Origin of the sequence: Phytobacter sp. MRY16-398 (genome assembly GCF_003925915.1) — a bacterium.
Classification (GTDB): Bacteria; Pseudomonadota; Gammaproteobacteria; order Enterobacterales; family Enterobacteriaceae; genus Phytobacter; species Phytobacter diazotrophicus.
This window is the reverse complement of sequence record NZ_AP018756.1, coordinates 4,127,340-4,184,320: the sequence shown is the minus strand read 5'-3', so window position 1 is coordinate 4,184,320 and position 56,981 is coordinate 4,127,340. Positions and strand designations below refer to the sequence as shown.

The 56,981-nt window shown below is 54.4% G+C and carries 55 protein-coding genes, 5 tRNA genes, 2 other RNA genes and 1 riboswitch (2 of these 63 cut by a window edge); of the genes, 42 read left to right on the top strand and 20 right to left on the bottom strand.

Going from position 1 to position 56,981, the window contains the following annotated elements; genetic code table 11:
* From sdhB to sucD, 5 genes are all read left to right on the top strand, one after another.
* Positions 1-3 carry the end of a succinate dehydrogenase iron-sulfur subunit SdhB gene (gene sdhB, locus MRY16398_RS20590; protein ID WP_041852080.1) on the top strand. 714 nt of this gene lie to the left of the window's left edge, so the window shows 3 of its 717 coding nt (coding positions 715-717); its start codon lies off the left edge, out of view; the stop codon is at positions 1-3.
* Between the two features lie 273 nt (positions 4-276).
* On the top strand, positions 277-3,084 hold the full coding sequence (sucA, locus tag MRY16398_RS20585; RefSeq protein ID WP_041852079.1) for a 2-oxoglutarate dehydrogenase E1 component: 2,808 nt from the start codon (positions 277-279) through the stop codon (positions 3,082-3,084).
* A 14-nt stretch (positions 3,085-3,098) separates the two neighbouring features.
* Positions 3,099-4,325 carry a 2-oxoglutarate dehydrogenase complex dihydrolipoyllysine-residue succinyltransferase gene (odhB, locus tag MRY16398_RS20580; RefSeq protein WP_041852078.1) on the top strand — a complete coding sequence of 409 codons (1,227 nt, stop codon included), beginning with the start codon at positions 3,099-3,101 and terminating at the stop codon, positions 4,323-4,325.
* A gap of 117 nt (positions 4,326-4,442) precedes the next feature.
* A complete protein-coding gene (gene sucC / locus MRY16398_RS20575) occupies positions 4,443-5,609 on the top strand; it encodes an ADP-forming succinate--CoA ligase subunit beta (protein WP_041852113.1) in 1,167 nt (388 codons plus the stop codon).
* A complete protein-coding gene (sucD, locus tag MRY16398_RS20570; RefSeq protein WP_041852077.1) occupies positions 5,609-6,478 on the top strand; it encodes a succinate--CoA ligase subunit alpha in 870 nt (289 codons plus the stop codon). Before sucC ends, sucD begins: the two co-directional genes overlap by 1 nt.
* Positions 6,479-6,552: 74 nt before the next feature.
* Here sucD and MRY16398_RS20565 read toward each other — a convergent pair whose 3' ends face one another.
* Positions 6,553-7,002: a winged helix-turn-helix transcriptional regulator gene (locus tag MRY16398_RS20565; RefSeq protein ID WP_041852076.1), complete on the bottom strand. Its 450-nt coding sequence runs from the start codon at positions 7,000-7,002 to the stop codon at positions 6,553-6,555.
* Positions 7,003-7,157: 155 nt separating this feature from the next.
* On the opposite strand from MRY16398_RS20565, the gene MRY16398_RS20560 reads away from it, so the two are divergent.
* The 22 genes from MRY16398_RS20560 (at position 7,158) to pnuC (ending at position 22,760) form a co-directional block, all read left to right on the top strand.
* Positions 7,158-8,324: an MFS transporter gene (locus tag MRY16398_RS20560; protein WP_125125711.1), complete on the top strand. Its 1,167-nt coding sequence runs from the start codon at positions 7,158-7,160 to the stop codon at positions 8,322-8,324.
* 18 nt (positions 8,325-8,342) lie between these two features.
* Positions 8,343-9,698 (top strand): pyridoxal phosphate-dependent decarboxylase family protein, encoded by a 1,356-nt coding sequence (locus tag MRY16398_RS20555; protein WP_110295836.1) that lies wholly within the window; start codon positions 8,343-8,345, stop codon positions 9,696-9,698.
* Positions 9,699-10,395: 697 nt separating this feature from the next.
* Positions 10,396-11,964 carry a cytochrome ubiquinol oxidase subunit I gene (cydA, locus tag MRY16398_RS20550; RefSeq protein ID WP_041852073.1) on the top strand — a complete coding sequence of 523 codons (1,569 nt, stop codon included), beginning with the start codon at positions 10,396-10,398 and terminating at the stop codon, positions 11,962-11,964.
* 15 nt (positions 11,965-11,979) lie between these two features.
* Positions 11,980-13,119, top strand: coding sequence for a cytochrome d ubiquinol oxidase subunit II (gene cydB, locus MRY16398_RS20545; RefSeq protein ID WP_041852072.1), 1,140 nt, complete (start codon positions 11,980-11,982; stop codon positions 13,117-13,119).
* Between the two features lie 14 nt (positions 13,120-13,133).
* Positions 13,134-13,250 carry a cytochrome bd-I oxidase subunit CydX gene (cydX, locus tag MRY16398_RS20540; protein WP_064572420.1) on the top strand — a complete coding sequence of 39 codons (117 nt, stop codon included), beginning with the start codon at positions 13,134-13,136 and terminating at the stop codon, positions 13,248-13,250.
* Positions 13,250-13,543 carry a cyd operon protein YbgE gene (ybgE, locus tag MRY16398_RS20535; RefSeq protein WP_041852071.1) on the top strand — a complete coding sequence of 98 codons (294 nt, stop codon included), beginning with the start codon at positions 13,250-13,252 and terminating at the stop codon, positions 13,541-13,543. Before cydX ends, ybgE begins: the two co-directional genes overlap by 1 nt.
* A 207-nt stretch (positions 13,544-13,750) precedes the next feature.
* Positions 13,751-14,155 (top strand): tol-pal system-associated acyl-CoA thioesterase, encoded by a 405-nt coding sequence (gene ybgC / locus MRY16398_RS20530; RefSeq protein WP_041852070.1) that lies wholly within the window; start codon positions 13,751-13,753, stop codon positions 14,153-14,155.
* On the top strand, positions 14,152-14,844 hold the full coding sequence (gene tolQ / locus MRY16398_RS20525) for a Tol-Pal system protein TolQ (RefSeq protein ID WP_090081892.1): 693 nt from the start codon (positions 14,152-14,154) through the stop codon (positions 14,842-14,844). The genes ybgC and tolQ overlap by 4 nt, the downstream gene beginning before the upstream one ends.
* Before the next feature lie 3 nt (positions 14,845-14,847).
* Entirely contained in the window at positions 14,848-15,285 is a 438-nt protein-coding gene (gene tolR / locus MRY16398_RS20520) for a colicin uptake protein TolR (RefSeq protein ID WP_041852068.1), read from the top strand.
* Positions 15,286-15,323: 38 nt separating this feature from the next.
* Positions 15,324-16,616 (top strand): cell envelope integrity protein TolA, encoded by a 1,293-nt coding sequence (gene tolA, locus MRY16398_RS20515; RefSeq protein ID WP_125125093.1) that lies wholly within the window; start codon positions 15,324-15,326, stop codon positions 16,614-16,616.
* A gap of 131 nt (positions 16,617-16,747) precedes the next feature.
* Positions 16,748-18,046 (top strand): Tol-Pal system beta propeller repeat protein TolB, encoded by a 1,299-nt coding sequence (tolB, locus tag MRY16398_RS20510; protein ID WP_041852066.1) that lies wholly within the window; start codon positions 16,748-16,750, stop codon positions 18,044-18,046.
* Positions 18,047-18,073: 27 nt separating this feature from the next.
* Positions 18,074-18,586, top strand: coding sequence for a peptidoglycan-associated lipoprotein Pal (pal, locus tag MRY16398_RS20505; protein ID WP_041852065.1), 513 nt, complete (start codon positions 18,074-18,076; stop codon positions 18,584-18,586).
* A 9-nt stretch (positions 18,587-18,595) separates the two neighbouring features.
* A complete protein-coding gene (gene cpoB, locus MRY16398_RS20500; protein ID WP_041852064.1) occupies positions 18,596-19,384 on the top strand; it encodes a cell division protein CpoB in 789 nt (262 codons plus the stop codon).
* Positions 19,385-19,548: 164 nt separating this feature from the next.
* Positions 19,549-19,624 (top strand) — tRNA-Lys (locus MRY16398_RS20495).
* A gap of 126 nt (positions 19,625-19,750) precedes the next feature.
* Positions 19,751-19,826: transfer RNA gene (locus MRY16398_RS20490), tRNA-Val, on the top strand.
* A 3-nt stretch (positions 19,827-19,829) separates the two neighbouring features.
* Positions 19,830-19,905 (top strand) — tRNA-Lys (locus tag MRY16398_RS20485).
* A 142-nt stretch (positions 19,906-20,047) separates the two neighbouring features.
* Positions 20,048-20,123, top strand: a tRNA-Lys gene (locus tag MRY16398_RS20480).
* 132 nt (positions 20,124-20,255) lie between these two features.
* A tRNA-Lys gene (locus MRY16398_RS20475) sits at positions 20,256-20,331 on the top strand.
* 132 nt (positions 20,332-20,463) lie between these two features.
* Positions 20,464-20,591: non-coding RNA, RtT sRNA (locus MRY16398_RS20470), on the top strand.
* Between the two features lie 29 nt (positions 20,592-20,620).
* A non-coding RNA gene (locus MRY16398_RS20465) (RtT sRNA) lies at positions 20,621-20,747 on the top strand.
* Between the two features lie 212 nt (positions 20,748-20,959).
* Positions 20,960-22,003 (top strand): quinolinate synthase NadA, encoded by a 1,044-nt coding sequence (gene nadA / locus MRY16398_RS20460; RefSeq protein WP_041852063.1) that lies wholly within the window; start codon positions 20,960-20,962, stop codon positions 22,001-22,003.
* A gap of 37 nt (positions 22,004-22,040) precedes the next feature.
* Positions 22,041-22,760 carry a nicotinamide riboside transporter PnuC gene (gene pnuC, locus MRY16398_RS20455; RefSeq protein ID WP_125125092.1) on the top strand — a complete coding sequence of 240 codons (720 nt, stop codon included), beginning with the start codon at positions 22,041-22,043 and terminating at the stop codon, positions 22,758-22,760.
* Here pnuC and zitB read toward each other — a convergent pair.
* Positions 22,757-23,695 carry a CDF family zinc transporter ZitB gene (zitB, locus tag MRY16398_RS20450; protein ID WP_041852061.1) on the bottom strand — a complete coding sequence of 313 codons (939 nt, stop codon included), beginning with the start codon at positions 23,693-23,695 and terminating at the stop codon, positions 22,757-22,759. The two genes, pnuC and zitB, sit on opposite strands and share 4 nt — an antisense overlap.
* Positions 23,696-23,814: 119 nt before the next feature.
* Complete coding sequence (locus MRY16398_RS20445; RefSeq protein WP_041852060.1) at positions 23,815-24,195, bottom strand: protein YbgS; 381 nt, start codon at positions 24,193-24,195, stop codon at positions 23,815-23,817.
* Positions 24,196-24,516: 321 nt separating this feature from the next.
* Between MRY16398_RS20445 and aroG the strand changes: the two genes are divergently transcribed.
* A complete protein-coding gene (gene aroG, locus MRY16398_RS20440) occupies positions 24,517-25,569 on the top strand; it encodes a 3-deoxy-7-phosphoheptulonate synthase AroG (protein WP_041852059.1) in 1,053 nt (350 codons plus the stop codon).
* A gap of 196 nt (positions 25,570-25,765) precedes the next feature.
* Here aroG and gpmA read toward each other — a convergent pair whose 3' ends face one another.
* The 7 genes from gpmA to modE form a co-directional block, all read right to left on the bottom strand.
* Positions 25,766-26,518 carry a 2,3-diphosphoglycerate-dependent phosphoglycerate mutase gene (gpmA, locus tag MRY16398_RS20435; RefSeq protein WP_041852058.1) on the bottom strand — a complete coding sequence of 251 codons (753 nt, stop codon included), beginning with the start codon at positions 26,516-26,518 and terminating at the stop codon, positions 25,766-25,768.
* 208 nt (positions 26,519-26,726) lie between these two features.
* Positions 26,727-27,767, bottom strand: a complete 1,041-nt coding sequence (galM, locus tag MRY16398_RS20430; RefSeq protein ID WP_125125091.1) for a galactose-1-epimerase — start codon at positions 27,765-27,767, stop codon at positions 26,727-26,729.
* Positions 27,761-28,909: a galactokinase gene (gene galK, locus MRY16398_RS20425; protein WP_041852056.1), complete on the bottom strand. Its 1,149-nt coding sequence runs from the start codon at positions 28,907-28,909 to the stop codon at positions 27,761-27,763. Before galK ends, galM begins: the two co-directional genes overlap by 7 nt.
* Positions 28,910-28,911: 2 nt before the next feature.
* On the bottom strand, positions 28,912-29,961 hold the full coding sequence (gene galT / locus MRY16398_RS20420) for a galactose-1-phosphate uridylyltransferase (RefSeq protein WP_125125090.1): 1,050 nt from the start codon (positions 29,959-29,961) through the stop codon (positions 28,912-28,914).
* A 10-nt stretch (positions 29,962-29,971) separates the two neighbouring features.
* A complete protein-coding gene (galE, locus tag MRY16398_RS20415) occupies positions 29,972-30,988 on the bottom strand; it encodes a UDP-glucose 4-epimerase GalE (RefSeq protein ID WP_071195580.1) in 1,017 nt (338 codons plus the stop codon).
* Positions 30,989-31,209: 221 nt separating this feature from the next.
* Positions 31,210-32,673, bottom strand: a complete 1,464-nt coding sequence (modF, locus tag MRY16398_RS20410) for a molybdate ABC transporter ATP-binding protein ModF (RefSeq protein ID WP_125125089.1) — start codon at positions 32,671-32,673, stop codon at positions 31,210-31,212.
* Between the two features lie 66 nt (positions 32,674-32,739).
* Positions 32,740-33,528 carry a molybdenum-dependent transcriptional regulator gene (gene modE, locus MRY16398_RS20405; protein ID WP_039077257.1) on the bottom strand — a complete coding sequence of 263 codons (789 nt, stop codon included), beginning with the start codon at positions 33,526-33,528 and terminating at the stop codon, positions 32,740-32,742.
* 141 nt (positions 33,529-33,669) lie between these two features.
* Here modE and MRY16398_RS20400 point away from each other — a divergent pair, with 141 nt between their 5' ends.
* From MRY16398_RS20400 to modC, 5 genes are all read left to right on the top strand, one after another.
* Positions 33,670-34,266, top strand: coding sequence for a hypothetical protein (locus tag MRY16398_RS20400; protein WP_039077256.1), 597 nt, complete (start codon positions 33,670-33,672; stop codon positions 34,264-34,266).
* An 85-nt stretch (positions 34,267-34,351) separates the two neighbouring features.
* Positions 34,352-34,501, top strand: coding sequence for an AcrZ family multidrug efflux pump-associated protein (locus tag MRY16398_RS20395; RefSeq protein WP_039077255.1), 150 nt, complete (start codon positions 34,352-34,354; stop codon positions 34,499-34,501).
* A gap of 167 nt (positions 34,502-34,668) precedes the next feature.
* Positions 34,669-35,445 (top strand): molybdate ABC transporter substrate-binding protein, encoded by a 777-nt coding sequence (gene modA, locus MRY16398_RS20390; protein ID WP_079498625.1) that lies wholly within the window; start codon positions 34,669-34,671, stop codon positions 35,443-35,445.
* Positions 35,442-36,131, top strand: a complete 690-nt coding sequence (modB, locus tag MRY16398_RS20385) for a molybdate ABC transporter permease subunit (protein ID WP_125125088.1) — start codon at positions 35,442-35,444, stop codon at positions 36,129-36,131. Before modA ends, modB begins: the two co-directional genes overlap by 4 nt.
* A 2-nt stretch (positions 36,132-36,133) precedes the next feature.
* The gene (gene modC, locus MRY16398_RS20380; protein ID WP_039077252.1) at positions 36,134-37,192 is read left to right on the top strand and encodes a molybdenum ABC transporter ATP-binding protein ModC; all 1,059 of its coding nucleotides are present in this window, start codon (positions 36,134-36,136) and stop codon (positions 37,190-37,192) included.
* Here the strand turns inward: modC and MRY16398_RS20375 are convergent, their stop codons facing one another.
* A complete protein-coding gene (locus tag MRY16398_RS20375) occupies positions 37,193-38,011 on the bottom strand; it encodes a pyridoxal phosphatase (RefSeq protein ID WP_071195583.1) in 819 nt (272 codons plus the stop codon).
* A gap of 149 nt (positions 38,012-38,160) precedes the next feature.
* Between MRY16398_RS20375 and pgl the strand changes: the two genes are divergently transcribed.
* Positions 38,161-39,156, top strand: coding sequence for a 6-phosphogluconolactonase (gene pgl / locus MRY16398_RS20370; RefSeq protein ID WP_125125087.1), 996 nt, complete (start codon positions 38,161-38,163; stop codon positions 39,154-39,156).
* A 53-nt stretch (positions 39,157-39,209) separates the two neighbouring features.
* Here the strand turns inward: pgl and MRY16398_RS20365 are convergent, their stop codons facing one another.
* The 4 genes from MRY16398_RS20365 to bioA all read right to left on the bottom strand — a co-directional run bounded on the left by MRY16398_RS20365 (position 39,210) and on the right by bioA (position 43,135).
* Complete coding sequence (locus MRY16398_RS20365; RefSeq protein ID WP_125125086.1) at positions 39,210-40,493, bottom strand: putative acyl-CoA thioester hydrolase; 1,284 nt, start codon at positions 40,491-40,493, stop codon at positions 39,210-39,212.
* A gap of 114 nt (positions 40,494-40,607) precedes the next feature.
* Positions 40,608-41,084 (bottom strand): kinase inhibitor, encoded by a 477-nt coding sequence (locus MRY16398_RS20360; protein ID WP_039077248.1) that lies wholly within the window; start codon positions 41,082-41,084, stop codon positions 40,608-40,610.
* A gap of 11 nt (positions 41,085-41,095) precedes the next feature.
* Positions 41,096-41,776, bottom strand: a complete 681-nt coding sequence (locus MRY16398_RS20355; RefSeq protein ID WP_125125085.1) for a type 1 glutamine amidotransferase domain-containing protein — start codon at positions 41,774-41,776, stop codon at positions 41,096-41,098.
* 69 nt (positions 41,777-41,845) lie between these two features.
* On the bottom strand, positions 41,846-43,135 hold the full coding sequence (bioA, locus tag MRY16398_RS20350) for an adenosylmethionine--8-amino-7-oxononanoate transaminase (protein ID WP_125125084.1): 1,290 nt from the start codon (positions 43,133-43,135) through the stop codon (positions 41,846-41,848).
* Between the two features lie 86 nt (positions 43,136-43,221).
* Here bioA and bioB point away from each other — a divergent pair, with 86 nt between their 5' ends.
* The 4 genes from bioB to bioD are packed head-to-tail and all read left to right on the top strand — an operon-like array spanning position 43,222 to position 46,867.
* Complete coding sequence (bioB, locus tag MRY16398_RS20345) at positions 43,222-44,262, top strand: biotin synthase BioB (RefSeq protein ID WP_039077245.1); 1,041 nt, start codon at positions 43,222-43,224, stop codon at positions 44,260-44,262.
* Positions 44,259-45,413 carry an 8-amino-7-oxononanoate synthase gene (gene bioF / locus MRY16398_RS20340; RefSeq protein WP_125125083.1) on the top strand — a complete coding sequence of 385 codons (1,155 nt, stop codon included), beginning with the start codon at positions 44,259-44,261 and terminating at the stop codon, positions 45,411-45,413. Before bioB ends, bioF begins: the two co-directional genes overlap by 4 nt.
* Complete coding sequence (gene bioC / locus MRY16398_RS20335) at positions 45,400-46,152, top strand: malonyl-ACP O-methyltransferase BioC (RefSeq protein ID WP_071195586.1); 753 nt, start codon at positions 45,400-45,402, stop codon at positions 46,150-46,152. Before bioF ends, bioC begins: the two co-directional genes overlap by 14 nt.
* The gene (gene bioD, locus MRY16398_RS20330) at positions 46,145-46,867 is read left to right on the top strand and encodes a dethiobiotin synthase (RefSeq protein WP_071195587.1); all 723 of its coding nucleotides are present in this window, start codon (positions 46,145-46,147) and stop codon (positions 46,865-46,867) included. The genes bioC and bioD overlap by 8 nt, the downstream gene beginning before the upstream one ends.
* Here bioD and MRY16398_RS20325 read toward each other — a convergent pair.
* The gene (locus MRY16398_RS20325) at positions 46,809-47,531 is read right to left on the bottom strand and encodes an ABC transporter ATP-binding protein (protein ID WP_039077241.1); all 723 of its coding nucleotides are present in this window, start codon (positions 47,529-47,531) and stop codon (positions 46,809-46,811) included. The genes bioD and MRY16398_RS20325 overlap by 59 nt on opposite strands.
* A gap of 764 nt (positions 47,532-48,295) precedes the next feature.
* Here MRY16398_RS20325 and uvrB point away from each other — a divergent pair.
* Positions 48,296-50,317: an excinuclease ABC subunit UvrB gene (gene uvrB / locus MRY16398_RS20320; RefSeq protein ID WP_039077239.1), complete on the top strand. Its 2,022-nt coding sequence runs from the start codon at positions 48,296-48,298 to the stop codon at positions 50,315-50,317.
* A gap of 190 nt (positions 50,318-50,507) precedes the next feature.
* On the opposite strand, the gene pmrB is transcribed toward uvrB, so the two are convergent.
* The 4 genes from pmrB to yvcK form a co-directional block, all read right to left on the bottom strand.
* Positions 50,508-51,587: a two-component system sensor histidine kinase PmrB gene (gene pmrB / locus MRY16398_RS20315; RefSeq protein WP_125125082.1), complete on the bottom strand. Its 1,080-nt coding sequence runs from the start codon at positions 51,585-51,587 to the stop codon at positions 50,508-50,510.
* A gap of 2 nt (positions 51,588-51,589) precedes the next feature.
* On the bottom strand, positions 51,590-52,261 hold the full coding sequence (gene pmrA, locus MRY16398_RS20310) for a two-component system response regulator PmrA (RefSeq protein WP_039077237.1): 672 nt from the start codon (positions 52,259-52,261) through the stop codon (positions 51,590-51,592).
* A complete protein-coding gene (eptA, locus tag MRY16398_RS20305) occupies positions 52,258-53,901 on the bottom strand; it encodes a phosphoethanolamine transferase EptA (RefSeq protein ID WP_039077236.1) in 1,644 nt (547 codons plus the stop codon). Before eptA ends, pmrA begins: the two co-directional genes overlap by 4 nt.
* 112 nt (positions 53,902-54,013) lie before the next feature.
* Positions 54,014-54,922, bottom strand: coding sequence for a uridine diphosphate-N-acetylglucosamine-binding protein YvcK (gene yvcK / locus MRY16398_RS20300; RefSeq protein ID WP_079498591.1), 909 nt, complete (start codon positions 54,920-54,922; stop codon positions 54,014-54,016).
* Positions 54,923-55,147: 225 nt separating this feature from the next.
* Positions 55,148-55,292: riboswitch (molybdenum cofactor riboswitch) on the top strand.
* Between yvcK and moaA the strand changes: the two genes are divergently transcribed.
* From moaA to moaC, 3 genes are all read left to right on the top strand, one after another.
* Positions 55,280-56,269, top strand: a complete 990-nt coding sequence (moaA, locus tag MRY16398_RS20295; RefSeq protein WP_071195593.1) for a GTP 3',8-cyclase MoaA — start codon at positions 55,280-55,282, stop codon at positions 56,267-56,269. (Overlaps the previous riboswitch by 13 nt.)
* A gap of 21 nt (positions 56,270-56,290) precedes the next feature.
* Entirely contained in the window at positions 56,291-56,803 is a 513-nt protein-coding gene (gene moaB / locus MRY16398_RS20290) for a molybdenum cofactor biosynthesis protein B (RefSeq protein WP_071195594.1), read from the top strand.
* 3 nt (positions 56,804-56,806) lie between these two features.
* On the top strand, positions 56,807-56,981 hold the beginning of the coding sequence (gene moaC / locus MRY16398_RS20285) for a cyclic pyranopterin monophosphate synthase MoaC (RefSeq protein ID WP_071195595.1). Its footprint extends 311 nt past the window's final position; the window shows 175 of its 486 coding nt (coding positions 1-175); it begins with the start codon at positions 56,807-56,809; the stop codon falls past the right edge of the window.

The window sequence follows — 56,981 nt, the reverse complement described above, 5'->3', positions numbered from 1 at the left end:
TAATTCAGAGGGGCGCTTTTCCCCTCACCCTAACCCTCTCCCCTAAGGGGAGAGGGAATAGATTGCAGGAGACCTTTAAAAACTGCCGCACGTTCTTCCCCCTCTCCCTCCGGGAGAGGGCAGGGGTGAGGGAAAATATTCAGACAGTTTTTAAAGGTTCCTTCGCGGGCCAACAAAGAGAAGAGCTCGCAAGTGAACCCCGGGACGTGTGCGCCCTGCCGCGCGCGTTGTAGTTATCCACGGCGAAGTAAGCATAACAATGCTTAAGGGATCACGATGCAGAACAGCGCTTTGAAAGCCTGGCTGGACTCTTCTTACCTCTCTGGTTCGAACCAGAGCTGGATAGAACAGCTCTATGAAGACTTCTTAACCGATCCTGACTCGGTAGATGCGACATGGCGTTCCATGTTTGAAGAGTTACCAGGCACCGGAGTGAAACCGGATCAATTCCATTCCAAAACACGTGATTATTTCCGTCGTCTGGCGAAGGATGCCTCACGTTACTCTTCCTCCATTTCTGACCCTGACACCAATGCGAAGCAGGTAAAAGTCCTGCAGCTCATTAACGCTTATCGTTTCCGCGGTCACCAGCAGGCCAATCTCGATCCGCTGGGACTATGGCAACAAGAGCGCGTCGCAGACCTCGACCCGTCATTCCATGACCTGACCGAGGCAGACTTCCAGGAGACGTTCAACGTAGGTTCTTTTGCCATCGGCAAAGACACGATGCAGCTTGGCGATTTGATCGCAGCCCTGAAACAAACCTACTGCGGCTCTATCGGTGCTGAATATATGCACATTACCAGCACCGAAGAAAAACGCTGGATCCAACAGCGTATTGAATCCGTTGCTGGCAAAGCCTCCTTTACCGCTGATGAGAAAAAACGTTTCCTCAGCGAACTGACGGCGGCAGAAGGGATGGAGCGTTATCTGGGCGCGAAATTCCCCGGCGCGAAACGCTTCTCGCTGGAAGGCGGCGATGCACTGGTGCCGATGCTCAAAGAGATGATTCGCCATGCCGGTAAAAGCGGCACGCGCGAAGTGGTGCTGGGTATGGCGCACCGCGGTCGTCTGAACGTGCTCATTAACGTGCTGGGTAAAAAACCGCAGGATCTGTTTGACGAATTTGCGGGTAAACATAAAGAGCACCTCGGTACGGGTGACGTGAAATACCATATGGGTTTCTCGTCCGATATCGAAACCGAGGGGGGGCTTGTGCACCTGGCGCTGGCGTTTAACCCGTCGCACCTTGAAATCGTCAGCCCGGTAGTAATGGGGTCCGTGCGTGCACGTCTTGACCGCCTGGATGAGCCGAGCAGCAACAAAGTTCTGCCGATCACGATTCACGGTGACGCTGCCGTTACAGGTCAGGGCGTGGTTCAGGAAACCCTGAACATGTCTAAAGCGCGTGGTTATGAAGTGGGCGGTACCGTGCGTATCGTTATCAACAACCAGGTGGGCTTCACCACCTCCAACCCGCTTGATGCGCGCTCCACGCCATACTGTACCGATATCGGTAAAATGGTGCAGGCGCCGATTTTCCACGTTAACGCGGATGACCCGGAAGCCGTCGCTTTCGTTACCCGTGTGGCGCTGGACTTCCGCAATACCTTCAAACGCGATGTGTTCATCGACCTGGTCTGCTATCGCCGTCATGGCCATAACGAAGCCGACGAGCCGAGCGCAACTCAGCCGCTGATGTACCAGAAAATCAAAAAGCATCCGACCCCGCGCAAAATCTATGCTGACAAGCTGGAGCATGACGGTGTTGCGACGTTGGAAGACGCGACCGAACTGGTGAACCTCTACCGTGACGCACTGGATGCCGGCGAGTGTGTCGTGAAAGAGTGGCGTCCGATGAACATGCACTCTTTTACCTGGTCGCCGTACCTCAACCACGAATGGGATGAGAGCTACCCGAACAAGGTCGAAATGAAGCGCCTGCAGGAACTGGCCAAACGCATCAGTACGGTGCCGGAATCCATCGAAATGCAGGCCCGCGTTGCAAAAATTTACAACGACCGTCAGGCAATGGCGTCGGGCGAGAAACTGTTCGACTGGGGCGGCGCGGAAAACCTGGCCTATGCGACTCTGGTTGACGAAGGCATCTCCGTCCGTCTGTCCGGTGAAGATTCTGGTCGCGGCACGTTCTTCCATCGTCACGCGGTTATCCATAATCAGGCCAACGGTTCAACCTATACGCCGCTGCATCACGTCCACAATAGCCAGGGGCCGTTCAAAGTCTGGGACTCCGTTCTGTCTGAGGAAGCGGTTCTGGCGTTTGAGTACGGTTACGCCACCGCAGAGCCGCGTACCCTGACCATCTGGGAAGCGCAGTTCGGTGACTTTGCCAACGGCGCTCAGGTGGTTATCGACCAGTTCATCAGTTCCGGCGAGCAGAAATGGGGCCGTATGTGTGGTCTGGTGATGCTGCTGCCGCACGGTTACGAAGGCCAGGGTCCGGAGCACTCCTCCGCGCGTCTGGAGCGTTATCTGCAGTTGTGCGCTGAACAAAACATGCAGGTCTGTGTACCGTCAACCCCGGCACAGGTTTACCACATGCTGCGTCGTCAGGCGCTGCGCGGGATGCGCCGTCCGCTGGTTGTCATGTCGCCGAAATCGCTGCTGCGCCACCCGCTGGCGGTCTCCAGTCTCGATGAACTGGCGAATGGCACCTTTATGCCCGCGATCGGTGAGATAGACGCCCTTGATCCGAAAGGGGTTAAGCGCGTCGTTCTGTGTTCTGGTAAGGTTTATTATGACCTGCTTGAACAGCGTCGTAAGAACGATCAGAAAGACGTCGCCATTGTCAGGATTGAGCAGTTGTATCCGTTCCCGCACCAGTCGGTGCAGGAAGCGCTGAAACCATATGCGCATGTACAGGATTTTGTCTGGTGCCAGGAAGAGCCGCTCAACCAGGGCGCATGGTACTGCAGCCAGCATCATCTGCGAGAAGTGATTCCGTTTGGGGCAGCCCTGCAATATGCAGGTCGCCCGGCCTCCGCTTCGCCAGCGGTAGGATATCTGTCCGTTCACCAGAAACAGCAACAAGCTCTGGTCAATGACGCGCTGAACGTCGATTAATTAAAGGATAAATAATGAGTAGCGTAGATATTCTTGTACCCGACCTGCCTGAGTCCGTTGCTGACGCGACCGTTGCGACCTGGCACAAAAAACCGGGCGATACCGTCCAACGCGATGAAGTGTTGGTAGAAATCGAAACTGACAAAGTGGTACTGGAAGTACCGGCATCGGCAGACGGCATTCTGGACGCAGTGCTGGAAGATGAAGGCACTACCGTAACGTCACGCCAGATTCTGGGCCGCCTGCGCGAAGGTAACAGCGCAGGTAAAGAGAGCAGCGCAAAATCTGACGCCAAAGAGTCTACCCCGGCTCAGCGCCAGCAGGCGTCTCTCGAAGAGCAAAACAACGACGCGCTCAGCCCGGCTATTCGTCGCCTGCTGGCCGAGCATAATCTTGAAGCCAGCGCCATTAAAGGCACCGGCGTCGGTGGCCGTCTGACTCGCGAAGATATTGAAAAACATCTGGCGAAAGCACCGGCGAAAAAAGAAGAAAGTAAACCTGCCGCGCCGGCTGCAGCACCTGCTGCACCGCAACTGGCGGGCCGCTCTGAAAAACGCGTGCCGATGACCCGTCTGCGTAAACGTGTAGCGGAGCGTCTGCTGGAAGCGAAGAACTCCACCGCCATGCTCACTACTTTTAACGAAGTGAACATGAAGCCGATTATGGATCTGCGTAAGCAGTACGGCGATGCCTTTGAAAAACGTCATGGCATCCGCCTGGGCTTTATGTCCTTCTACGTAAAAGCGGTGGTGGAAGCGCTGAAACGCTACCCGGAAGTGAACGCCTCTATCGATGGTGACGATGTGGTGTACCACAACTATTTCGATGTCAGCATGGCGGTCTCTACGCCGCGTGGCCTGGTAACCCCGGTTCTGCGTGATGTGGATACCCTGGGCATGGCCGATATCGAAAAACGCATTAAAGATCTGGCGGTGAAAGGGCGTGACGGCAAACTGACCGTTGAAGACCTGACCGGTGGTAACTTCACCATTACCAATGGCGGTGTGTTTGGTTCGCTGATGTCTACGCCAATCATCAACCCACCGCAGAGCGCCATTCTGGGTATGCATGCCATTAAAGACCGCCCGATGGCTGTAGATGGCAAAGTTGAAATTCTGCCCATGATGTATCTGGCGCTCTCTTATGATCACCGCCTGATTGACGGCCGCGAATCCGTTGGCTTCCTGGTGGCGATTAAAGAGCTGCTGGAAGATCCGACACGTCTGCTGCTGGACGTGTAGTGTCCTTTGCCCGGCGGCGTAATGCTGCCGGGTTACAAAAACGAACACCTGCATTGTAAGCCGGATGTGCGCAGCGCCGTCCGGCGTAACAAGTCTAATGAAGGATGGATAGAACACATGAACTTACATGAATATCAGGCAAAACAGCTTTTTGCCCGTTACGGTTTGCCTGCTCCTGTAGGCTATGCGTGCACGACGCCGCGTGAAGCGGAAGAGGCTGCGTCCAAAATCGGCGCGGGTCCGTGGGTAGTGAAGTGCCAGGTACACGCAGGTGGCCGTGGTAAAGCGGGCGGTGTAAAAGTTGTTAACAGCAAAGAAGATATTCGCGCGTTCGCGGAAAACTGGCTTGGCAAACGTCTGGTGACCTATCAAACAGACGCCAATGGTCAGCCGGTCAACCAGATCCTGGTTGAAGCAGCGACTGACATCGGCAAAGAGCTGTATCTGGGCGCTGTTGTTGATCGTAGCTCCCGTCGCGTTGTGTTCATGGCGTCTACCGAAGGCGGCGTAGAAATCGAGAAAGTGGCGGAAGAAACCCCGCACCTTATCCACAAAATCGCCCTTGACCCGCTGGCCGGCCCCATGCCGTACCAGGGGCGCGAGCTGGCGTTCAAACTGGGCCTGGAAGGCAAGCAGGTTCAGCAGTTCACCAAAATCTTTATGGGCCTGGCGACCATTTTCCTGGAGCGCGACCTGGCGCTTATCGAAATTAACCCGCTGGTCATCACTAAACAGGGCGACCTGATCTGCCTCGATGGCAAACTGGGCGCTGACGGCAACGCACTGTTCCGTCAATCCGAACTGCGCGAAATGCGCGACCAGTCTCAGGAAGACCCGCGCGAAGCGCAGGCAGCACACTGGGAACTGAACTACGTTGCGCTGGAAGGCAATATTGGTTGCATGGTTAACGGCGCAGGCCTGGCGATGGGGACGATGGACATCGTTAAGCTGCACGGCGGCGAACCGGCAAACTTCCTCGACGTGGGTGGTGGCGCGACCAAAGAGCGCGTAACCGAAGCGTTCAAAATCATTCTGTCTGACGAAAACGTGAAGGCCGTTCTGGTTAACATCTTCGGCGGTATCGTTCGCTGTGACCTGATTGCCGACGGCATCATCGGCGCGGTAGAAGAAGTGGGTGTTAACGTACCGGTTGTCGTTCGTCTGGAAGGTAACAACGCGGAGCTGGGCGCGAAGCGTCTGGCTGACAGCGGCCTGAATATTATTGCAGCGAAAAGTCTGACGGATGCAGCGCAGCAGGTCGTTGCCGCAGTGGAGGGGAAATAATGTCCGTTTTAATTGATAAAAACACCAAAGTTATCTGCCAGGGTTTCACCGGAAGCCAGGGTACTTTCCACTCCGAACAAGCGATTGCTTACGGTACGCAAATGGTCGGCGGCGTTACGCCAGGCAAAGGCGGCACCACCCATTTGGGCCTGCCGGTGTTTAACACCGTGCGTGAAGCGGTAGAAGCGACGGGCGCAACCGCGTCTGTTATCTATGTTCCAGCGCCGTTCTGCAAAGACTCCATTCTGGAAGCGATTGACGCAGGCATTAAGCTGATTATCACCATCACCGAAGGTATCCCGACGCTGGATATGCTGACTGTGAAAGTGAAACTCGACGAAGCGGGCGTGCGCATGATTGGGCCGAACTGCCCTGGCGTTATCACCCCAGGCGAATGCAAAATCGGCATCATGCCGGGCCACATTCACCAGCCAGGCAAAGTGGGCATCGTCTCCCGTTCTGGTACGCTTACCTATGAAGCGGTTAAGCAGACCACCGACTACGGCTTCGGCCAGTCCACCTGTGTGGGTATCGGCGGTGACCCGATCCCGGGCTCTAACTTCATCGATATCCTGAAACTGTTCCAGGAAGATCCGCAGACCGAAGCGATCGTCATGATCGGTGAAATCGGCGGTAGCGCGGAAGAAGAAGCGGCGGCTTATATCAAAGATCACGTGACCAAACCGGTTGTTGGTTATATCGCTGGTGTGACCGCGCCGAAAGGCAAACGTATGGGTCACGCGGGTGCAATCATCGCAGGGGGTAAAGGGACAGCGGATGAGAAATTCGCCGCTCTGGAAGCCGCTGGCGTGAAAACAGTTCGCAGCCTGGCCGATATCGGCGAAGCGCTGAAAGCGATTATCAAATAAGACTCAATGCCCCTCGTTGAAAGGGGCTGTAATATGTTCGACATGGTTGGCCGCTCCGAAAAGAGCGGCCTTTTTTATGCGCCGATTTTACGCACGCGGGTGTTTTCACCGGTCAATCTTTGGCCGTCAGGCGCGACCGGGGCCATCGGAGGGATGGCCTCACCGGTGCGTGTATCCACCAGCAACGAATGCGGTTCGCCCGGGGCAAACAGATGGCCTTCGCCCCACTGACGTAGTGCGACGATAACCGGAAAGAGTGATTGCCCTTTTTGCGTCAGCACATACTCCTGATACGCCGTGCCGTCAGACGCAGGCTGGGTGGCGAAAATACCCGCCTCGACCAGCTTACGCAGACGGTCGGTGAGAATATTGCGCGCCATCCCCAGGCCACGCTGAAAATCGCCAAAACGCCGCACGCCGTCGAACGCGTCGCGCACGATAAGCAGCGCCCAGCGATCGCCGATAATATCGACTGACCGGGCGACCGGGCAGGGCTGGTAAGCGGGGGAGCGTTCAGATGTCATGGCCGGGCCTCGTGAAAAACTTTCAAGTTGCATTTTAAAACTGGTTTATTTACGCTTCAACTAGTTTTCTTTTGCAACCAGGTGGGGCGATGAAAGAAGAGATATGCAGTATGCCTGCTGCACCCCTATGCAGTGAAACCATGAAACCGACAGCGATGCCGCGTAGCCTGGTGTTGCTGTTTGCCATCGCCAGTGGGCTGAGTGTGGCGAATGTTTATTACGCGCAACCGCTGCTCGACATGCTGGCACGGGACTTCGCCATCAGTCAGGCTGCGGTGGGCGGTGTGGTCACCGCCACGCAGGTGGGCTGTGCGCTGGCATTACTGCTGCTGGTGCCGTTGGGGGATATTGTGGAGCGACGGCGCCTGATGTTGTTGCAACTGCTGGCACTGATTGCTGCGCTTGGTATCGTTGTGATGGCGCAATCTGCCTGGGTTTTGCTGGTGGGCATGCTGGCGACGGGGTTGCTCGGCACGGCGATGACGCAGGGGCTTATCGCCTGTGCGGCCAGTGCTGCCGATGTTCAGGAGCGTGGGCGGGTGGTCGGCGCGGCCCAGAGCGGTGTTTTTATCGGTTTGCTGCTGGCGCGTGTCTTTGCCGGTGTGGTGAGCGATCTGGCGGGATGGCGCGCAGTATATGGCGTTTCTGCGTTAATGATGCTGGTACTGCTGCCGCTGCTCTGGAGACAACTACCGCGCTTTGGTGTGCATCCCGAATCCGTCAGTGCGAGACAACTGCTGTTCTCGATGCTGACATTACTCTGTACCGATCGCGTATTGCAAATTCGCGGCGTGCTGGCGTTGTTAATGTTTGCCGCCTTTACGATTTTCTGGAGTGCGATGGTGCTCCCGCTAAGTGCGCCTCCCTATGGTTTTTCGCATACGGTGATTGGGCTGTTTGCGCTTGCCGGTGTGGCGGGAGCCCTTGCCGCGACCCGAGCCGGGCGCGATGCCGACCGCGGTCATGGGCAGCGCACCAGTTTTTATGCGCTGATGCTGCTATCACTGGCATGGTGGCCCCTGTCACAGCTTGAGCATTCCCTGGCACTGTTATTGGTAGGGATTGTGCTGCTGGATTTGGGTGGGCAGGCGCTGCATGTTACCAATCAGAGCATGATTTTGCGCACGTCAGCGGCACACGGGCGGCTGATTGCCCTCTATATGCTGTTCTACGCCACGGGAAGTGGGGTAGGGGCTATCGCGACCACTGCGGTATTTGCTCACTATGGCTGGCAGGGGGTCTGTTTATTAGGGGCGACGGTAAGTTTACTGGCGCTGATGATATGGGCGTTAACGCGGCATCTGATGCCAGATGAGAATTAAGACAACAGGGGTAATAAGATGAACGAACGGGAACTGCTGGCTGAGGCTGATGCGCGCGGCTTACGTTATCTGGAGGGGAACAGCACGCGACGCGTTTTTCCTGATGCTGATGCTATCGCCGCGCTAAGCGCGTTTGATGAACCGCTACCGCAGGCAGGGGAATCGGCTGAGCAGACGCTGGCCCTGTTGGATGATATCGGTTCACCTGCGACTACAGCATCGAACGGGCCGGGTTATTTTGGTTTCGTGGTGGGGGCGACATTGCCTTCCGCCTCAGCGGCTGAGCGGTTAATGGTCGCCTGGGATCAGTGCGCGTCGTCGTTTCTGAACTCACCGGTAGCCGACACGGTGGAACGTGTTGCGGGCCGCTGGGTGCTGGAAGCGCTGGACTTGCCGCGTGAAAGCGCCGTTGGTTTTGGCACCAGCGCAACGGCATGTACCTTAGCCGCTCTGGCGGCAGCGCGCCGTGAGCTGCTGGCACGTGAAGGCTGGGATATCGACAACGACGGGTTGCCCGGCGCGCCGGAAATCAAAGTGGTGGTCTCTGAGTTGGTTCACATCACGGTGAAAAAGGCGCTGCGTATTCTGGGGTTCGGCATGTCGCGACTGATTATTGCGCCAGTAGACGCGTTCGGGCGTGTTGATGTGCAGCAACTGCCGCCGCTTGATGCCCGTACCATACTTTGCCTGCAGGCAGGGGAGGTGAATACAGGTGAGTTTGATCCTTTCGCGCAGATTATCCCACGGGCCCACGCGGCAGGGGCATGGGTCCATGTTGACGGCGCCTTTGGTCTCTGGGCTCGCGCGTCATCACAGGCGGCGCTGACACAGGGCATTGAACTGGCTGACAGTTGGACCACCGATGCTCATAAGTGGCTCAACACGCCTTATGATTGCGCGATGGTCATTTGTCGCGATCCTCAGGTTCTGGCCGGGGCGATGAACAGCGATGCAGTCTACATGAGCGCAAGTGCCGATGCGCAGAAGAATCTGACGCTGGAGTTTTCTCGTCGCCCACGAGGAATCCCGGTCTGGGCCGCGCTGCGCGTGCTGGGGCGTGAAGGGGTACGCGAGATGGTCGACAGACACTGCATGCTGGCTCGCGTCATCAGCGAGGGGCTGAAACAGCTTGGGTTTGAGGTGCTGAACCGTGTGGTGATTAATCAGGTACTGTTTCGTTGCGGAAGTGACGCGCAAACGGAGGCCGTACTGGCTGCGGCACAAGCCTCGGGTAAAACCTGGTTTGGCACTACCCGCTGGCAGGGAAGGCCAGCGCTACGTATTAGTGTTTCATCCTGGCGCACACAGCGGCAGGATGTGGATGCGCTTCTGGAATTGTTGGGACAAATTAATGCGGAAAGCCAACAATCATAACCTTGAGGAATGTTAATAAGCCGTTCCTGTTAGATTTTTACTTAAGGCTGCGTAACACTGCGCGGCCTTTTTTATTGAATAGTAACCTTGTGGTGTTAAATATTTTTTTCTGAAAGTGAAATTATTGTGAAATAAATGAGGGGGGAATAACATCACCTCTTTTTACCTGAGCGATCGGACCTTTTTTGCAAGCCGCAATGCACACCCAGGATTAAACGTTAAATAAGCGGGTAATTATTTCTCTTTCGCGACCGTTTGATAACGGTTGTCTGCGTTAAGATATACATATTGTTAACACCTTTTTTACTAAAAGGATGTCGTGTCTACAAAATTAACAGAAAGTGATGAAATTGATTTAAATCAATATTTAAAAGCTTGGAAAAGGCATCAAAAATAGTTAAATTGTCGCCGATCAAATTGGCTTAAAACTGCTAAATTCAGTATAAATTGATCACTGTCGAAAAACGTAAAACAAACACAATAAAAACCTTTTTATTGTAAGGGGTTTGCGGAGTAATATATTCGAGAGATCAATTTGGGTTTTTTATTAACGTAGTTGTAACTTTTTTGAATCAGCATCAACGTTATTGCTGATGATGATTTAAAAGTGCAACAACTTTTGTATTGGGGCATGCGCGTAAACCTTCGCTGACGAGGTTTACTCTCGGAGTCTTCATGCGATGAGCAAGGAGTCATGATGTTAGATATAGTCGAACTGTCACGTTTGCAGTTTGCCTTGACCGCGATGTACCACTTCCTTTTTGTGCCACTGACGCTCGGTATGGCGTTCTTGCTGGCCATTATGGAAACGGTCTACGTCCTCTCCGGCAAACAGATTTATAAAGATATGACCAAGTTCTGGGGCAAGTTGTTTGGTATCAACTTTGCACTGGGCGTGGCCACTGGTTTGACCATGGAGTTCCAGTTCGGGACTAACTGGTCTTACTATTCTCACTACGTTGGGGACATCTTCGGTGCGCCACTGGCCATTGAAGGTTTGATGGCCTTCTTCCTCGAGTCCACTTTTGTAGGTCTGTTTTTCTTCGGTTGGGATCGTCTGGGCAAAGTACAGCATATGGCAGTGACCTGGCTGGTCGCGCTGGGCTCCAACTTGTCCGCGTTGTGGATCCTTGTGGCAAACGGCTGGATGCAAAACCCGGTTGCTGCAGATTTCAACTTCGAAACCATGCGTATGGAAATGGTCAGCTTCGCCGAACTGGTACTCAACCCGGTTGCTCAGGTGAAATTTGTCCATACCGTGGCCTCTGGCTATACCTGTGGTGCTATCTTCATCCTCGGTATCAGCTCTTACTATCTGCTGCGCGGTCGTGACATCGCGTTCGCGAAACGCTCCTTTGCTATCGCAGCGAGCTTCGGTATGGCTGCTGTACTGTCCGTTATCGTACTGGGTGATGAATCTGGTTACGAAATGGGTGACGTGCAGAAAACCAAACTGGCGGCCATCGAAGCAGAGTGGGAAACCCAACCTGCACCGGCAGCGTTTACCCTGTTTGGTATTCCGGACCAGGATGCGCAGAAAAACCATATGTCCATCCAGATCCCTTACGCGCTGGGCATCATCGCTACCCGTTCTGTCGACACGCCGGTTATCGGCCTGAAAGACCTGATGGTGCAGCATGAAGAGCGTATCCGTAACGGTATGAAGGCATATCACCTGCTTGAGCAACTGCGTTCCGGTTCGAAAGACCCGTCCGTACGCGATGAGTTCAACAACGTGAAGAAAGACCTGGGTTACGGCTTGCTGCTCAAACGCTATACGCCGAATGTGGCGGATGCGACCGAAGCGCAGATTAAACAGGCAACGCAGGACTCCATTCCACGTGTGGCGCCGCTGTACTTCGCCTTCCGTATTATGGTGGCGTGTGGCGTGCTGATGCTGTTCATCATCGCCGTGTCGTTCTGGACCGTTTGCCGTAACCGCATCGGCGAGAAAAAATGGCTGCTGCGTGCTGCGCTGTATGGCATCCCGCTGCCGTGGATTGCTATCGAATCCGGCTGGTTTGTGGCGGAGTACGGTCGTCAACCGTGGGCTATCGGTGAAATGCTGCCGACCGCCGTGGCGAACTCGACCCTGACCGCAGGCGACCTGCTGTTCTCGATGATCCTGATTTGCGGTCTGTATACCCTGTTCCTGGTGGCTGAAATGTTCTTGATGTTCAAGTTCGCACGCCTGGGCCCAAGCAGCCTGAAAACTGGCCGCTATCATTACGAGCAGTCCACTGTGGCTTCTCAGCCGGCACGCTAAGACAGGAGTCGTCAAATGATCGATTATGAAGTATTACGTTTTATCTGGTGGCTGCTGGTTGGCATTCTGCTGATCGGTTTCGCCGTCACCGACGGCTTCGACATGGGGGTGGGCATGCTCACCCGTTTCCTGGGTCGTAGCGATACCGAACGCCGTGTGATGATTAACTCCATCGCACCACACTGGGACGGTAACCAGGTATGGCTGATCACCGCGGGTGGTGCATTGTTCGCTGCCTGGCCAATGGTCTATGCCGCCGCGTTCTCCGGTTTCTATGTGGCGATGATCCTGGTGCTGGCTTCTCTGTTCTTCCGTCCGGTAGGTTTTGACTATCGCTCTAAGATCGAAGAGAGCCGCTGGCGCAACATGTGGGACTGGGGCATTTTCATCGGTAGCTTTGTGCCGCCGCTGGTCATTGGTGTTGCCTTTGGTAACCTGCTGCAGGGCGTACCGTTCAGCGTCGATGAATATCTGCGTCTGACCTACACCGGGAACTTCTTCCAGTTGCTTAACCCGTTTGGTCTGCTGGCCGGTGTGGTAAGCGTGGCGATGATCATCACCCAGGGCGCAACCTATCTGCAAATGCGTACGGTGGGTGAACTGCATCTGCGTGCACGTACTACTTCGCAGGTTGCTGCACTGGTTACTACGATCTGCTTCGTGCTGGCCGGGGTGTGGGTGGTCTACGGTATTGATGGTTATGTTGTGACTTCCGCCATGGATCACCATGCTGCTTCCAACCCGCTGAATAAAGAAGTGGCGCGTCAGGCCGGTGCCTGGCTGGCAAACTTCAATAACATCCCGTCATTGTGGGCGATTCCTGCACTTGGTGTGGTGTTGCCGCTGCTGACGGTGCTGACTTCGCGTGCGGAAAAAGGCGCACTGGCGTTCGTGTTCTCTTCACTGACGCTGGCCTGCATTATCCTGACTGCGGGTATCGCGATGTTCCCGTTCATCATGCCGTCAAGCATTATGATGAACGCCAGTCTGACCATGTGGGATGCTACCTCCAGTCAGATGACCCTGAACCTGATGACCTTTGTGGCGCTGGTCTTCGTACCGATCATCCTGATTTACACCGCCTGGTGTTACTGGAAAATGTTCGGTCGTATTACGAAAGAAGACATCGAAAGCAACACCCACTCTCTGTACTAAGTAAGGAGCTGATAATGTGGTATTTCGCATGGATTTTAGGAACGCTTCTTGCCTGTGCTTTTGGAGTGATTACGGCGCTGGCATTTGAACACGTGGAAGCGCTGAAAGCCGGTAAGCAAGAAGAGCATTGATGAACGAGATTATCGCGAAACTTTATGCGGTAATGGATAAGCGCCCGTTAAGGGCGCTTTCCTTAATTATGGCATTAGTGCTGGCAGGCTGTATCTTTTGGGATCCCTCGCGCTTCGCGGCAAAGACCAGCGACCTGGAAATCTGGCATGGCTTTCTGCTGATGTGGGCCGTCTGCGCTGGTGTGATTCATGGAGTAGGATTCCGTCCCCGCGCGATACACTGGCAAGGCATTTTTTGCCCGCTGATCGCAGACCTGGTAATGCTGGCAGGTTTGATTTTCTTCTTCTTTTGAATAAGAAATCTCCGCTTATGATATGGGCTTGCAAAAGCCCATATATTTTTACTCTCCGTTTACTTCTACCCATTCCAAACCATCTTCCCCGCGCGTATAGTAGCGAAGTTTAAAAGCTCTAACTTGAGGTTGAGTCCTGCCATTGTTCATCAGCACCATCCGCGAACCATGACAGGACACAATTTAATTGCATTACCGGGATGTAAAGTGAATACAACGCTGTTTCGATGGCCGGTTCGTGTCTATTACGAAGATACCGACGCCGGTGGTGTGGTTTACCACGCCAGCTACGTGGCTTTTTATGAACGAGCACGCACTGAGATGCTGCGCCACCATCACTTTAGCCAGCAAGTCTTGCTGGCCGAGCGCGTCGCATTCGTGGTACGCAAGCTCACGCTGGAGTATTTTGCGCCCGCCAGACTCGACGATATGCTCGAAGTCCAAACGGAAATTACATCAATGCGCGGGACCTCTCTGGTCTTCACGCAGCGGATCGTCAACGCAGAGAATACAGTTCTGAACGAAGCTGAGGTACTGATTGTCTGTGTTGATCCACTCTTAATGAAGCCTCGTGCGCTTCCCAAGTCTATTGTCGCGGAGTTTAAGCAGTGACTGACATGAACATCCTTGATTTGTTCCTGAAGGCTAGCCTTCTGGTCAAACTTATCATGTTGATTTTGATTGGTTTTTCAATCGCATCCTGGGCCATCATCATCCAGCGAACGCGCATTCTCAACGCAGCCGGTCGTGAAGCGGAAGCCTTTGAAGACAAGTTCTGGTCGGGCATTGAACTGTCGCGTCTGTACCAGGAAAGCCAGGGGCGTCGTGATAACCTGACGGGTTCGGAACAAATCTTCTACAGCGGGTTCAAAGAGTTTGCGCGTTTACACCGTGCCAACAGCCATGCGCCGGAAGCGATTGTCGAAGGGGCATCCAGGGCGATGCGCATTTCGATGAACCGCGAGCTGGAAAACCTGGAAACGCATATTCCTTTCCTCGGTACCGTCGGCTCCATCAGCCCGTATATTGGTCTGTTTGGTACGGTGTGGGGGATCATGCACGCCTTTATCGCACTGGGTGCGGTGAAGCAGGCAACCTTACAGATGGTTGCGCCGGGTATCGCCGAAGCGTTGATCGCCACCGCAATCGGCCTGTTCGCAGCGATTCCGGCGGTAATGGCTTACAACCGCCTGAACCAGCGCGTGAACAAACTGGAGCTGAACTACGACAACTTTATGGAAGAGTTCACGGCTATTCTGCATCGTCAGGCGTTTACCAGCACCGAGAGCAACAAGGGGTAAACCATGGCCAGAACGCGTGGACGGGGCAGCCGTAACAGTCGTGGCCTCAAATCCGAAATCAATATTGTTCCGCTGCTGGACGTGCTGCTGGTGCTGTTGCTGATCTTTATGGCAACCGCACCGATCATCACCCAGAGCGTGGAGGTTGACCTGCCGGATGCGACAGAGTCGAAAACCGTCAGCACCAATGACGATCCTCCGGTCATTATTGAGGTTTCCGGTGTCGGACAATACAGCGTGGTGGTGGAAAAAGATCGCATGGATCAGCTACCGCCAGAGCAAGTGATTGCAGAAGCGCAGCGTCGCCTGCAATCAAATCCGAAAACCGTTTTCTTGATCGGTGGCGCAAAAGAAGTGCCTTACGATGAAATCATTAAAGCGCTAAACCTGTTACACAGCGCGGGTGTTAAATCGGTTGGCTTGATGACGCAGCCTATCTGATCACCGGCTTAACAGGCGGCAGTTTTTGGGAACCGAGAGTGTCAAAGGCAACCGAACAAAACGACAAACTTAAACGAGCGATAATCATTTCGGCGGTGTTGCATGTGATTCTGGTTGCACTGCTGATCTGGAGTTCGTTTGATGAAAATATTGATGCTTCTGCGGGTGGCGGCGGCGGTTCTTCTATTGATGCGGTAATGGTCGATCCCGGTGCCGTTGTCCAGAATTACAACCGTCAGCAGCAGCAACAGGCCAGCGCAAAGCGTGCGCAAGAGCAACGTGACAAGCAGGCCCAGCAGCAGGCAGAAGAACTGCGTGAAAAACAGGCTGCCGAGCAGGAGCGCTTAAAACAGCTTGAGCAGGAACGTTTGCAGGCGCAAGAAGCTGCCCGTGAGCAGGCCGCAGAACAGAAAAAAGCAGAAGACGCCGCGAAGAAAGCGCAGGAAGCGCAAAAACAGGCGGAAGAAGCTGCAGCAAAAGCCGCTGCTGATGCAAAAGCGAAAGCGGATGCACAGGCAAAAGAAGCCGCGGAAGCCGCGAAGAAAGCGGCGGCCGATGCACAGAAAAAAGCAGAAGCCGATGCAGCTAAAGCGGCGGCTGATGCGAAGAAAAAAGCCGAAGCTGAAGCGGCCAAAGCTGCAGCCGATGCTCAGAAGAAAGCCGAAGCCGAAGCCGCGAAGAAAGCTCAGCAGGATGCTGAGAAGAAAGCGGCTGCGGACGCTGCGAAAAAAGCCGCAGCAGAGAAGGCCGCCGCTGAAAAAGCCGCGGCTGCCGAGAAGGCAGCGGCAGAGAAAGCCGCCGCTGAAAAAGCCGCTGCTGCTGAGAAGGCCGCTGCAGATAAGAAAGCCGCTGCTGAGAAGGCTGCTGCCGACAAGAAAGCCGCTGCCGAGAAAGCTGCTGCAGCCAAGAAAGCGGCTGCAGAGAAAGCGGCTGCCGCGTCAGGCGTTGACGATCTGCTGGGCGACCTGAGTTCCGGTAAGAATGCGCCGAAAACAGGTGGTGGTGCAAAAGGGGCTAATGCCGCCGCCGCCGGGAGTGGTAACACGAAAAATAATGGTGCGTCCGGGGCTGATATCAGCAACTATGCGGGTATGATCAAATCGGCCATTGAGAGCAAGTTTTATATGGATCCGTCCTTTACTGGCAAGGTTTGTACGTTACGTATAAAACTTGGCCCTGATGGTACGCTGAAAGACATTCAGTCTGAAGGTGGGGATCCTGCGCTTTGTCAGGCTGCACTGGCAGCGGCACGCCAGGCAAAAATTCCTAAGCCACCAAGCCAGGCGGTTTACGAAGTGTTTAAAAATGCGCCACTGGACTTTAAACCTTAGTAACGTTTTTCTCATGTAAAAGAGAAAATACGAGCTAAGTTGTACCAGTGTGTGAAGTAGTTTTGTCTATTTGAGTTTGTTAACATTCTGCTAAATTATCGCGGGTTTTCCGCCCGGATAAGGGAGATGAGATGAAGCAGGCATTACGTGTAGCGTTTGGTTTTCTGATGCTGTGGGCAGCGGTGCTGCACGCAGAAGTACGTATCGAGATCACCCAGGGGGTGGACTCGGCACGCCCAATCGGTGTTGTGCCCTTCCAGTGGGCAGGCCCTGGCGGCGCGCCAGAGGATATCGGCAATATCGTGGCGTCGGATCTGCGTAACAGCGGTAAATTCAATCCTCTGGATCGTTCTCGTCTGCCTCAGCAGCCGGCGACGGCCCAGGAAGTTCAGCCCGCAGCATGGTCTGCGCTGGGTATTGATGCCGTCGTTGTGGGCCAGGTCAGCCCGAACCCGGATGGCACCTATAAAGTGGCTTACCAGTTGGTCGACACCGGCGGTGCGCCGGGTACCGTACTGGCACAGAACTCCTTCAACGTCAGCAAACAGTGGCTGCGCTATGGCGCGCACACTGCCAGTGACGATGTGTTCCAGAAACTGACCGGCATTAAAGGTGCATTCCGCACCCGTATCGCGTATGTCGTGCAGAGCAGTGGCGGCCAGTTCCCGTACGAACTGCGCGTCTCTGACTACGATGGTTTCAACACTGCCGTTGTTCACCGCTCTTCGCAGCCGCTGATGTCTCCGGCGTGGTCGCCAGATGCCTCTAAACTGGCGTATGTGACCTTCGAAAGTGGTCGTTCTGCGCTGGTGATTCAGGATCTGTCCAGCACCGCAATTCGTCAGGTTGCGTCTTTCCCGCGTCACAACGGTGCGCCGGCGTTCTCTCCGGATGGTTCTAAAATTGCCTTTGCGCTGTCAAAAACCGGTAGCCTGAACATCTATGTGATGGATCTGGGGTCTGGTCAAATCCGTCAGGTCACCGACGGTCGCAGCAACAACACTGAACCCACCTGGTTCCCGGATAGCCAGAATCTGGCGTTTACTTCCGACCAGGCAGGTCGTCCACAGGTTTATAAAATTAACGTTAACGGCGGCGCAGCGCAGCGTATCACCTGGCAGGGTTCACAAAACCAGGATGCTGACGTAAGTTCTGACGGTAAGTTTATGGTAATGGTGAGCTCCGATGGCGGTCAGCAGCACATTGCCAAGCAGGATCTGGTAGCGGGTGGCGTGCAGGTTTTATCGTCAACGTTCCTGGATGAATCGCCGAGTCTGGCACCTAACGGCACGATGGTAATCTACAGCTCTTCTCAGGGGATGGGATCCGTGCTGAATCTGGTTTCTACAGATGGGCGTTTCAAAGCGCGTATTCCGGCGTCTGATGGACAGGTGAAATCCCCTGCCTGGTCGCCGTATCTGTCTAAATAATAATTGGTAATTAAAGGAATTAACGAAATGCAACTGAACAAAGTGCTGAAAGGCCTGATGCTGGTTCTGCCGATCATGGCAATCGCGGCCTGTTCTTCTAAAAAAGCAACCAACGACCAGAATGGCGAAGGTATGCTGGGTGCGGGCACTGGTATGAACGGCAACGGTAACATGTCTTCTGAAGAGCAAGCTCGTCTGCAGATGCAGCAGCTGCAGCAGAACAACATCGTCTACTTCGATCTGGACAAGTATGACATCCGTTCTGATTTCGCTGCGATGCTGGACGCGCACGCTAACTTCCTGCGTAGCAACCCGTCTTACAAAGTCACCGTAGAAGGTCACGCGGACGAACGTGGTACTCCGGAATACAACATCTCCCTGGGCGAACGTCGTGCTAACGCCGTTAAAATGTACCTGCAGGGTAAAGGTGTTACCGCTGACCAGATCTCCATCGTTTCTTACGGTAAAGAAAAACCTGCAGTACTGGGTCATGACGAAGCGGCTTACGCTAAAAACCGTCGTGCCGTACTGGTTTACTAAGAGAATTGCATGAGCAGTAACCTCAGACATCATTTATTGAGTCTGTCGTTACTGGTTGGCATAGCGGCCCCCTGGGCCGCTAATGCTCAAGCGCCAATCAGTAGTGTCGGCTCAGGCTCGGTCGAAGACCGTGTCACTCAACTCGAGCGTATTTCGAATGCTCACAGCCAGCTTTTAACTCAACTCCAGCAACAACTCGCTGATAACCAGGCGGATATTGACACCCTGCGTGGCCAAATTCAGGAAAGTCAGTACCAGCTTAATCAGGTTGTTGAACGTCAGCAGCAAATTCAGCAGCAGATCGGTAGTCTGAGTAACGGCGGTGCGGCAGGTCAAACGCAGCAGGCTTCGGGCGATCAGGGTGGGGCAGCGGCACAGGCAGCGCCTGACGAAGCGGCAACCTCTGGCGCACCGGTACAAAGCGGTGATGCCAATACCGATTACAATGCAGCGATTGCCCTGGTACAGGATAAATCTCGCCAGGATGACGCGATTGCCGCATTCCAGAACTTTGTTAAAAAATACCCTGATTCAACCTATGTTCCGAATGCCAACTATTGGCTGGGGCAGTTGAATTACAACAAGGGTAAAAAGGATGATGCGGCGTTCTATTTTGCCTCCGTGGTGAAAAATTACCCAAAATCACCGAAAGCGCCAGATGCGATGTTTAAAGTCGGCGTGATCATGCAAGACAAAGGTGACACGGCGAAGGCGAAAGCCGTTTACCAGCAGGTGGTCGCGAAGTATCCGGGTACCGAAGGTGCAAAACAGGCACAGAAACGTCTCGGTTCTATGTGATGAATAGCACATGACCAGAAATCGCTTTTTTTCTGGTCTTGTCGCGTGAATCATAAGCAGTCAGGTGATCTTCCTCGAAATTCTTGTTGCGCTGCGTTCTTAAATCAGTAATATATGCCGCCGTTGCCACGGGATATCAAACAAACCAAAAGCAACGCAAAAGTGGGTCGTTAGCTCAGTTGGTAGAGCAGTTGACTTTTAATCAATTGGTCGCAGGTTCGAATCCTGCACGACCCACCAATCTTTCTGGTGGAAAGCGGTAGTTAAACGTGAAGGATAACGTTGCGTCAGCAACGGCCCGTAGGGCGAGGCAAAGCCGAGTCATCCTGCACGACCCACCACTAAGTCAGTATCCAGCGTAGTATCGGGTGATTAGCTCAGCTGGGAGAGCACCTCCCTTACAAGGAGGGGGTCGGCGGTTCGATCCCGTCATCACCCACCACTCGGGTCGTTAGCTCAGTTGGTAGAGCAGTTGACTTTTAATCAATTGGTCGCAGGTTCGAATCCTGCACGACCCACCAATTTAACGCTTTACTCCAGTGTTAAACGTGAAGGATCTCGTTGCGTTAGCGACGGCCGAATGGCGATGCAAAGCCGAGTCATCCTGCACGATCCACAGCTTTATGTGGTTCCGAGTAAAAATCTTTCAGATGACACCCGTATGGGTCGTTAGCTCAGTTGGTAGAGCAGTTGACTTTTAATCAATTGGTCGCAGGTTCGAATCCTGCACGACCCACCAATTCCAAGGTGGTCACTGGTAGAGAACGTGAAGGATAACGTTGCGTCAGCAACGGCCCGTAGGGCGAGGCGAAGCCGAGTCATCCTGCACGACCCACCACTCTGAATGATTAAAGCAGTAAAATCCCGCAAGGGGTCGTTAGCTCAGTTGGTAGAGCAGTTGACTTTTAATCAATTGGTCGCAGGTTCGAATCCTGCACGACCCACCAAATTTTATGTGGCATCCTGTTATCAGGATGTGCAGGATAACGGAGTCGTTTACGACGACGGCCCGAAGGGCGAGCGAAGCGAGTCATCCTGCACGACCCACCAATGTAAAAAAGCGCCCTAAAGGCGCTTTTTTGCTATCTGCGATATAAAAGATTCGAACCTGCAGCAGGTTCGGGTCGAACGCAGTGAGACAACGGAGCCGCCTGCGGCGACGGCCCGAAGGGCGAGGCGAAGCCGAGTCATCCTGCACGACCCACCAATGTAAAAAAGCGCCCTAAAGGCGCTTTTTTGCTATCTGCGATATAAAAGATTCGAACCTGCAGCAGGTTCGAGTCGAACGCAGTGAGGCAACGGAGCCGCCTGCGGCGGCGACCCGGAGGGCGAGGCGAAGCGAGTCATCCTACACGACCCACCAATGTAAAAATGGCGCTGGCGGCGCTTTTTTGCTATCTGCAATGCGCCCATTCATCGCTTTCCCTTGCACTTCATCACCCATCCGTTCATTTCTTGTGACTTTTACCCCTTAATCCGCTATCTTGTTTAGTATATAAAACGCATTCGCCTTACCTTTCCCGCGCTGTCGTAAAAGAAAGGCATTTTGTTAAGCCAGTAAAACGAGTAAGCATGATGAGCGTAATGTTCGATCCGCAAGCCGCAATCTATCCTTTCCCCCCGAAGCCTCTCCCGCTGAGCCGTGATGAAAAAGAATTTTATCGGGAAAAAATCAAACGCCTGTTAAAAGAGCGTGATGCCGTGATGGTTGCGCACTACTACACGGACCCGGAAATTCAGCAACTGGCGGAAGAGACGGGTGGCTGTATTTCTGACTCACTTGAGATGGCGCGCTTTGGAGCCAAACATCCGGCCTCAACGCTGCTGGTCGCGGGCGTGCGCTTTATGGGTGAAACCGCCAAAATCCTCAGTCCCGAAAAAACCATCCTTATGCCGACACTCAACGCCGAGTGTTCGCTGGATTTGGGCTGTCCGATTGAGGAGTTCAGCGCTTTTTGCGATGCGCATCCTGACCGTACCGTTGTGGTGTACGCCAACACCTCAGCGGCAGTGAAAGCCCGTGCTGACTGGGTTGTGACATCCAGTATTGCCGTTGAGTTGATTGAACATCTGGATAGCCTCGGCGAGAAAATCATCTGGGCGCCTGACCGCCATCTCGGCAGCTACGTACAGAAACAAACGGGTGCGGATGTACTGTGCTGGCAAGGGGCCTGCATCGTACATGACGAATTTAAAACACAGGCGCTGACTCGCATGAAGGCGCTTTATCCGGATGCCGCCATCCTGGTGCACCCGGAATCTCCGGACTCTGTGGTCAAACTGGCCGACGCGGTCGGTTCCACCAGCCAGTTGATCAATGCCGCAAAAACACTTCCACATAAGCAACTGATTGTCGCCACTGACCGCGGTATCTTTTATAAAATGCAGCAGGCGGTGCCAGAGAAAGAGTTACTTGAGGCGCCGACCGCCGGGGAGGGAGCAACCTGCCGTAGCTGTGCTCACTGCCCGTGGATGGCAATGAATGGTCTGAAAGCCATTGCCGAAGGGCTGGAGAACGGCGGCGCGGCGCACGAGATCCATGTCGACGCCGCGCTGCGTGAAGGCGCTTTGTTGCCACTGAACCGTATGTTGGATTTTGCGGCTACACTACGTTCTTAATGAGGAAAAATGCGTAGGAATACGCTCTGGGGAAAAGATGGATTTTTTTAGCACACAGAATATCTTGGTACATATCCCGATCGGCGCCGGAGGCTACGATCTTTCATGGATTGAAGCAGTAGGGACGGTGGCGGGACTGTTATGCATCTGGCTCGCCAGCCTGGAAAAAATCAGTAATTACGCATTTGGCTTAATCAACGTAACGCTGTTTGCCATTATCTTCTTCCAGATCCAGCTCTACGCCAGCCTGTTGCTTCAGCTGTTTTTCTTTGCCGCCAATATCTACGGCTGGTACGCCTGGTCGCGGCAAACAACCGCCAACGAGGCAGTTCTGCAAATCCGCTGGTTGCCTTTACCCAAGGCTTTAGCCTGGCTGGTCGTCTGCGCGATTGCTATCGGTTTTATGACCTTCTTTATCGATCCGGTCTTTGCAGTGCTCACTCGCGTGGCGGTCTCGATGATGCAGACGGTGGGGCTGAATGTGGCGATGCCCGAATTGCAGCCAGACGCCTTCCCGTTCTGGGATTCCTGCATGATGGTACTTTCCATCGTCGCCATGGTTTTGATGACGCGGAAATATGTCGAGAACTGGCTGCTGTGGGTCATTATCAATGTCATCAGCGTGGTGATTTTTGCCCTGCAAGGCGTCTGGGCCATGTCGCTGGAATATATGATTCTGACCTTTATCGCACTCAACGGTAGCCGGATGTGGATAAATAGCGCCCGTGAGCGCGGCTCTCACGCGTTCTCGAACTAATGATGGTGTGAATGGCTGTGGTCTGGCTGCGTCTCGCTGAGATGGCAGTCAGGCCCGCTACAGGGCTGGTACTCCATCTGAATGGTGACATGCTCAATCTGATAGTGATGCACCAGAAAATGTTCAATTTGCCGCAGTAGTCCGTCGTGATCGTGTGGTGGAATAACCTGGACATGTAACGTCATCAGCGCTTTTTCTCCCACCAGCCAGACATGCACATGATGTACATCGCGCACTTCGCTAATGGCCCGCCGCAGATGCCGTTTCAGGGCGTTGATATCCAGTGAAGTGGGCGCCCCCTCCAGCAATTCATTGACGCTTTCACGCAAGAGTGCCCACGCGCTGCGTAATACCAGCACCGAGACCAGTATGGAAAGTATCGGGTCGGCGGGTGTCCAGCCGGTAAACATAATGATCAGCGCAGCGGCAATGGCGCCCACGGAGCCCAGCAGATCGCCAAGCACATGCAGGGCTGCCGCCCGGACATTCAAATTCCGTTCTTCATTACCACGATGCAGCAGCCAGAATGCCAGGATATTCGCCAGCAATCCCATGACGGCAATCACCATCATTGTCATACCTGCCACGGGTTGAGGATGGTAGAAGCGCTGAATGGCTTCCCAGACGATAAAAAAAGTAATCAATACAAGCGCAATTGCATTAACAAAGGCAGCCAGCGTGGTCAGACGAAGCCAGCCAAAAGTGCGTCGGGGTCCTGAGGGGCGGTGGGCAAAATGCACTGCCAGCAGGGCAAAAAAGAGTGCAGCAGCATCCGTCAGCATATGCCCGGCATCGGCCAGTAACGCCAGTGAGCCTGAAACCAGTCCCCCCACCACCTCGACCAACATGAACAATGCTGTGACGCTAAAGGCCAGAAGTAATCGCCGCGCATTGGCGTCAGCAGGGAGATGAGAGTGAGAGTGTGAATGCGCCATAATGAGCCGTCCCGTGTAATTGGCGTTAGCAGCGTCTTACATCATTGCAGATCTTTTGCTAATCAGCAGAAAAAATTGAGGAGAGCCGAAGCTCTCCCCATTTTGGCCGCAGACTATTTTTACTGCGTTGTGCCGTCGGTTTTGGTATCTGTGTCATTGTTAATACCGTTACCGGTCTGAACTTTCTTATTGATATCCGGACACTTACCGTCTTTACACTGAGAGTTTTTATGGATCTCATCTTTTGTCATGTGCTGAGTACCGACATGAGAGTTGGTGTGTTTCTCCGTGTTCAGTTTCATGCCTGAAGAATCAGAACCATTTGTTGAGGTATTTGGCGCAAGGTTCTCTTTCGCATCCGGCGCTGTCTGTCCCGCGCTGGCGGCGGCGTTTGCCTGACCATTATTGTTTTGAGAGGTAGAATCCGCAGCGAATGCCGCACCGCTTGCCAGGGTCAGAGTTGTCGTCAAGAAAAGTGTCGCTAATTTATTCATTTTCATCATGATGCTCCTGTTCTGGTCATTGTTTACCGATACGAATCATCGGCCTGACATGCGCGAACGAACTATCACGCTCAGTAGTGAAACATGTTATATACTGCCGACTAAGGCAGAATATAATCTTGAAAAATAAATCAAACTAAGTATTAACACTTAAAAAGTGTAGCGTCGTTATCGCTATTCGCTACTTTCTGACGGTTTTTAGGGGAATTCCAGGAATTTTCTGCCCGCACTGTAAATTCGCGTTTACACTACCTGACTGACAAGTTAGATTGGAGAGATTGCATTCATTAAAATAAGTATGGCAACGCTGGAACGATCATGAATTATCAGAACGACGATTTACGCATTAAAGAGATCAACGAGTTATTACCTCCTGTCGCGCTTCTTGAGAAGTTTCCTGCTACCGAAACTGCGGCCAAAACGGTCTCTCATGCCCGCAAAGCGATTCACAAAATTTTGAAAGGCAATGACGATCGCCTGCTGGTGGTGATTGGCCCGTGCTCTATTCACGATCCGGCTGCGGCCAAGGAGTACGCAGCGCGTCTGCTGACGCTGCGTGAGGAGCTCCAGGGTGAACTGGAGATCGTGATGCGCGTTTACTTTGAAAAACCGCGCACCACCGTCGGCTGGAAAGGGCTCATCAACGATCCGCACATGGATAACAGCTTCCAAATCAACGATGGCCTGCGCATTGCGCGTAAGTTATTGCTGGATATCAATGACAGCGGATTACCGGCTGCCGGTGAATTCCTTGACATGATCACCCCGCAGTACGTTGCCGACCTGATGAGCTGGGGCGCTATTGGCGCGCGTACCACTGAATCCCAAGTTCACCGTGAGCTGGCCTCTGGTCTTTCTTGCCCGGTGGGATTCAAAAACGGCACTGACGGCACCATCAAAGTCGCCATTGACGCGATCAATGCGGCGGGAGCGCCACACTGCTTCCTCTCCGTGACCAAATGGGGTCACTCCGCGATTGTTAACACCAGCGGGAATGGCGACTGCCATATCATTCTGCGCGGTGGTAAAGAGCCAAACTACAGTGCAAAACATGTAGCAGAAGTGAAAGTGGGGCTGGAAAAAGCCGGTCTGCCTGCACAGGTGATGATTGATTTCAGCCATGCGAACTCCAGTAAGCAGTTCAAAAAGCAGATGGAAGTGGGGGCAGATGTCTGTCAGCAGATTGCTGGCGGCGAGAAAGCAATTATCGGCGTGATGATTGAAAGCCACCTGGTGGAAGGCAATCAGAGTCTCGAAAGTGGCGAACCGCTGGTCTATGGCAAGAGCGTGACCGATGCCTGCATTGGCTGGGAAGATACCGACACGGTCCTGCGTCAACTAGCGGCAGCAGTAAAAGCGCGTCGCCAGTAACTACATTTCATCTTTTGGCCTGTCTCTTTGTTGGCTGCATTGTTGGCTGCACTCAGAAACCCCGGTTACAGAGTTATCTATGCTCTCGGGGATTTCTTTCTTTGCCGCCCCGGTACAGCCTCAAATGATGTTGTGTATTGGCGCCACAAAGAAAAAAGCGTGGATTGCTCCACGCTTTTTTTATGCTTTGCGAAAATTACTTCGCTTTACCCTGGTTGGCAACGGCAGCCGCTTTTGCAGCGATCTCGTCGGCGTTCCCCAGGTAGTAATGTTTGATAGGCTTGAAGTTTTCGTCGAACTCGTACACCAGCGGCACACCAGTCGGGATATTCAGTTCGAGGATTTCATCTTCACCCATGTTATCCAGGTATTTCACCAGCGCACGCAGGGAGTTGCCGTGTGCGGCGATGATGACGCGCTCACCGCTTTTCAGGCGCGGCAGAATGGTTTCGTTCCAGTAAGGCACAACGCGTTCGATAGTCAGCGCCAGGCTCTCGGTAGTCGGCAGCTCTTTCTCGGTCAGTTTTGCATAACGCGGATCGTGGCCCGGGAAACGCTCATCATCTTTCGTCAGCTCCGGTGGCGTAACAGCAAAGCCGCGACGCCACTGTTTAACCTGCTCGTCACCGTATTTCTCAGCGGTTTCTGCTTTGTTCAGACCCTGCAGCGCACCGTAGTGACGCTCATTCAGTTTCCAGGATTTCTCTACCGGCAGCCAGGCCTGATCCAGTTCGTCCAGCACATTCCACAGGGTGTGGATGGCACGTTTCAGCACAGAGGTATACGCAAAGTCGAAGCTGAAGCCTTCATCCTTTAGCAGTTTACCTGCTGCTTTGGCTTCGCTAACGCCTTTCTCGGACAGATCAACGTCGTACCAACCGGTGAAGCGGTTTTCATTGTTCCACTGGCTTTCGCCGTGACGAACCAGAACCAGTTTAGTAACAGCCATACACTTACTCCTTCATAAGCCTGATTGAATGATAACAATTCTCATTATATTGCCCTGTAATGACCAGCAGCAACGATTACCCTTAACCATAGCGAAAATAGTGGCCCAGTGTAAGGTGCTTGTGAATTAGTGGTTACCATTTTGTCGATGATTGGCCGATATTTCAGCGAAATGGGCAAAAAAAACCCTCCGCGAGGAGGGTTGGTTATCAGGCGGGAATAAAGTGATATTCCGTCAGGCTGACATATTCATCGCCGGGTTGCAGAATGCAGCTATCGTGAGGATAGTCCGGGCGGTTCGGGCTGTCGGGTAAAAACTCGCTTTCCAGCGCCAGACCCTGCCACGCACTGTAGGCCGTATTGCCGCGTGCGGGTGTCCCTTCAAGGAAATTCCCGGAGTAAAACTGTAGCGCCGGGGCAGAGGTATAAACAGACATTTGCAGCTTATTGTCCGCCGACCAGACGTGTGCGGCTGGCTGACTGGCATCGCCTTTGGCCTGCAGCAAAAACGCATGATCGTAACCTTTTACCACACGCTGATCGTCATCGCTTAAGAAATCCTGTGCCAGCGTTTTCGGCTGGCGGAAATCAAAGCTGGTCTGCGCCACGTTTTTCAGATCGCCCACCGGGATGCCCATGCTGTCGACCGGTAGATAAGCATCCGCCAGCAATTGCAGCCTGTGGCTGCGCACGTCGCTCTGATCGCCGTTAAGGTTGAAGTAGGCGTGGTTGGTCAGATTCACCGGGCAAGGCTTATCCGTGGTCGCGCGATACTCGATAGCGAGGCGGTTATCTTCGCCAAGACGATAAAGCACGCTGGCGTTCACTTTACCAGGAAAACCCTGGTCGCCATCAGGCGAGGTTAATGAAAGCAGCGCTTCACTGTCATTTTGTCGCTCAATCCGCCAGCGGCGCTTATCAAACCCTTCCGGGCCGCCGTGCAACTGGTTTTCACCCTGGCTTGGCACGAGCGTATAAGTTTCCCCGTCGAGGATAAACTGGCTTTTGGCGATACGGTTCGCGTAGCGCCCCACCGATGCGCCCAGAAAGGCGTTCTGGTGGATATAGTGTTCGGGGGTGGCACAACCGAGCAGCGCTTCACGCACTGAACCATCGGAAAGCGAGACCCGTGCCGACAGCAACGTTGCGCCCCAGTCCATGACGGTGACCACCATCCCTGCGCTGTTGCGCAGGGTAATCAGACGGAAGGGCAGTCCATCTGGCGCTGCCCCGGAAGATTCATTTAGCACTGTCCCGCTCCCTGTGAAGGTTTGCACACGTAAAAGGTTTCTTTAATGCCGGTTTTAGCTTCGTACTGTGCCGCAACGGCCTCTTTCACCGCAGGCACCAGCGCTTCCGGCACCAGCGCGACCACGCAGCCGCCAAATCCGCCGCCGGTCATGCGCACGCCGCCTTTATCGCCGATGGTGTTTTTCACGATCTCCACCAGAGTGTCGATGTGCGGTACGGTGATTTCGAAATCATCACGCATGGAGGCATGGGATTCCGCCATCAGGACGCCCATACGCTGCAGGTCGCCTTTTTCCAGCGCGCTGGCGGCTTCCACGGTACGCGCATTCTCGGTCAGCACATGGCGGACGCGGCGGGCAACCACCGGATCCAGTTCGTGCGCGACGGCGTTGAACTGATCGATATTCACGTCACGCAGCGCTTTTTGCTGGAAGAAACGCGCGCCCGTTTCGCACTGCTCACGACGGGTATTGTACTCGCTGCCCACCAGGGTGCGTTTAAAATTACTGTTAATGATGACGATGGAAACGCCCTCCGGCATGGAGACCGCCCTGCTGCCCAGCGAGCGGCAGTCGATCAGCAGCGCGCTGCCTTTTTTACCCAGCGCCGAGATAAGCTGGTCCATAATGCCGCAGTTACAGCCGACAAACTGGTTTTCCGCTTCCTGGCCGTTCAGGGCGATTTGCGTGCCGTCCAGCGGCAGGTGGTACAACTGCTGGAACACGGTGCCGACCGCCACTTCCAGCGAGGCGGACGAGCTCAGGCCCGCGCCCTGCGGCACGTTACCGCTGATCACCAGATCCGCGCCGCCAAAGCTGTTGTCACGCTTTTGCAGATGTTTCACCACGCCACGCACATAGTCTGACCACTGCTGTGAAGGGTGGGTCACAATGGGGGCGTCGAGTGAGAATTCATCCTGCTGGTTGTCGTAATCGGCGGCGATAACGCGCACGGTACGATCCTGACGCGGTGAACAACTGATCACGGTCTGGTAATCGATGGCGCAGGGCAGCACAAACCCGTCGTTATAATCGGTATGTTCGCCGATCAGGTTTACGCGCCCCGGCGCCTGGATGGTATGGGTGGCAGGGTAGCCAAATTTTTCAGCAAACAGGGACTGTGTTTTCTCTTTCAGACTCATGGTTAAACTCCGGATTCGCGGAAATGAATATCGCTGACCGCGCGCAGACGTTCGGCCGCCTGTTCTGCCGTCAGGTCACGCTGCGTCTCAGCCAGCATTTCATAACCGACCATAAACTTACGTACCGTGGCGGAGCGTAATAACGGCGGGTAAAAATGCGCGTGCAACTGCCAGTGGCTCTGATCCTGTTGGGTGAAGGGGGCCCCGTGCCAGCCCATCGAGTAGGGGAAGGAGCACTGAAACAGGTTGTCGTAGCGGCTGGTCAGTTGCTTAAGGGCCAGCGCCAGGTCGCCACGCTGCACGTCGGTTAAGTCGGTGATCCGCAGGATATGCGCTTTGGGTAACAGCAGCGTTTCAAACGGCCAGGCCGCCCAGTAGGGCACCACGGCCAGCCAGTGTTCGGTTTCAACGACGGTGCGGCTGCCGTCCTGGCGCTCGCGTTCAGCGTAATCCACCAGCATGGGGGAGCCGTACTGGCGGAAATAGGCGTTCTGCAGACGGTCTTCGCGTTCGGCTTCATTGGGCAGAAAGCTGTTGGCCCACACCTGGCCATGCGGGTGCGGGTTCGAGCAGCCCATGGCCGCGCCTTTGTTCTCAAAAACCTGAACCCACGGGTAAGTACGGCCCAGATCGGCGGTCTGTTCCTGCCAGGTTTTGACCACCGTTTCCAGCGCGCTCAGGCTCAGTTCCGGCAGGGTTTTGCTGTGATCCGGCGAGAAGCAGATAACGCGGCTGGTGCCGCGCGCGCTCTGGCTGCGCATCAGCGGATCGCTGCTTTGTGGCGCATCCGGCGTGTCGGTCATCAGTGCCGCAAAGTCATTGGTGAAGACATAGGTGCCGGGGTAATCGGGGTTTTTATCGCCGGTGACGCGCGTGTTCCCCGGGCATAAAAAGCAGTCGGGATCGTGGGCCGGCAGGGTCTGTTTCGCCGGGGTTTCCTGAGCCCCCTGCCAGGGGCGTTTGGCGCGGTGCGGCGACACCAGAACCCATTGATCGGTCAGCGGGTTGTAACGGCGATGCGGGTGATCGACCGGATTAAATTGCTGCGTCATGACCCTTCCCTTAATCGCTGTAACCCTGCGGGTGGCGTGATTGCCAGCGCCAGGTATCTTGTGCCATTTCATCGAGCGTACGGGTCACACGCCAGCCCAGTTCATTATCCGCTTTGCTTGCATCTGCCCAGTAGGCAGGCAGATCGCCATCGCGGCGGGGAGCAAAATGGTACGCCACCGGCTTACCGCACGCTTTACTGAATGCGTTAACCACGTCCAGCACACTGCTGCCAACGCCTGCGCCGAGGTTATAAATATGGACGCCTTGCTTGCCCGCCAGTTTTTCCATCGCCACAACGTGCCCGTCGGCTAAATCCATCACATGGATGTAATCGCGAACGCCGGTGCCATCAGGCGTCGGGTAGTCATTACCAAATACCGCCAGAGAGTCGCGACGGCCCACGGCCACCTGGGCAATGTAAGGCATCAGGTTGTTCGGGATACCCTGCGGGTCTTCACCCATATCTCCTGACGGATGAGCGCCCACCGGGTTGAAATAACGCAGCAGCGCAATGCTCCAGTCCGGCTGGGCTTTTTGCAGGTCGGTCAGGATCTGCTCGACCATCAGCTTGCTTTTGCCGTAGGGGCTTTGCGGGGTGCCCGTCGGGAAACTTTCGACATAAGGGATTTGCGGCTGATCGCCATAGACCGTGGCGGAGGAGCTAAAAATGAGGTTTTTGACGTTGGCCGCACGCATGGCATTCACCAGGCGAAGCGTGCCATTGACATTGTTGTCGTAGTACTCCAGCGGTTTGGCTACTGACTCGCCAACGGCTTTTAACCCCGCGAAGTGGATAACCGCTTCGATTGCATGATCGTGCAGGATTTCAGCCAGCAGTGCTTCATCACGAATGTCACCCTGGATAAACAGGGCGGATTTGCCCCCCAGGCGTTCAAGCACCGGCACGACACTGCGTTTGCTGTTACACAGGTTGTCGAGGATGATGACGTCGTGGCCGTTTTGCAGCAGTTGCACACAGGTATGGCTTCCAATGTAACCGCTACCACCTGTAACCAAAACTTTCATATATCACTCCATCAAGCGTATGTTATGAATTAACTTTAGCATAACAGAGATGGCAAAACTGTGATATGTGATAAATTAGTGGAATCGTTTACACAACGATATGCCACGTATTACCTGCCCAGCTAACTGATTATAAATCAGATAAATAATGACGTAATGATGCATAAATTCTGAAAATGCTTTGAAACAGAGGCGGGGGATGCCCCCGCCTGTGAAAAAACTCACTCAAACTGGTAGCGCCAGTTGTCGCCGTCCGGGACAAATTGTAAACGATGCGTGATACAAGAAGGGGCATCACTGGCATGGTGGGAGACAAACAATAATTGCGTTTCGCCTTCACCAATTAGCACATCAACAAAGCGGCGAATCAACTGACGGTTCAGCGGATCCAGCCCTTGCAGCGGCTCATCGAGGATCAGTAAGGTCGGATGTTTAACCAGCGCACGAACAATCAGCGCCAGACGCTGTTGGCCCCATGACAGGCTATGGAACGGCGCATCGGCGGTTTTCGCATTAAACCCGGCGATGTCCAGCCACTGTTGCGCCAGTTTACGCTGTTTGTCCGAAACAGCCTGATAAATGCCAATGGAGTCAAAATAGCCGGAAAGAATGACATTGCGCACGGTCGTGCTGACGCGATAGTCCAGGTGCAGGCTGCTGCTGACGTAACCGATGTGCTTCTTAATATCCCAGATGGTTTCGCCGCTGCCGCGACGGCGGCCAAAAAGGGTTAAATCGTTGCTGTAGCCTTGCGCATGATCGCCCGTTACCAGGCTGAGCAGCGTCGATTTTCCCGCGCCGTTCGGCCCGCTAATTTGCCAGTGTTCCCCTGGTCGAACGGTCCAGTTGAGATGATTGATAATCGGACGATCGTTATAGGAGACGACACCCTCTTTCAGCACAATCAGCGGCTCACCGGCGGTCAGTTGATCGCGCGCTGGCGGCGCATCTGGCTCCGGCAGCGCCATTCCCGCCAGGTTCTCGCTATGCGCCAGTTGCGCGATGAGCGCCTGCTGTAACAATGCCGCTTTTTCGCCGATTTCCGTTAGCGCGCAGTCAGCCAGCACGCCCGCATTCTGCACAAAATCCGGGATCTCATCGAAGCGGTTCAGAACCAGCACCAGGGTGTAACCTTCTGCATTAAGCTCGGCGAGGAGAAGAGCGAGATTTTGCCGTGAATGAACGTCCAGTCCGTCAAAAGGCTCGTCCAGAATCAGTAAATCAGGTTGCGACATCAGCGCCTGGCAGAGAAGTGTTTTGCGCGTCTCTCCTGTGGAAAGGTATTTAAAGCGGCGTGAGAGCAGGGACGTGATACCAAAACGTTCGGCCAACTGCTGGCAGCGCGCGGCGTCTTTGACCTCATCCTGGATGATTTCTGCGGTGGTGCGTCCGGTGTCATCTTCACCGGGGCTTAGCATATCGGTGTTATTACGTTGCCACTCTTCACTGACCAGTTTTTGCAACTGTTCGAATGAAAGACGGGTAATGCGTGAAAAGTTACTCTGGCGATCCCCTTTAAGGAGCGTCAATTCGCCAGCCAGTGCTTTAGCCAGCGCCGATTTCCCGCTACCGTTTGCACCGACAAACGCCCAGCTTTCACCCGACTGCAGCGTTAAATGATCAATCGACAGCGTCCGGGTGTCGCCAAGACGAAACGTGCCTTGCGAAATTTGCAATGATGACATTATGTATCCCATTTTTTGCAGCGATACAGACAGGGATACGTGCTGGCAGGCAACTTGTCAATCTACTTAGCACAACGTGGCGAGAATGACCTTGTCAGCATTAAAATATGCCGTGACCTCAGCCGCTTCCTTTAGATCTTGCGCCTGCTGTGCGGGCACGGTCGCACATAACTGCTGGCCGTCGGGTAGCGCCATCAGAACTTCGTACTGCAGTTCGCCACGCTCAATATGGCTGATTCGCCCACGGAGCTGATTATCGGCCTGCTGCGCAGTGGCATGGTCGGTTGTAATGCCTACCCACGGGGCTTTCAGCAGCACCAGCACCTCTTTGCCTTGCGTCAAATCCAGGCGCTGCGCGCTTTGGGCAGTAATGGCGACTTTGAGTGATGTCGTACCATCCGCCAGAAGCACATCGACATGTTGCTGTACCTGCTGGTGGTCGAGGGCGGTAATGGTGCCAAACCACTGGTTACGGGCGCTGGTTTGCAGCGAAAAACGGGAAATGGCCGCCAGCAGGCTATTCAGCGGCAGGGCATCGTCGTCGCTTAACACATCAAACGCTTTTTGCTGAATCTGACCCAGTAAATCATAGAGTTGAATAAGACGCTGACCGTAGCGGGTGATAACCGCGCCGCCGCCGCCTTTTCCCCCTGTCGCGCGTTCCACCAGCGTCTGTTCGCTGAGCTGATTCATTTCATTAATGGCATCCCAGGCACTTTTATAGCTGATGTTCGCATTCTTCGCCCCCTGGCTTATGGAACCCGTCTGTTCTATCTGTTTGAGTAAATTAATCCGGCGCGGGTCAGCGAACAGCCGTTCCTGGAGCTTAAGGGTAAGAAGAATTTCAGCCTGCATAGCGTAGTGTCCTGATGTAAAAAGAATAGTGTGAAGGAAAATCGACCTGGAGCCTAGTCTTCACCTGCACGCATTGTTTTTCTAAAGATAATGTCACAATTGTCGATAGGGGAAAGAGACACTCCACTGAAGGAACAGAATATGGCAGTTAAAAAACGCCCGGCCTTGCAAGGCGAATTGGACGGAGCCTGTGGTTTTTACGCCATCGCGAACGGCATACATTTACTGGAACCAGAACTGGCGCTCCCGGAAATCTTCCCGATAATTTTGCAGCAATACGTTTTTGATGGCGATCCAATGGGGTTTGTTAACGGCATTGCTCGCGGTTCGCTTAAAAATACCCTGAGTCGGACGATGGCGCTGTTGAACGCTGAGTATGAATTTTACGACCCGAAAACCCGCGAACAATGGCAGTTCACCTTCAGCATGCCCTACTGGCATAACGATAAACCTCGCGATCGCCGGGATATCCTCGATACGTTAAGTCTGGCGAACCATAAAGAAGGGCGCGTGATTATTCAGGCTTACGATTATAATGATGGTGAGCAGGAATATAGCCACTGGACAGTCATTTCGAAAGTGACGGACGAGGGGCTGGCCACTTGGGATTCAAGCAAAGAAGTTAAATGCATTCCATTTGATAAAATACGAGTCGATAGCATTCAACATTCGAATATTGCCCGGCCATGGAATATTCGCAGCGCGGATACGTTTGTACTGAGTCGTCAACCCTTGTAAAAGGTGACCGACGATGGCACAAAAGGCGAGTGTTTTTCTGCCAGATGCGGTTAGAATGCCCCCTTAACACTAAATGGAGTTGACCATGTTTGAGTTATTGAAAAGCTTAGTTTTTGCCGTAATCATGGTCCCTGTGGTGATGGCTATCATCCTGGGGTTGATTTATGGCCTGGGTGAGGTATTCAACCTTTTTTCAAATGTTGGTCATCGCGACCGCCCCGCGCAACGCCGCTGAATTTAAAAAACGCCCGCAATCGCGGGCGTTTTGCTATTCAAGTTCGGCATAAGCTTGCCGATATCTCATAAATCTCAGTAATTCTTGATGAGTATGACCTCACCCGGTGAATCTCTGGTAGTATCGTTATATTTCCAGTTATATAACGATACTCACAGGAGTTACAGATGACACGTACATGGTTACGCCTTTTTGCCGGGGCGACTTTATCGCTTTCTGTTGCCGGACATGCGCTGGCTGATGAAGGGAAAATTACCGTTTTTGCGGCAGCGTCGCTGACCAATGCAATGCAGGACATTGCCGCTGCGTATAAGAAAGAGAAAAACGTCGAGGTGGTCTCGTCGTTTGCTTCGTCTTCCACGCTGGCACGTCAAATCGAAGCGGGCGCGCCTGCGGACCTGTTCATTTCTGCTGACCAGAAATGGATGGATTACGCGGTTGATAAAAAGAGTATCGATACCGGCACGCGCGTAACCTTGCTGGGTAATAGCCTGGTTGTTGTGGCGCCGAAGAGCAGTGCGCAGGACGATATTACCGTTGATGCGGCCACTGACTGGGCAACCTTGTTGAAAGGCGGCCGCCTGGCGGTTGGCGATCCGGAGCATGTCCCGGCAGGTATCTATGCGAAAGAAGCGCTGCAAAAGCTGGGGGCGTGGGATAAATTGTCCCCGAGCCTGGCGCCAGCAGAAGATGTACGTAGTGCTCTGGCACTGGTTGAACGTAGCGAAGCCCCGCTGGGTATCGTCTATGGTTCTGACGCAGTGGCCAGTAAGGGCGTGAAAGTGGTCGGGACTTTCCCGGAAAACTCTCACCAGAAGGTGGAATATCCGATGGCGATTACCGAAGGTCATAAAAACGCAACGGTTAGTGCGTTCTATGACTACCTGAAAACCCCGGAAGCTTCCGCCGTGTTTAAACGTTACGGATTTACGACACACGAATGATATTAACGGATCCCGAATGGCAGGCAGTGATACTTAGCCTGAAAGTTTCATCCCTCGCAGTTGTTATTAGCTTGCCCTTTGGGATTTTCTTTGCCTGGTTACTGGTGCGCTGTACCTTTCCAGGCAAAGCCCTGCTTGACAGTCTCCTGCATCTTCCCCTGGTTCTGCCTCCGGTTGTCGTGGGGTATTTATTACTTATTGCCATGGGAAGACGTGGATTTATCGGCCAGTGGCTCTTTGACTGGTTCGGGATAACCTTCGCTTTTAGCTGGCGAGGCGCGGTGCTTGCGGCGGCGGTGATGTCCTTTCCGCTGATGGTGCGTGCCATTCGCCTGGCGCTGGAAGGCGTTGACACCAAACTCGAACAGGCCGCCCGTACCTTAGGTGCCGGGCGCTGGCGCGTGTTTATGACGATTACGCTGCCCTTAACATTGCCGGGAATTATTGTCGGCACCGTGCTGGCCTTTGCCCGTTCGCTGGGTGAATTTGGGGCGACCATCACCTTTGTCTCAAACATCCCTGGCGAAACGCGCACCATTCCTTCGGCGATGTACACCCTTATTCAGACACCCGGCGGCGAAATGGCGGCGGCGCGTTTGTGTGTGATCTCCATTATTATGGCGCTTGTCTCGCTGCTCATTTCGGAATGGCTGGCGCGCGTTAGCCGTGAACGGACCGGGAGATAACGATGCTGGAGCTGAATTTTAGTCAGACGCTGGGAACGCACCGTCTGCAGGTTGCCGAAAACCTGCCAGCCAGCGGTATCACGGCGGTATTTGGCGTATCGGGAGCGGGGAAAACCTCTCTTATCAATGCGATTAGCGGCTTAACGCGCCCGGAGCAGGGGCGTATCGTGCTCAATGATCGCGTGCTGTATGACGCTGAGAAAAAAATCTGCCTGCCGCCGGAAAAGCGCCGGGTCGGTTATGTCTTCCAGGATGCGCGCCTGTTCCCGCATTACAACGTGTTGGGCAACTTGCGCTACGGCATGGCGAAATCCATGGCCGGGCAGTTTGACAAGCTGGTGGCGCTTCTGGGGATCGAACAGCTTTTAGAGCGCCTGCCAGGCGGGCTGTCGGGTGGGGAAAAGCAACGCGTGGCGATTGGTCGCGCCCTGTTAACCGCGCCGGAATTGTTGTTGCTGGATGAGCCGTTGGCATCGCTGGATATTCCGCGTAAACGTGAGCTGTTGCCGTATCTGCAACGCCTGGCGCGGGAAATCAATATTCCTGTGCTGTATGTCAGCCACTCGCTGGATGAGATCCTGCACCTTGCCGATAAAGTGATGGTGCTGGAAGCGGGGGCGGTGAAAGCCTTTGGTAACCTCGAAGATGTCTGGGGGAGCAGCGTGATGAATCCGTGGCTACCTCAGGAGCAGCAAAGCAGTATTCTGAAAGTCAGCGTGCTGGAGCAGCATCCGCATTACGCCATGACGGCGCTGGCTCTGGGCGACCAGCATATTTGGGTGAACAGACTGGATAAGCCGCTTCAGGCTGCTGTGCGTATTCGAATTCAGGCAACGGATGTGTCGCTGGTGCTGCAACCTTCCGGCAATACCAGTATTCGTAACACTCTGCGGGCGAAAGTGGTGCAAAACTACGATCTGGACGGGCAGGTGGAAGTTCAGTTGGATGTAAGTGGAAGGACGCTGTGGGCGCGAATTAGCCCGTGGGCCAGGGATGAGCTCAATATCAAACCTGGCCTGTGGCTCTATGCACAAATTAAGAGTGTATCGATCACCGCCTGATCAGAGCAGATGGCTATAGATAAAGCTGGCAATGCTGTCGGTGGTGTTATCGCCAATCACAACGTTGGCGCGGGCTTTGACCGCGTCATCGGCATTTCCCATCGCGACCCCAAGGCCCGCCGCCTCCAGCATGCTGATGTCGTTGTAGTTGTCACCAAACGCCACCACCTCTTTCATCGACAAGCCCTGTGAGGTGACCCACTCGGTCAGGCGTTTGCCTTTGCTATTGCCCGTGCGCGCGATATCGACCTGATCATGCCATGACCACTCGCACTCCAGTCCCAGTGTTTGCTCAACCGTGTGGGCAAACTGCTTAAGTTTATTGGTGTCTTCGTCGGTCAGGGCGAATTTCCAGATAGCGTCAACGTCACTGGCGGCGGCGCGCAGCGAGTCCACCTGGGTGAAGACCGGGCGCTGTTCCGGCGGCAGAGTTTGTGCCCAGTTATTGGTGCGAATGACATGACCGGTTGGCTTTTCATAGAGCATGGCATTATCGACATACATCAGACCGTGGACATCGTGGGATTCGAGCATTTCAATCAGTTTAACGGCTTGCGAAACCGGCAGAGGATCGGCTGTTAACACTTTTTTTGCCTGATAATCATACAAATAAGTGCCATTACAGCAAATTGCAGGTGTATCAAGCGCCAGTGCCTGATAAAAAGGATGGATGGCAACGTGATGCCGCCCGGTAACAATAATTAACTGATAGCCGGCTGCTTTTGCCCGGGCAAGCGCCTCGATAGAAGAGGGGAGCAGCGTTTTTTTAGGCGTCAGTAAGGTACCGTCTAAATCCAGTGCTAATACACGCGAGGTCATGTTGTTTTCCGTGGTCAATGTTGAATTTGGCTTTTTCGGAATGGTACACCGAGTCGCGCCATGGGCAAAATTTGCGCGTGAAATTCAGCATTAACCACGAAAAAAGGCTATCCTGGTAAATTAACGCAGTATCAAGGAAAGGAGTATTCATGAAACAAACCGTTTATACCGCCAGCCCGGAAAGTCAGCAGATTCATGTCTGGCGTTTGAATCCCGAAGGCACCCTGACGCTTGTGCAGGTGGTGGATGTTCCCGGCCAGGTTCAGCCGATGGTCATAAGCCCTGATAAACGTTACCTCTACGTGGGCGTACGCCCGGAATTCCGCGTTATTGCTTACCGTATTGCGCCAGACGATGGTGCGCTGACCTATACCGCAGAAGCGTCGCTGCCAGGTAGCCCGACGCACATCTCAACCGATCACAGTGGTCGTTTCCTGTTCAGCGGTTCCTATAACGCGGGTTGTGTCAGCGTAACCCGTCTCGACGATGGCGTGCCGACCGAGACCCTGGACGTGGTAGAAGGGCTGGAAGGTTGTCATTCTGCCAATATTTCGCCTGACAATCGCACCCTGTGGGTTCCGGCGCTGAAACAAGATCGTATTTGTCTGTTTACGCTGTCCGAAGATGGCAATCTGCAACCGCAAGACCCGGCGGAAGTGACCACCGTTGAAGGGGCTGGCCCGCGCCATATCGCCTTCCATCCGAACAAACGTTTTGCCTACTGTGTGAATGAGCTGAACAGCTCTGTCGATGTATGGCAGCTTAATGATGCGCACGGCAAGATTGAATGTGTGCAGACGCTGGATATGATGCCGGCTGACTTCTCCGATACTCGCTGGGCGGCGGATATTCATATTACGCCGGATGGCCGTCACCTCTATGCCTGTGACCGTACCGCCAGCCTGATCACTGTGTTCAGCGTGTCAGAAGATGGCAGCGTACTGGCTATCGAGGGCTTCCAGCCGACAGAAACGCAGCCGCGTGGCTTTAATGTCGATCACAGCGGTAAATTCCTGATTGCGGCAGGGCAGAAATCCCACCATATCGCGTTGTATGAAATTAACGGCGAGCAGGGGTTGCTGACCGAGAAATCCCGTTATGCGGTGGGCCAGGGGCCGATGTGGGTCGTGGTTAACGCGTACTGATTTTCAGGCATAAAAAAACCTCGCCGCGGCGAGGTTTTTTCGTTTCAAAATGCTTACTTTTTCGGTTCAGCAACAACCTGGCTGCCTACGCCACGGTTGTTAAATTCCCACATGCGGTTGAAGCGCGCATCGTTCAACTGACGCTGGATATTACCTTTATCATCCACCGCGCCCGTATTACCGGCAAACGCGCGACCCGAAGCCGCAGCGGCTGCCCACGGTTTCGCCACGTTGAAGCCTTCGTTGATGACGCTATCGCGAATCACAACCTGACCGTTGGTATTGGCATCCACGTCCAGCGAGCGGCCCAGTTGCGCCACGCCATTACCGGTCGCGGTGAAGCGGCTGTTGGTCGCCAGGAAACCGAAATTAACGCTGGACAGGGTTGCCGGTGCGAACACGTAGCCTTCTTGTTGGGTACGGGAGTTCACAACGCGGAAATCGGTGTTATCAAACACAACCGCGCCGCGGCCTGCGACGATATCCACATCCCCTTCTACATAGCTGTTGGTGACCAGCGTACGGGTCTGGCGATCGTTACGCAGGGTGTTATCGACACCGCTATTGGTCACGAAGAAGGTGTTCTGGCGACCCAGGATATTGACGTTATTCAACTGAACTTTGTCGCCGTCGCTGCGGAACGCAACCGCCTGATGGTTACCGGCGTCAACGCTGTCGCCAAGGCTATTCTGGATGGTGAGGTTCTGCAGTTGCAGACCATTGTTCTGTGACCAGAAAACAGCGGAGCACATCACGCCAACGGTGGCGTTACGGTTGCTCTGGCATTTATCAAACATATACCAGGCAGGTTTACCCGGCATGTATTTGCCTGATGGATTGACCAGTTTACGCCAGGTCGTGCTGTCCATTTCAGAGTCAATAGCCAGCCCGATTTTCACGTCCAGCGGTTTTTCGCCGGTACCGTAAATGGTCACGCTGCCAGACGCCGCAGGAACATACACGGTGCCTTCGTAATCACCCGGCATCACGGCAATATACTGACGATCGCTGGAGTGTTTGTTGATGGCTGCGTCAACCGCTGCCTGAATGGTGTTGTGCGTTACGCCAGGCGTGCCCGCGGGGCCAACCACGAAGTTTGCCTGTGCAGGCAGACGGATAGCGTAAGGCTTCCACGCGGCTGCGTTCGGCGTCAGGGAGGCGAAGTAGTTATCCGCCACGAAGTTTTTCGCTTCGCCCGCCATCAGTACAGGGCGCGATGCCGTACCCGGCGCAGTTTGTTGAGAAGGCTGTTGATCCGGCGGCGTTGAGCTACAGGCGGTCAGTGTCACGCCAAAAGCCAGTGCCAGCGTCAGACGAGAAACCGAGAATGTGTTCAAGGGGTACTCCAGGCTGTGCAAGTTTAAATGATTTCGTCAGAAGCCTGCTTTTTTATACTAAGTTGAGCGAAACGGGAAGCCGATTGTGCAAATCGGCCTCAAATGAATGGTTTTTTAGCTAAAAAGGGCGGTGATGGAGGCGCTGGCGAGAGAATGGAAATGCACATTAAAGCCGACCATCGCACCGCTGGCGTCGGCATCGACCTCTATAGCCGGAACATCCAGCGCATAGACGGTAAAAATATAGCGGTGGGTTTCACCTTTTGGCGGCGCCGCGCCGCCATAACCGGCTTTGCCAAAGTCGGTTCGTGTCTGGATAGCGCCATCCGGCAGCGCGCTTATCCCTGAACCGGCTCCTTGTTGCAATACGCGGGTATCGGCGGGCAAGTTCGCGACGACCCAGTGCCACCAGCCGGACCCCGTGGGGGCATCCGGGTCGTAGCAGGTAACCACAAAACTTTTAGTTGCGGCGGGAACATCATCCCAGGCCAGATGCGGCGAAATATTGTCGCCGTCGTAGCCCATGCCATTGAAAACGTGGCGGTGGGGCAGTTTGCCCCCGTCCTGTAAATCATGACTGATCAGTTTCATTTCACCTCCTGTCAGCGATGCAGCAACTTGACGATTTCCTGTGCGGCAGCGGCCGATGACGCCGGGTTTTGCCCGGTAACCAGGTGACCGTCGGTGATTGCATACACGCCCCAGTCTTCACCGCGCTCGTACAAGCCTCCGGCCTGTTTTAACGCCTCTTCAACCAGGAATGGCACAACCTGTGTCAGGCCGACGGCTTCTTCTTCGCTATTGCTAAAACCCGTCACGCGTTTGCCCTGGACCAGTGGGCTGCCATCTGGCTTATGGGCATGGCGTAGCACGCCCGGCGCGTGGCAGACGGTTCCTACCGGCTTGCCTTCGGCCCAATATTTTTCGATAAGCGCGATAGATACAGGATGTTCTGCCAGATCCCACAGCGGACCGTGCCCGCCGGGGTAAAACACCGCTTCATAATCCCCTGCGGCGATATCACTCAGTTTGTGGGTGTTTGCCAGGGCGAGCTGTGCGGCTTTGTCTTTGCGAAAGCGCTCGGTGTCCTGGGTTTGGGCATCGGGCGCATCGCTTTTCGGATCCAGTGGCGGCTGTCCGCCTTTGGGTGTGGCAAGCGCAACCTCCAGCCCTGCATCGCGAAAAACATAATACGGTGCGGCAAATTCTTCCAGCCAGAAACCGGTCTTTTGCCCGGTGTCGCCGAGGGTGTCATGCGAGGTCAGTATCATTAAAATCGCCATTATTCCTCCTGATTCCGGGATGAGTTAACCCTCCAGAGTGTAGCATCCCGGAACCAGGCGGGCGTTAAATCAGACAATGAACATCTCGTCCATGGCGACGGCGGCATTCACGGCCTGGGTTAAGCGCGTCAACTGTTCGCGGCTTATCGCATAAGGCGGCATCAAGTAAATGAGGCGGCCAAACGGGCGGATCCACACGCCTTGCCCAACAAAGAAACGTTGCAGCGCCGCCATGTTTACAGGTCGCCTGGTCTCCACTACACCGATTGCCCCCAGTATGCGAACGTCCTCCACGTTGGCGCTATCGCTCGCCGCTGCGAGCTCGTCGCGTAACTGGCGTTCAATCGCGGCCACCTGGGATTGCCATTCACCGCTTTCCAGCAGGCCGAGACTGGCCGTTGCCGCCGCACAGGCCAGCGGATTGCCCATAAACGTCGGGCCGTGCATAAAGCAGCCCGCTTCGCCGTTGCTAATAGTCTCGGCCACATGGCGCGTCGTAAGCGTGGCGGAAAGCGTCATTGTGCCGCCGGTTAAGGCCTTGCCAAGACAGAGAATATCCGGGGCAACCCCGGCGTGTTCGCAGGCAAACAGCTTGCCGGTGCGACCAAAGCCGGTGGCAATCTCATCGGCAATCAGCAATATCCCTTCCCGGTCGCACATTTTACGGATCCGCTTAAGCCACTCAGGGTGGTACATGCGCATCCCGCCGGCGCCTTGCACGATGGGCTCAAGGATCACCGCGGCAATTTCATGGCGATGCGCCGCCATCAGGCGGGCAAAACCCACCATATCGCGCTCGTCCCATTCACCGTCGAAACGGCTTTGCGGCGCGGGGGCGAAGAGGTTTTCCGGCAGGTAGCCCTGCCACAGGCTGTGCATGGAGTTGTCCGGGTCGCACACCGACATCGCGCCAAAGGTGTCGCCGTGGTAGCCGTTACGGAAGGTGAGAAACCGCTGCCGGGGCTCGCCTTTCGCCTGCCAGTATTGCAGGGCCATTTTCATCGCCACTTCCACGGCCACCGAGCCAGAATCAGCGAGGAAAACGCACTCCAGGTTGTCCGGGGTCATCGCCACCAGCTTACGGCACAGGGCGATGGCGGGTTGGTGGGTGATGCCGCCAAACATCACGTGCGACATGGCATCAATTTGCGCTTTCATCGCCGCGTTCAGTACCGGGTGATTGTAGCCGTGAATGGCGGCCCACCAGGAAGACATCCCGTCTACCAGCCGCTCGCCGCTGGCCAGCGTCAGTTCGCATCCTTGTGCGGATTGCACCGGATAAACCGGCAGCGGAGAGGTCATGGAAGTGTACGGGTGCCAGATATGGCGCTGGTCAAAGGCAAGATCGTCCGTTGTCATAATCGACTTGTAAACCAAATTAAAAACATTTAGGTTTACAAGTATAACCCGAATCGAGATTTAACAACACCCTTTGGAGAAGCCCAATGGCTCACCAGACACGCTGGACACTGTCGCAAGTCACCTCCCTGTTTGAAAAACCGCTGCTGGAACTGCTGTTTGAAGCGCAACAGGTTCACCGCCAGCATTTTGATCCCCGCCAGGTGCAGGTCAGCACGCTACTTTCGATCAAGACCGGGGCCTGCCCGGAAGACTGTAAATACTGTCCGCAAAGCGCCCGTTATAAAACCGGGCTGGATGCAGAAAGGTTGATGGAGGTGGAACAGGTGCTGGACTCGGCCCGTAAGGCGAAAAACGCCGGTTCAACGCGCTTTTGTATGGGCGCGGCCTGGAAGAACCCGAACGATCGCGATATGCCGTATCTGGAACAGATGGTCGAAGGGGTGAAGGCAATGGGCCTGGAAGCCTGCATGACGCTCGGTACGCTCACTGACAGTCAGGCGCAGCGTCTGGCGCATGCCGGGCTCGATTACTACAACCACAACCTGGATACCTCACCGGAATTCTACGGCAACATCATCACCACCCGAACCTATCAGGAGCGCCTGGATACGCTTGATAAAGTGCGTGATGCGGGAATCAAAGTCTGCTCTGGCGGCATTGTGGGGCTGGGCGAAACGGTCACCGATCGCGCCGGGTTACTGCTGCAATTGGCAAACTTGCCCACACCGCCGGAAAGCGTACCCATCAACATGCTGGTGAAAGTGAAAGGCACGCCGCTGGCGGAAAATGAGGATGTCGACGCTTTTGATTTTATCCGTACCATCGCCGTTGCCCGTATCATGATGCCCACCTCGTATGTGCGTCTGTCCGCAGGTCGCGAGCAGATGAACGAACAGACTCAGGCCATGTGCTTTATGGCCGGGGCAAACTCCATTTTCTACGGCTGTAAGTTGCTGACCACCCCCAACCCGGAAGAGGACAAAGACCTGCAACTGTTCCGTAAGCTGGGGCTGAATCCGCAGCAGACCGGGGTGCTCAACGGCGACAGAGCGCAGCAGGAACAACTGGAACAGCAGCTCGTGCATGCGGATACCGATCAGTATTACAACGCGGCTGCGCTATGAGCTGGCAACAGCGCATCGATGAGGCGTTAGCGGACCGTCGGCAGGCCGATGCCTTGCGCACGCGCCAGTGCGTGGCGCAGGGGGCCGGGCGCTGGCTGGTTCGCGACGGGCAGCGCTATCGCAACTTCTCCAGTAACGATTATCTGGGCTTAAGCCAGCATCCGGCGGTTGTTCGCGCCTGGCAGCAGGGGGCAGATAAATACGGGGTTGGCAGCGGCGGTTCTGGTCACGTGAGCGGCTACACCCTGGCACATCAACAGCTTGAGGCCGGGCTTGCCGACTGGCTGGGGTATCCGCGCGCGCTACTGTTTATCTCGGGATTCGCTGCTAATCAGGCGGTGATTGCCGCGCTGGGTAAGAAAGAAGACCGTATTGTTGCCGACAGGCTAAGCCACGCCTCGTTGCTGGAAGCGGCCAGCCTCAGCCCGGCAGAACTACGCCGCTTTGCCCATAACGACGCCACGCATCTTGCGGCTCTGCTGGCAAAACCGATCGGTGGCGAACAACTGGTTGTTACCGAAGGGGTGTTCAGTATGGACGGCGACAGCGCGCCGCTGGCTGACATCGCCCTGGCGACCCGACAGGCAAACGGCTGGCTGATGGTCGACGATGCGCACGGTATTGGCGTATGCGGCGACGAGGGGCGCGGTAGCTGCCACGCCCGCCAGGTCGCGCCGGATATCCTGATTGTCACGTTCGGCAAAGGGGTTGGCGTGAGCGGTGCGGCGGTGCTGTGCAGCGAATCGCTGGCCGATTATCTGACACAGTTCGCCCGCCATCTGATTTACAGCACCAGTATGCCGCCCGCCCAGGCCGCGGCAATCAGCGCCTCACTTGCTGTTATTCGATCCGAAGAAGGCGCACAACGCCGCCATAAACTGAATGCGCTGATTGCGCAATTCCGTGCGGGCGCACAGGCGCAGAAACTCCAGGTAACATCATCTGACAGTGCCATTCAGCCTCTGATTGTGGGCGAAAACAGCCGTGCGCTGCACCTGGCCGCGCAGTTACGGGCGAACGGTTTTTGGGTAACCGCGATTCGCCCGCCAACCGTCCCGCCAGGTACCGCCCGGTTGCGCTTAACGCTCACTGCCGCCCATGAGCCGGAAGACATTACGCAGTTGCTGGAGATATTGCATGACGCGCGTTGATAAACAAGCCATTGCCGATACCTTCGGTCGCGCCGCCCACCGCTACGACCAACACAACGGATTGCAGCAACAAAGCGCAGAATTACTGCTTTCCCGTCTCCCTTCTGCCCCTGTTGAACAGGTGCTTGACGCTGGCTGCGGGCCGGGGTTGCTGAGTCGCTACTGGCGAGAGCAGGGGGCGCGGGTGACGGCGCTGGATATCTCTGCGCCCATGCTGGAGGAGGCCCGGCGCAGGCAGGCGGCAGAACGCTATGTGCTGGCGGATATCGAAGCCATGCCTTTTGCCCGCGCTGAATTTTGTCTTGCCTGGAGTAACCTGGCGGTGCAGTGGTGTGATGATGTGCGTCAGGCGCTGGCGGAGTTATACCGCGTGGTGCGCCCCGGTGGACATATTGCGTTTACCACCCTGGTGAGCGGCTCGTTACCTGAATTGAATGAGGCATGGCGCGCGATTGATGACCAGCGTCATGCCAATCACTTTCTGGCCGCTACGCAACTCCACGATGCGCTATCCGGCTGGCGCTATCAGGCGGGCATTGAGCCCATCACGCTCCATTTTGCGGGGGCACTGGAGGCCATGCGATCGCTTAAAGGGGTTGGGGCGACCCATCTGCATGCCGGACGCAGGCAAGGGCTTACGCGAGGGGGGCTACAACGCTTGCAACTGGCCTGGCCGCAACAGCAGGGAGCATTCCCGCTGACCTATCAACTTTTCTGGGGAGTTATCACGCGTGACTGAACGCTATTTTGTCACCGGCACGGACACCGAGGTCGGAAAAACGGTGGCGAGCTGCGCGCTTTTGCAAGCGGCAAATCTTCGGGGGCTGCGAAGTGCAGGTTACAAACCGGTGGCCTCGGGCAGTGACATGACCGCACAGGGGCTGCGCAACAGTGACGCGCTGGCTTTGCAGCACAACAGCAGCGTGATGCTCGATTACGACCAGGTAAACCCCTGGACTTTTGCTGAGCCGACATCGCCGCACATTGTCAGCGCAGAGTCCGATATGCCCATTACGCTTGAGGGGATGTCTGCCGGGCTGCGGGCGCTGGAAGCGGAGGCCGACTGGATATTGACAGAAGGGGCTGGTGGGTGGTTTACGCCGCTTTCAGAGACATTCACTTTTGCCGATTGGGTGGTGGCCGAGCGATTGCCGGTGATTCTGGTGGTGGGCGTTAAGCTTGGGTGTATTAATCATGCAATGTTGACCGCACAGGCGATAGAGCAGGCGGGGTTGCGTTTTGCAGGCTGGATTGCCAATGATGTTCAGCCGCCAGGTAAACGGCATACCGAGTATCTTGCGACGCTACGGCGCGTGTTAAAGGCACCTTTTATGGGAGAAATTCCCTGGCTTGCCCACGCGCCGTTCGCTACACAAAACGGTCATTATCTCGATCTCAACGTGCTGAATCAGGCGACATCCAGTGCGACAGAAGCTGATCGTCAAGCTGTCTGACATCCCCTTCGGCGACGTTGCGACCACGATGTAACAGACAGAAACGGTCGGCAACCCGGCGTATAAACGACAGATGTTGTTCGGCCAGCAGGATAGTCATACCGAAATCCTGGTTGAGCCGGACAAGTAAATTGCCGAGTTTATGGATAAACGCCTGTCCAAGCCCGCGTGTGGGTTCGTCCAGAATCAACAGCCGCGGGCGATTGACGAGCGCGCGCGCCATCGCCAGTTGGTGTTGATTATCCTCAGACAGCCCAGCGCCTTTCACCTGACGTAGCCCGTAGAGTTCGGGAAACAGGTCATAGATCTCACGATTGACGGTACTGCGCGGTTCACCAGAGGCCAGCATGGCGATATGCAAATTCTCCTCAACGGTCATTTGTGAAAATATCCGCCTGTCCTGGGGAACATAGCCTATGCCCATTGCGCTGCGATGCTCCGCCTGCAGGTTGAGTAAATCCCTGGGCGGCGCCCCCGCTTCTTGCCAGACCATGCTACCGCTCTCCACGGGCAGATAACCGGTAATGCAATTGATAAGCGTCGTCTTGCCCATCCCTGGGAGGCCAATAACAGAGGTGCATACACCGGGGGAGAGGTCGAGGTCGACATTCCACAGCGTATGTTGATTGCCGTAATACTGATTGACTGCACGTAAACTCAACACGGTTCGCTCCTTATCTCTGATCGGGTGACAGAGAAGATGTTGTAAAAGTCTGTGCAAAAGCCTTGCCAGAACCTAAAAGCGAGATTTTTTTCGGAACCCGCTGATGAATAAGAGAGTAAAAGTGCTTTTTGCGGCTGGCAGGCGAAAATATATGCTCTTTGACAGTGCCAGGGATGGTGGGAAATGGTGCAGTCAATTGGTGAAATGTGAGCAGGATCGCATGATAATTCACCGATTCGTTAGCAGATATTCTGCGAAAATAAGCGAGAAAATTTTTTTATTGACCTCAAAGAGGCTGCCAGGTGGTTTTTGGCGACAGGCGAGGCATATGGGCTGGAAGCAGTTATCCACTATTCCTGTGGATAACCTTGTGCATTAGAGTTAGAAAAAGTGCGAGAAGCGAGTAAATACGCGGCTTGCGCCTGAATTGCTGCGAAAGGCGTCTTTTGAGATATTCCTTTATTTTTTAATTAGTTAAATAAAAGCAATCCTTGTAAGAAATCTGTCACCCACTGCCACAAAACTTTCATTACCTGTCTTGACAAGTGTTAAAAAAGGAAATGTTCTGGGGATAACCCGCTTTTGCTGGTGTTTTGTACCGTCCCAGATGATTTTCGAGGTGTGCTCATCGTGCCGGGCCAGTGAGTAGAAGAGATTCCTGATTATGCCACTGTTTTTACATCCAGTATTTTTTATTGGCAAATCTCGCTGTGGTGAGTAAAATTACTTTCCTGCCCGCTCATTCCTTCATCAGGTAGCCGTCCATGAGTAAACCATTCAAACTGAATTCCGCTTTTCGTCCCTCCGGCGATCAGCCAGAAGCTATTCGTCGCCTGGAAGAAGGGCTCGAAGACGGACTGGCTCATCAGACTTTGCTGGGCGTTACCGGTTCAGGGAAAACGTTCACCGTGGCGAATGTGATTGCCGATTTACAGCGCCCGACGATGGTGCTGGCGCCGAACAAGACCCTTGCGGCACAGTTGTATGGCGAAATGAAAGAGTTCTTCCCGGATAACGCGGTGGAATATTTCGTCTCTTACTACGACTACTATCAGCCGGAAGCCTATGTGCCGAGTTCGGACACGTTTATTGAAAAAGATGCCTCGGTGAACGAACACATTGAGCAGATGCGTCTGTCGGCCACCAAGGCGCTGCTTGAACGTCGGGATGTGATTGTGGTGGCATCGGTCTCCGCGATTTACGGCCTGGGCGATCCGGACCTGTACCTGAAGATGATGCTGCACCTGACAAAAGGGATGATCATCGATCAACGCTCCATACTGCGTCGGCTGGCGGAGCTGCAGTACACCCGCAATGATCAGGCGTTTCAGCGCGGTACCTTTCGCGTGCGCGGCGAAGTGATCGATATCTTCCCGGCAGAATCGGACGATATTGCCCTGCGCGTTGAGCTGTTTGATGAAGAAGTTGAGCGTCTGTCGCTGTTTGATCCGCTGACCGGGCACGTTGAGTCGACCATCCAGCGTTTTACGGTCTATCCCAAAACTCACTACGTCACGCCGCGTGAGCGCATCGTTCAGGCGATGGAAGAGATCAAGGTTGAGCTGGCCGACCGGCGCAAAGTGCTGCTGGAGAATAATAAGCTGCTGGAAGAACAGCGGCTGACCCAGCGCACCCAGTTTGATCTGGAAATGATGAATGAATTGGGCTATTGCTCCGGCATCGAAAACTATTCGCGCTACCTTTCCGGGCGCGGGCCGGGCGAGCCGCCGCCGACGCTGTTTGATTACCTTCCGGCGGATGGCCTGCTGGTGATTGATGAATCCCACGTCACCATTCCGCAAATTGGCGGTATGTTCCGCGGCGACCGCGCGCGTAAAGAGACGCTGGTGGAGTACGGTTTCCGTCTGCCGTCAGCGCTGGATAACCGCCCACTGAAATTCGAAGAGTTCGAAGCGCTGGCACCGCAAACCATCTATGTATCGGCGACGCCGGGCAACTATGAGCTGGAAAAATCCGGTGGCGATGTGATTGACCAGGTTGTGCGCCCGACCGGCTTGCTCGATCCGATTATCGAAGTGCGACCGGTGGCAACCCAGGTGGACGATCTGCTCTCCGAGATCCGCATACGCGCTGCCATTAACGAGCGCGTGCTGGTCACGACACTGACCAAACGCATGGCGGAAGATCTGACCGAATATCTGGAAGAACACGGTGAGCGGGTGCGTTACCTGCACTCCGACATTGATACGGTCGAACGTATGGAGATTATCCGCGATCTACGCCTTGGCGAGTTCGATGTGCTGGTGGGCATCAACTTGTTACGTGAGGGGCTGGATATGCCGGAAGTGTCGCTGGTGGCAATTCTGGATGCGGATAAAGAAGGGTTCCTGCGTTCTGAGCGTTCGCTGATTCAGACCATTGGTCGTGCGGCGCGTAACGTCAACGGGAAGGCCATTCTCTACGGCGATAAAATTACCCCATCCATGGCGAAGGCGATGGGGGAAACCGAGCGTCGTCGCGAGAAACAGCAGCAGTACAACGAAGAACACGGCATCACCCCGCAGGGGTTGAACAAAAAAGTGGTGGATATTCTGAGCCTCGGCGAAAGCCTGGCGAAGACCAAAGGCAAAGGTCGCGGTAAATCGCGCACACCGGCTCAGGTGGAAGCTGCCGAACTGGCGTTAACCCCGAAAGCGCTGCAGCAGAAAATTCACGAGCTGGAAGGGCAGATGATGCAACATGCGCAGAATCTGGAATTCGAAGAGGCGGCGAAATGCCGCGATCAACTGCATCAACTGCGGGAATTGTTTATTGCCGCCTCGTAACACGATGCCGCTCACGAAATTGACCTGTACATCTTAATGTTTGCTTAATGAAAGCCGATTACTCTCCTGTGAAAAATCAGGAGAGTATCTATGCACAAAGAAAATCTGGCTCAGTATCTGGCCGTTGCCCTGTCCCTCGCCATTATCATCGGTTTTACCCATCTCTGGGTGCTGTCTTACTGAGTTCCCCTTAACGTGCAATGGGGTTGAGTTTCACCCATGCGCGAACACCGGGGCCAGGCTGACGGTTGTGCAAGAAGAATTGCGCGTCATGAAGCTGCGCGATGCGTGAAACGATACTCAATCCAAGCCCTGAACCACCGTAGCGACTATCCATTCGCACAAAAGCTTTGCTTAACTCTCCGCTGCGGGATTCATCCACGCCTGAACCCTCATCTTCCACCGACAGCACCGGCGTCGGGCCAGCGATAAGGCTCACGGTAATGGTGGTGCCGGGCGGGCTGTACCGGTGGGCGTTTTCCACCAGATTTCGCAGCAGCACTTGCAGGAGTGTGGCATCGCCTGCCACGGCGATATCTTCTTTCATTTCCGGCAACTGTAAGTGCTGCTGACGGGTGTGCAGCATTCTCTCCAGCTCACTGTGGACAGGCATGACCACATCTTCCATCAGCATCACCTGCTGATAGCTGCCAGCGGAAAAAGATTGCCCGACGCGGGCGAGTTGTAGCAACTGGGCAATATTTTCGGTCATCTGGTCCAGCCGCTGGAGCAGGGGGGCGACATCCAGAGCATGGCTTTTTGCCATCAACTCCAGGTGCAGACGCAGACCTGCCAGCGGCGTACGCAACTCATGGGCTACGTCGGCGGTAAACAGACGTTCGCGATCCAGTGTGACGGTAAGGCGTGAAACCAGTTGATTGATGGCAGAGGCAACGGCTTCGATCTCACGGACCGGGTTTTCCAGAACGATGGGTTCAAGGTTGCCCGGCGCACGCGCATCCAGCTCGCGCTGTAATGCTGAAAGAGGGCGGGTTATGGTTTTCAAGGCCTTAAAACAGAGCAGCAGGGCGAGACCAATGATCAGCAGGCTTGGCACCAGCAGACTGGCGACCGCCTCGTGCACTTCATGCTCCACCTGTTTGTGGTTGTTATGGCTGTGAATCGCGCTTTCCACCAATAGCTGGACTTGCTCTTTGCTCTCATGCCATAGCCAGAACACGCTGACCAGTTGACACACCACCAGAATGGCTCCGACGGTGAGCAGCAAGCGGCTTCGCATTGACCAATTCCTGAACTGAAAGATCGCCATGCTTATTCCTGTTTATCGGCGTGGATCAACATATACCCATAGCCGCGCACGGTACGGATACGCGATTTGCCGATTTTGTCACGCAGGTTATGGATATGCACTTCCAGCGTATTCGTCGCCGGTTCGTTGTCCCAGTTGTAAATGTCGTTATAAAGAATTTCACGGTGTACCGGCGTACCCACTTTCATCAGCAGGCGTGACAGCAACGCGTACTCTTTTGGCGTAAGCTCCAGTAACTCTTCGCTGAGCCATACCTGACGGCGGGTCAAATTCAGCCGCAAATTACCGTTTGTTAATTCGCTGTCTGCCTGATTATTGTGACGGCGCAGCAGGGCACGAATACGCGCGTTAAGCTCTTCAAGTGCGAAAGGCTTAACCAGATAATCATCCGCACCGGTGTCCAGCCCGGAAATACGATCGGAGAGTGTGTCCCTGGCGGTCAAAATTAATACCGGCAGCGTGAATTTCTCGCGGCGAACACGCTCCAGGAAATGGAGGCCATCTTCGTCCGGAAGGCCAAGGTCAAGCACCATCAGACTGTAGTGTCCGGTTGCCAGACTCAGGCCCGCTTCATGCGCGGTGGATACGCCATCGCAGGCGTATCCTTCACTTTGCATGGCCAGAATCAATCCCTGTAATAACAGCGCATCATCTTCAACAACCAGAATTTTCATTTCGGCTCTCCACGACAGGCAGTCAAAATATCATCTTGCGCACGGTATTCCTTCGTACTGACCCCTGTCATACCCAACATGGTCGAGAAGAGATTATCCTGCGAAAAGTTCTTTTGCTGTGCCTCTTTTTGCAGGCACTGATTATCTACGCCGTAACGCTTTTGATAATCCTCAGACAGCCAAATAAGCATCGGAATATGTTTTTGCGTTTCCGGGGCGATGGAATAAGGCAAACCGTGTAAATAGACACCGTCTTCACCCAGCGATTCACCATGGTCGGAAAGATAAACCAGGCTGGTGGTGAATTTATCCTGTTTCGATTGCAGTAATTTAATGGCTTTGTCGACAATATAATCAATATACAAAATGGTGTTGTCGTAAGTGTTCACCAGTTGTTCCTGCGTGCAGGTCTGAATCTGGCTGGTATCGCAGGTCGGGGTAAATTTACGAAATGCCGCCGGGTAGCGGTTATAGTAGGTTGGCCCGTGGCTACCAATGGTGTGCAATACAATGACGCCGTCATGTTGCAGATTATTGATATAGTCTTCGAGCTGATGAAATAACGCTTCATCCTGACATTCACCGTCAATACATAACCCCGGCAGATTCAGCGCAGTCACATCCTGATGAGGAACGCGATCGCAGGCGCCTTTGCAACCGCCGTCGTTTTCATTCCACAATACCTGAATACCCGCGCGCTGAATAATATCCAGCAACCCTTCCTGATGATGGGCCAGTTCTTCGTCGTAATTCTGGCGCGGCATATTAGAGAACATGCAGGGCACGGAAATGGCCGTTGCCGTCCCGCAGGAGGTGGTGTTCGGGAAATAGACCACATTATCCTGTTTTAAACGCGGGTTGGTATCATGAGCATATCCACCCAGAGAAAAGTTGGCGGCACGCGAGGTTTCACCCACGATCAAGATGGTCAGATTCTTACGCGGGCCGTTTTGCATCTGCGCACGTTGTTGCGCATCTTCACCGATACGCACCAGCGGCAAATTATCCATGCGATGATGGCTATACCAGGATAAACCGGCGGTGATGCTGTTTGACGGGCTGAGGGATTTAACCAGTTCTTTATTATTGCGAAACAGTGAGGCGTAATCTTTATAGAACAGCAGCGCGACGAAAACGATCAGTAATGCGGAAACCGCAATGCTCACGAGGCGGCTGATAATACTACGCCAGGCTGAGACCGGCGCTTTGATTTTAATCCACCAGGCGATAAGCACCATTAACGCGCCTGAGAGCAGCAGCACCACAACCATTCGTGGCGATAGCAGGGCGAAACTCTCTGCCGGGGTGGTATCGAGAATATTGGTCACCATTGAGCGGTCGATAATAATGCCAAAGCTCATGATGAAATATTGCGCCGCCGCGCTGACCAGGATAAAGAGGCTGATCGTCAGACGGTCCAGGCGTAAAAATGAAGTCAGAGTGAGCGCAATATTGATGACGCTAAAGGCCACGACGGGCATGGAGGCAAATACCAGCGCGTTATGCAATGAGTCTACTGGCAATAATCTAAATGCCTGGCGATAAAACGCGATGTTTAAAATCAGTGCGATATAAAGCGCGAACAAAATCAGAAAGCTCAGGCGGCTTAAGCTAGGCCGGCGAAGACGAAAAGTAGGCATGACAACGATCCTGACAAAGACAGGATGACTATTCTGGACAAGGATCTTTAAGACAACCTTAAGAAATTAAGGAAACGTGATGGCGCGAGCACAAATCGTGCTCGCTGCGCGATTAACCCAGCGCCTGAACCGCTTTTTCCAGCGCTTCACGCAACAAATGCCTGTCATGACGATAGGGGATATCGCTGGCCTCCAGAACCCCCTGAATAACAACCCGGTCGGAAACTGCAGAGACATCCACTTTCGGACCAACGATAACGGCATCAATGATCGGTTTACCCACATACTGCTCCATGATCGTCAGCTTATCTTTAAGCGTCAGGTTGGCGGCGGCCACGCTCAATTCTCTGCCGAGATTACCGATATAGACCACGGGCGCGGGGGTGCGGCGCAACGCCTGAGAAAGGTCTTCCAGCAGCAGTAAAGGCAGCAGGCTGGTATAAAAACTCCCCGGACCAATTAAAATCAGATCCGCCTCGGCAATCGCCTGAACGGCTTCCCGCGTGGCGTGTACTTTGGGAAACAGCATCAATTCCTGTACCGGGGATTCCAGCAGGTCGATATTCACTTCGCCATAGACCATATGGCCTTCGTTGTCTGTTGCCATTAAATCAACGGGTTGTTCAGACATCGGAATAAGAAACGCATCGACCTTGAGCAGGTTGCGAATAAGATTGATCGCCTCCAGAGGCCGCACGCTGAGGTGATCTAACGCCTTTAACATCAAGTTTCCGAGGTTATGGCCGGAAAGTTCGCCATTACCGCTAAAACGGTACTCAAACATCGCCGAAGCGACGCTGGGTTCGGTAATAAGCTGGTTTAAACAGTTGCGCATATCGCCCCAGGCGATCCCTCCCTCAGAGCGGCGAATCCGCCCGGTAGAACCGCCGTTATCGGTGGTCGTCACAATACCGGTGAGTCGTGAACCTAACGATGATAAAGCTGACATCACGCGGCCCAGCCCGTGCCCACCGCCAAGCGCAACGACGCGATCCAGATCCGCAAGAGTGCGATTACGCATAAACCTTCCTTATAAATGATTACCGCGCTACGTTAACCTAAATACCACCTAATGACGATGCCGCGCAGGGTGGAAAATGACGTATATCAAAGCAAAAAAGGGATTTTCACGTACTCTGTTATGAAATGCGCGATCATGTCGTTATATACATGTTTATATAGCGATAATGATGTTGGCGAAACAAAACGCTTCGCGCTACTATCGCCATAACGAATTTATCTCGTTACGCACAACATACACTCTAGCCTCTGTACCTACGTCTGACGATATGGTGCTTTGGCCGTGGCGATACCACCGGTATCAGCCGCCAGGGTGCAGGAAGAAATGACTGCATCTCCCGTATTTGGAAAGGTGTACATGGCCACACAACTGACTGACACGTTCGCGCGTAAGTTCTTTTACTTGCGTTTGTCGATCACTGATGTATGCAACTTCCGTTGCACTTACTGCCTGCCCAACGGCTACAAGCCAGGTGGCGTCACCAATAAAGGTTTTCTCAGCCTGGAGGAGATTCGTCGCGTTACGCGTGCGTTTTCTGCTATGGGGACAGAGAAAGTCCGTCTGACCGGTGGCGAACCTTCGCTGCGTCGCGACTTTACCGACATTATTGCTGCCGTGCGGGAAAACCACGCCATCCGCCAGATTGCCGTCACCACGAACGGCTATCGGCTGGCGCGCGATGTGGCGCACTGGCGTGATGCCGGGCTGACGGCGATTAACGTCAGCGTCGACAGTCTCGACGCGCGCCAGTTTTTCGCGATTACCGGTCAGGATAAGTTTAAGCAGGTGATGGACGGCATTGATGCTGCTTTTGCGGCAGGTTTTGAGAAGGTCAAAGTCAATACCGTGCTGATGCGCGACGTCAACCACCACCAGCTCGATACCTTTCTTTCCTGGATCAAACCTCGCCCCATTCAACTGCGTTTTATTGAACTGATGGAAACCGGCGAAGGCAGCGATCTCTTTCGAAAACACCATATCTCCGGCGATGTGCTGCGCGTAGAGCTGCTTAAACGCGGCTGGATCCAGAAGCTGCGCAGCCGCAGTGACGGTCCGGCACAGGTTTTCTGCCACCCGGACTATGCCGGAGAGATTGGTCTCATCATGCCCTATGAAAAAGACTTTTGCGCCAGTTGTAACCGGCTGCGGGTCTCTTCCGTCGGCAAGCTGCATTTATGCCTGTTTGGCGACGGGGGCATAGACCTGCGCGATCTGCTGCAGGATGACTATCAGCAGGCCGCGCTGGAAGCGCGCATTGCCGCGTCCCTTGCGCATAAAAAACAGACCCATTTTCTGCATCAGGGCAACACCGGCATTACGCAAAATCTGTCTTACATTGGCGGATAACGGCCGCAAGGAGAAAAAGCAATGAGTCAGGTTAGTACTGAATTTATTCCTACCCGTATCGCGATTCTTACGATTTCCAGTCGTCGTGGCGAAGAGGACGACACCTCAGGTCATTTCCTGCGCGACTCAGCGCTGGAGGCGGGGCATAAAGTGGTGGCGAAAGCCATTGTCAAAGAGAATCGCTATGCCATTCGGGCGCAGGTTTCAGTGTGGATTGCCAGCGATGACGTCCAGGTGGTGCTGATTAATGGCGGCACCGGTTTTACCGAGGGCGACCAGGCGCCGGAGGCCTTATTGCCGCTGTTTGACCGTGAAGTAGAAGGGTTTGGTGAGCTGTTCCGGATGCTCTCTTTCGAAGAGATAGGCACCTCTACGCTGCAATCACGTGCGCTTGCTGGTATCGCCAACAAGACGCTGATTTTCGCGATGCCGGGCTCCACCAAAGCCTGTCGCACCGCATGGGACAATATCATCGCGCCGCAACTCGATGCGCGCACGCGTCCGTGTAATTTTCACTCCCACATTAAGCCTTAATTTATGTCACAACTGACCCATATTAACGCCGACGGCGAAGCGCATATGGTGGATGTCTCCGCCAAAGCAGAAACCGTGCGGGAAGCGCGCGCCGAAGCGTTTGTCACCATGCAGCCACAAACGCTGGCGATGATTATTGACGGCAGCCATCACAAAGGTGATGTCTTTGCCACGGCGC

Bases quoted from the DNA above. Each gene is read 5' to 3' on its own strand.
- MRY16398_RS20355 (WP_125125085.1), bottom strand. From the start codon at position 41,776: ATGGCGATTTTAATGATACTGACCTCGCATGACACCCTCGGCGACACC.
- pal (WP_041852065.1), top strand. From the start codon at position 18,074: ATGCAACTGAACAAAGTGCTGAAAGGCCTGATGCTGGTTCTGCCGATC.
- pgl (WP_125125087.1), top strand. From the start codon at position 38,161: ATGAAACAAACCGTTTATACCGCCAGCCCGGAAAGTCAGCAGATTCAT.
- yvcK (WP_079498591.1), bottom strand. From the start codon at position 54,922: ATGCGTAATCGCACTCTTGCGGATCTGGATCGCGTCGTTGCGCTTGGC.
- nadA (WP_041852063.1), top strand. From the start codon at position 20,960: ATGAGCGTAATGTTCGATCCGCAAGCCGCAATCTATCCTTTCCCCCCG.
- odhB (WP_041852078.1), top strand. From the start codon at position 3,099: ATGAGTAGCGTAGATATTCTTGTACCCGACCTGCCTGAGTCCGTTGCT.
- modA (WP_079498625.1), top strand. From the start codon at position 34,669: ATGACACGTACATGGTTACGCCTTTTTGCCGGGGCGACTTTATCGCTT.
- sucC (WP_041852113.1), top strand. From the start codon at position 4,443: ATGAACTTACATGAATATCAGGCAAAACAGCTTTTTGCCCGTTACGGT.
- tolR (WP_041852068.1), top strand. From the start codon at position 14,848: ATGGCCAGAACGCGTGGACGGGGCAGCCGTAACAGTCGTGGCCTCAAA.
- galT (WP_125125090.1), bottom strand. From the start codon at position 29,961: ATGACGCAGCAATTTAATCCGGTCGATCACCCGCATCGCCGTTACAAC.
- uvrB (WP_039077239.1), top strand. From the start codon at position 48,296: ATGAGTAAACCATTCAAACTGAATTCCGCTTTTCGTCCCTCCGGCGAT.
- MRY16398_RS20400 (WP_039077256.1), top strand. From the start codon at position 33,670: ATGGCAGTTAAAAAACGCCCGGCCTTGCAAGGCGAATTGGACGGAGCC.
- sucA (WP_041852079.1), top strand. From the start codon at position 277: ATGCAGAACAGCGCTTTGAAAGCCTGGCTGGACTCTTCTTACCTCTCT.
- MRY16398_RS20375 (WP_071195583.1), bottom strand. From the start codon at position 38,011: ATGACCTCGCGTGTATTAGCACTGGATTTAGACGGTACCTTACTGACG.
- bioF (WP_125125083.1), top strand. From the start codon at position 44,259: ATGAGCTGGCAACAGCGCATCGATGAGGCGTTAGCGGACCGTCGGCAG.
- moaA (WP_071195593.1), top strand. From the start codon at position 55,280: ATGGCCACACAACTGACTGACACGTTCGCGCGTAAGTTCTTTTACTTG.
- bioB (WP_039077245.1), top strand. From the start codon at position 43,222: ATGGCTCACCAGACACGCTGGACACTGTCGCAAGTCACCTCCCTGTTT.
- MRY16398_RS20555 (WP_110295836.1), top strand. From the start codon at position 8,343: ATGAACGAACGGGAACTGCTGGCTGAGGCTGATGCGCGCGGCTTACGT.
- galE (WP_071195580.1), bottom strand. From the start codon at position 30,988: ATGAAAGTTTTGGTTACAGGTGGTAGCGGTTACATTGGAAGCCATACC.
- modB (WP_125125088.1), top strand. From the start codon at position 35,442: ATGATATTAACGGATCCCGAATGGCAGGCAGTGATACTTAGCCTGAAA.
- MRY16398_RS20560 (WP_125125711.1), top strand. From the start codon at position 7,158: ATGCCGCGTAGCCTGGTGTTGCTGTTTGCCATCGCCAGTGGGCTGAGT.
- cydB (WP_041852072.1), top strand. From the start codon at position 11,980: ATGATCGATTATGAAGTATTACGTTTTATCTGGTGGCTGCTGGTTGGC.
- bioC (WP_071195586.1), top strand. From the start codon at position 45,400: ATGACGCGCGTTGATAAACAAGCCATTGCCGATACCTTCGGTCGCGCC.
- pnuC (WP_125125092.1), top strand. From the start codon at position 22,041: ATGGATTTTTTTAGCACACAGAATATCTTGGTACATATCCCGATCGGC.
- MRY16398_RS20445 (WP_041852060.1), bottom strand. From the start codon at position 24,195: ATGAAAATGAATAAATTAGCGACACTTTTCTTGACGACAACTCTGACC.
- gpmA (WP_041852058.1), bottom strand. From the start codon at position 26,518: ATGGCTGTTACTAAACTGGTTCTGGTTCGTCACGGCGAAAGCCAGTGG.
- aroG (WP_041852059.1), top strand. From the start codon at position 24,517: ATGAATTATCAGAACGACGATTTACGCATTAAAGAGATCAACGAGTTA.
- modC (WP_039077252.1), top strand. From the start codon at position 36,134: ATGCTGGAGCTGAATTTTAGTCAGACGCTGGGAACGCACCGTCTGCAG.
- ybgE (WP_041852071.1), top strand. From the start codon at position 13,250: ATGAACGAGATTATCGCGAAACTTTATGCGGTAATGGATAAGCGCCCG.
- MRY16398_RS20395 (WP_039077255.1), top strand. From the start codon at position 34,352: ATGTTTGAGTTATTGAAAAGCTTAGTTTTTGCCGTAATCATGGTCCCT.
- pmrA (WP_039077237.1), bottom strand. From the start codon at position 52,261: ATGAAAATTCTGGTTGTTGAAGATGATGCGCTGTTATTACAGGGATTG.
- MRY16398_RS20360 (WP_039077248.1), bottom strand. From the start codon at position 41,084: ATGAAACTGATCAGTCATGATTTACAGGACGGGGGCAAACTGCCCCAC.
- modF (WP_125125089.1), bottom strand. From the start codon at position 32,673: ATGTCATCATTGCAAATTTCGCAAGGCACGTTTCGTCTTGGCGACACC.
- zitB (WP_041852061.1), bottom strand. From the start codon at position 23,695: ATGGCGCATTCACACTCTCACTCTCATCTCCCTGCTGACGCCAATGCG.
- cydA (WP_041852073.1), top strand. From the start codon at position 10,396: ATGTTAGATATAGTCGAACTGTCACGTTTGCAGTTTGCCTTGACCGCG.
- sucD (WP_041852077.1), top strand. From the start codon at position 5,609: ATGTCCGTTTTAATTGATAAAAACACCAAAGTTATCTGCCAGGGTTTC.
- moaB (WP_071195594.1), top strand. From the start codon at position 56,291: ATGAGTCAGGTTAGTACTGAATTTATTCCTACCCGTATCGCGATTCTT.
- modE (WP_039077257.1), bottom strand. From the start codon at position 33,528: ATGCAGGCTGAAATTCTTCTTACCCTTAAGCTCCAGGAACGGCTGTTC.
- bioA (WP_125125084.1), bottom strand. From the start codon at position 43,135: ATGACAACGGACGATCTTGCCTTTGACCAGCGCCATATCTGGCACCCG.
- eptA (WP_039077236.1), bottom strand. From the start codon at position 53,901: ATGCCTACTTTTCGTCTTCGCCGGCCTAGCTTAAGCCGCCTGAGCTTT.
- galK (WP_041852056.1), bottom strand. From the start codon at position 28,909: ATGAGTCTGAAAGAGAAAACACAGTCCCTGTTTGCTGAAAAATTTGGC.
- tolB (WP_041852066.1), top strand. From the start codon at position 16,748: ATGAAGCAGGCATTACGTGTAGCGTTTGGTTTTCTGATGCTGTGGGCA.
- MRY16398_RS20565 (WP_041852076.1), bottom strand. From the start codon at position 7,002: ATGACATCTGAACGCTCCCCCGCTTACCAGCCCTGCCCGGTCGCCCGG.
- pmrB (WP_125125082.1), bottom strand. From the start codon at position 51,587: ATGGCGATCTTTCAGTTCAGGAATTGGTCAATGCGAAGCCGCTTGCTG.
- cydX (WP_064572420.1), top strand. From the start codon at position 13,134: ATGTGGTATTTCGCATGGATTTTAGGAACGCTTCTTGCCTGTGCTTTT.
- cpoB (WP_041852064.1), top strand. From the start codon at position 18,596: ATGAGCAGTAACCTCAGACATCATTTATTGAGTCTGTCGTTACTGGTT.